Below are 56746 nucleotides of genomic sequence, written 5' to 3' on the forward strand. Positions count from 1 at the left end.
CAAGATCAACTCTCGCTAATCCATCCCGTTACTGTTGTCTGGTTTGTGGAACTTGAAGTTCCTTGTTCTGAATAATTCTCATGAATTTTCAGGGATCGTTGTCTATTGTTCAGTTATCAAAGTTCTTTGTTTTCGTTGCCGCTCTCTCGCGACAGCTATATTAGATTATCACATCTGTTCCTTTTTGTCAACCACTTTTTTCATCTTTTTTCGAGTAATTTCTGTGGCGGTCCGTCAAGCCAATGCGGAAAAGCCGTCCTCAGGATTGTCACTCTGAGATGTTTTGCGCTGACAGTTATCAGCGGAACGTGTTATATATTATCATCCAGGCTTGTAAATGTCAACAACTTTTTTCAACTTTTTTATTTTTTCTCTTTCTTCCAGGTTACTGTTCTCCCCGTATTCAGGAGCAGAAAGATGCATCTTTTCGCTTCCGAATACGACGGAACATGTAACTGCCGTCTTCACAAGCAGTCTTGGCACGCAGCAGAAAGGCCCCGCCATCAGCGGAGCCCCATAAGAATCTTCAATATATAATTATTCTGATACAGGAACCGGAGAAACGCATTCCCGTTAATCTGCGCAAAGATCTCTTTCCCGGCCGGTGTTGTGTACAGGAGCGTAAATACAAGGAACACAATCCAGATAAAAATCAGCGCCATCACAAGTCCAAGGGCTGCTCCGGCAATCCGGTTGATTCCTCCTATGATCGGAAGCCACGAAACTACATCCAGTATATACATAATAATTTTCAGTGCGGCCGATATGACAAAAAAGAGTACGACCGCAGTCAGAATCTGAATAATCAGACGTGTAATCCCTTTTGCGATATAGTCTGCGAAGCTGTCCGCTCCGATCATACTGTAAATTTCTTTATTATTATTTTCCTGCAGATATTCCTTAAATATCTCCGGCACATCGGAATTCTCTATAATCTGTGCCTGTTCCTGTCTGGAAATCTCGCCTCCGGAAAGCCGCTCTGCCAGTGCCGGCAGCTCGATATCTGTTCCGTTTTCTATTCCGGCCTGCTCTTCCAGAGCATCCGACATGTTTGTCATCAAGGCGCTTTCAAGCCGCTCCTCAATCCAGTCATCCGCCGGGGTGTACTGAATCACGGCATCCGCCGCATACGGCGTGAGTACAACCACCAGAATCCACGCGGCCACCGCCGCGGCCAGTGATACTGCGATGCGCAGTGCCCCTTTGATATATCCCACAATGATTCCTATCGCCAGAATTCCTATCGTTCCATATAATAACCAGTTCATGTTGTTCTCCTATTTTGTCAGGCGTATTGTCCGGGTTCCTTTGTTACTCATCATCAGATATTTATTGATTCCTTTCAGAACAAAGATGTCTCTGATATCCGCCCCCATGCTTCCTTCAAACCGGTGAATTCCACCTTCAGTGAAAATGCTGGCGTTCTCACCGTCAAACAGGATTACCTGTCCGTCATCAATTTTGATGTTACTATAATCACCCTCAAATTCCTTTGATATAATCTCTTTTCCGTTATAATCGTAAAGCCGCAGTTCATATCCGGCCGAATCTGTATCTTTCAGAACAAATGCAAGATATTCTTCATCGTAGGCGATACTTCTGATTTCTTTTTTGATGTCAATCTTCGTACTTTCTTTCGGCTCGGATCCTTCATAAATCACGAAGCCGCCGTCGCCTACTGCGACCGATTTATCATCGGATACAAAGAATACGCTCGGCATGAGCTGATTCTCATAAGTATCTCCGCCGATTTCATAATTCCCGTCTTCGTGTGTTTTTCCAAAGTCGTAATAAGTAATCCTGGTATCCACCTGACCATTCTGTACCACCAGATAAGAGACAAGAAGTGTCGTTCCGTCAGGCGACAGCGCAATGTCAATCGGATATCCGCTTGCAGAAGACGCAACGCTGTACTCGATCAGTACATTTCCTGATACGTCATAGCACTGAATCATCGGAGTGCTTCCATTTTCAAGCAGAACGGCTGTAACTCCCTGATCTGATACGGACATTTTCTCTATGGGAAATGTCGTACTGATCTGCCCCCGCAGTCCATTTTCTCCGAATACTGCAATATCGTTGCCGCCCTGCTCTGCTACTGCCGCGGAAGTACCGCTGACTTTCATAACCGGTTTCTGAAACTGGACGCTTTCCGTCCAGAGTTCAGCCCCGTCCAGATCGAATAATGCAACACCGTCGGTATCACAGCTCAGTATATTCTCCCCATAACGTATATAAAAGCTGTTTCCCGACTCTGCTTCCTGAATCTGAGACACGACCTCAACCCCTGTATAGGTCTGAAGTGTAATCGTCAGATAGGAGACCGCCACGGCCGCTGTCAGAACTCCCACAATGACCCATCTTCGGATCGCCTTTTTTGTTCTGGCCCTCATAGGCTTTTTCTTCTTTTTTACCGGATGCATTTCTTCCGGATTCTCCGTTTCAATAGAAGGCTGTACCGTCCACATCTCCACCCGGGGCTTTTCGACATACTTCCGGCCGATCCGGACAGCAGTTCCCTCCCCGAAAAGATCCGGGATATCAGCCCTCGGGACCACGTGGAACCTCATTTGCTGCTTATCCTTCATATTGCTTTCCCCTTTGTATTTTATTTATACTGTTCTATTTCTGATTATCATAACATACTTTTTCTTACGGCAACAGTAATTTTTGCCCGATGTATATGAAATCCCCATTCGTAAGACCGTTCATCCGCGCGATTGCGTCTACATAGGAAGTATCTCCATATACCTTCCGGCTGATGGTAGCAAGCGTATCCCCACGCTGCACCACGTAGTACTCTTCCCCTCCGGAAGTCTCCTGCTCCTGTATATCCAGTGTGTCTTCACTGCTGCTCTTAACATCCGTTCCTTCCTCAACCTCTGTTGTCACTTTCTCTCCGGATGCCTGTGCTTCTTCTTCGCCTTCCGCCTTTTCCACGGTTTTTGTAATCTGGTCAAGAGAGGTCTGAACTGCCTTGATCTTATCATAATTATTTACCATTGTCACGCCGATGATCAGAATAACAAGCAAAAGAAATGTGCTTGCTGCATAGAGAAAACGGTTATTCTGCTTCTGGTCCGCCTTCTCCAGTTTTGCTTTCACGATACTGCGAAAATCCTTCGCAGCCCGATCCGCAATAGATTCACTGGGAGTAATCCTGTTTTCTTTCCGTGAGGAAATCATATAATTCTGCATCTCCGGATTTTTTTCATAATAAATGTAATGTCCATTGATTTCCATCAGTTCTTCATATTTATAGGCATAAAACTTTTCTTCTCTGTCTTTCGGATCTTTCATAATAAAAACCGTATTCTCTTCACCGAAATACGTTTTATGTATCTTCTCCAGCGTTTCATCCGTGCCCGGCTTTCTGGACGGGTCAATCAGAAACCACCCGACAAGCGACTGATTGCCGAAATATTCCTTACAGTCTTTCATTCCCGCTTCCACGGCAGCTTCCGCGAGATTCAGCTGATTTTCATTTTTTACAATCTCCGATATCCTGACGGCTCCCGATATATATACGCAGTCCTGATCTTCTACCTGTCCTGTTTCTCCGATCAGGAAAGCCCCTTTCGGCTCTTCATCCGTTTTATCGCAAAGCTGGTTCAAGAATGTATCTACATAGTCTTCCACATAAATCTTGGGACTGTCACATACATTCCCTATCTGACGTACATTTTTCGGAAATTGTTTTTCCATATATTCTCACCTCATATTCATATTTTTTCTCATCATATCATAGCGGTAACGCTGATTTTATCGCTTTATGTCAGCGGGTTCCAAGAAAAATACGACACATCCGGCGAAAAAAACGGAAGACTCGTGTCCTTTTGCACAAGTCTTCCGGTATTTTTCATGTATTTTGTTTTCCCAGGGCGTGTTTTGTCAACTTTGCGCCTCTCTTTTACTCTGACCGTCAGATTCTCTTGAACTGTTCCACATTCAGTACGAATACCGTGGCACCGCCGACTTCAACGGTAATCGGGATATAGGAATAACTGATCATAGACAGGTCTCCCTGCGGATATGGTGTCGTTACTTCCACCTGTTTTCTCTTTGCACATTCTTCCTGAAGAATTTCAAAAACTTCTTCCACCTGATCGTCTTCCACACCAAGCATCAATGTTGTATTTCCCCGTCTCAGGAATCCTCCGGTACTGGATAATCTTGTCACGCGGAATTTCTTTTCATTCAGATGCCTGACGGCTTTATTCGTATCATCGTCATGTACAACCGCAAAAATCAACTTCATAAGGAACGCCCCTTTCATTTTTATTTAACAGAATTATACCATATTAGTACGCGAATTACACATAAATTTGATTAAAATTCAAAAATTTACAATCTTTACCCGGCGTACCTTGACATTCTTCTTATTATACCTGATAATTATGGAATACATATACCCCTAACGGTATGAGAAGGAGGCATTACTATGAAACAATGTATTGATTCTCAAAATCTCCACCGCCGTCTCAGGAAAATCATCGGCCAGGTCCAGGCCATCGACCGGATGATTGATGAAGACGTTCCTTGCGAAGACATTCTCTCGCAGATCAATGCTGCTAAATCCGCCCTCCACAAAGCGGGTCAGGTCGTTCTGGAGGGCCATATTCAGCACTGTGTACGCGACGGAATCGAACACGGAGACGCTGATGAAACGATTGCAAAATTTACAAAAGCTGTTGAACGTTTTGCAAACATGATCTGAAAAATAAACCGGTTTTGTCATTTCTCTTCCGATATCTGCTTATATTGTCATTAGAACAGCAAAAGGAGGTATCAAACCTTGATTACAGAAATGACCTGGCCTTTTCATCTTCCGCCGCTTCCCTATCCGTACGATGCACTGGAACCGTTTATCGACCGCGAGACGATGTGTCTGCACCATGACAGGCATTTTCGGACTTATGTGGATAATCTGAATGACGCTCTTGTGAATGCTCCCGAGTATCATTCCTGGACACTGACAAAGCTCCTGTCCCGTCTGGAAGACATTCCGGAGCCTCTTCGCACTTCCGTGCGCAACAATGGGGGCGGTGTGTACAGCCATGACCTTTACTTTGATCTCATGGCCCCGCCGGGACAGGAGATTGCTCCGGCCATCCTGGAGTACTATGACACCGGCCGGCAATTTTTCTCGGACATGAAGACGGCCGCCCTTGGACAGTTCGGATCCGGCTGTGCGTGGCTGGTTATCAGTCCGGACGGCTCTCCCGCCATCATGGCTCTTCCGAATCAGGACAATCCGCTCACACTCGGTTTCTACCCGGTACTCCCTCTGGATGTCTGGGAGCATGCATATTATCTGAAATATCATAATCTACGCAGCAGCTATATCGACAACTGGTTCCATATCATCAACTGGGAAGCTGTTTCAGAACGGCTGCTTTCCTTTTTTCTTCCTTGACAACCCATACCCCTATAGGTATAATTTTCTTAAACATATACCTGTATGGGTATAAAGGAAGGAGAAGAATACTTATGAAAACACTGGAACGTATTCTGGAATGGGGCGGAATCAAAAAGGATATCATCTTTCTTTCCATATCACTTGCGGCTCTTCTTGCGAGTCTTTTCGGGATCCGTCCCTTTCCTTTTGATCTGGCATGGATTTCCGTGATCCTGTGCGGAATACCGATCATCCTGGAAGCGGTCATCGGTCTTGTGACGGCCTTTGACATCAAGGCCGATGTACTTGTCTCTATTGCCCTGGTTGCATCCCTGATCATCGGAGAAGACTTTGCGGCCGGCGAGGTGGCCTTCATCATGCAGCTTGGCGCTCTTCTGGAGGATCTCACTGTTTCGAAAGCCCGTGCCGGGATCGAGAAGCTTGTCCATCTCACGCCGCGGACAGCAAGACGGATCACTCCCGGCGGCGAAGAAATCATTCCTGCAAGTGATGTGCTCGCCGGCGATCTGCTGCGCGTTCTTCCGGGTGAGACAATTCCCGTGGACGGCATCATTACATCCGGACAGACTTCCATCAACCAGGCCGTCATGACAGGAGAATCTCTCCCTGTCGACAAAGAGGCCGGCGATGATGTCTCAAGCGGCACTGTCAATCTCTACGGCTCTTTTGATATGAAAGCACTGAAAGTCGGTGAAGACAGCTCTATCCAGAGAATGATCCGCCTTGTACAGTCTGCAGATGCCGGAAAGGCAAAGATTGTCGGAATTGCCGACAGGTGGGCCACCTGGATTGTCATCATTGCTCTTGTGTCGGCTGTTCTTACATGGTTTTTCACCGGTGAGATCATCCGCGCCGTAACAATTCTTGTTGTATTCTGCCCGTGCGCCCTTGTTCTTGCCACCCCTACCGCCATTATGGCAGCCATCGGAAACGCAACCAAACATGGATTTCTTGTCCGGGAAGGAGATGCCCTTGAGCGGCTTTCCATGGTAAAAAAGATCGCTTTTGACAAAACCGGAACACTGACCGAGGGAAATCTGCATGTAGAGACCATCCACAGTATTCTTCCAGGACTTTCAGACACGGACCTTTTCCGTCTTACGGCTTCATCCGAGCTTCGCTCCGAGCATCCTCTTGGCAAGGCCGTCGTCTCTGATTTCCGAAAGCAGACCGGGGCTTTCCCGGCTTCTCCGAAAGAGTTTCACATGATTCCCGGGCGTGGAGTTTCTGCCAGAGTGGATGGACACGCTGTTCTTGCCGGAAATGAGCAGCTGATAGCAGAACAGACGGATACATTCCCGGGCGGTCTTCCTGCCGGAGCTTCTTCCTGGCTGAATGAGGGATGCACAGTTATTTACGTAGCTGTTGACGGCAAGGCTGCCGGATTTCTCGTTCTTGCCGATACCCTCCGGGAAGACGCTGCCGAAACCATCCGCCAGGTCAAGTCTACCGGCGTATCTCCAGTTCTTCTGACCGGAGACCACCGAAATGCCGCGGTGCACATTGCAGACGTGCTGAACATCGAAGAAGTTTACTCCGGCTGTCTCCCGCAGGAAAAGCTTTCCTGGATTGAACAGTCCCAGAAACGGCAGATACAAGTCTGCATGATCGGGGATGGAATCAATGATGCTCCGTCTCTGAAAAAAGCATTTGTCGGGATTGCAATGGGCGGGGTTGGAAGTGATATCGCTGTGGATGCGGCAGATATCGCGCTCGTAAATGATGACATCCGGGAACTTCCTCATTTGATTGCCCTGTCACGGAAAATGATGTTTACAATCCGCTGCAACCTCACCTTTTCCATGGCACTGAATTTTCTCGCGATCATTCTTGCCATCCTTGGAATTTTAAACCCGGTTGTCGGCGCGTTAGTACACAATGCAGGCTCTGTGTTTGTCATCATTCATTCCGCCTTCCTTTTGACTTTCAAAAATCACAGTTTTTTCAAGAAGTGATTACGAATCCTTTACATAATTATTACAGAATTATGATGGAGGTGATATATTTTGAAAGCAAAACCCAAACTACTATCTACATGTCTTTGTATTCTTTTAAGCGGCTGTATGCTGACTGCCTGCTCTGATTCTTCCGGGACGGCCGGGGACGCTGCAGCCGCTTCTGATACTTCTGAAACGGAAGTTGAAAACGAAGGAGTCCTGACACTGGATTCCGAAGATGATATCGACACCGTTTATATGCTGGATTATCAGAATAACATTTTCGATATGATTGAAGAGCAGAAATCCAGCCAGGAGTATACGATCGATGATCCCCTGATTATTGCAGACCCTTATGGCACGAACACAACAGGACTCTATGTTTATTTCACAACCGATGCCGCAACGGAGCTTTCCTACACCGTGTCCGCTGACGGATATGAGGATTTCACCCGGACAGTTTCCGGCGGATACACTACGGAGCATGAGCATCAGCTTGTCGGAATGATTGCCGGGGAAACCAATACCATTACACTGACAGCGGCCGATGAAAGCGGCAATGAGACCGGAAGCTTTACACTTGAGTATACCGCTCCGGAGCTTCTCGGCGATGAAGCGAATGGACAGCTTGAAGTCACATCCGGAGACAGTTCGGCAACCCTGTCCGATGGGTTTTATACCATGCTCGAAAACCGAACCGAAGAAGACAATGAACAGGTTGACATTATCCTCGTCTACGACAACAACGGTACTTTAAGAAGCGAGATCCCGATTCGAAGTTACCGGAGCTGCCATCTGCTGTTTGACGGCGGTACCATGTACTACAGTACATCCGCAGATCAGATTGCCGCTCTTGACAATACCGGCCGGATCACGGCACTTTATGACACCGGAGATTACAATCTGCATCATGATTATATTTTCGGCAGCAACAATGACTTCCTTGTCCTTGCCACAGATACGACTTCCAACACAGAGGAAGACCGGATTATCAGCATCAGCCGGGACAGCGGAGAAATTACGGAAATCATTGATCTTGCCGACCTGTTTACGGATTACTTCAATTCTCTCGAAAATGACGAGGAGGACTTTGACTGGATGCATAGAGGGAACCGGATATGAAGATCTGCTTCTTGAGCAGGTTGGAGACTTTACGCTCCAGGCAGGACAGCACTGCGTGACCTATGAGACTTCCGATGAATTATCCGACGGACAGTATTATCTGACCATGTACAATAACAATAATGCTACAATCAGCACCCGTGACTACGACTATGACAGTGGAAGCGCCTTTGAGGCAAATGAATTTGATCAGGACCACAACCTGATCCAGACCTTAACGGGAAGTGGAGCTACCTGGTGGTACCGTGTCTTCAAATACGACTACAGCGGCTACTGGTTCGCATAACAATCCCGCAAATGCAGACAAAAGGGCCCTCCCGCCATGCGGGAGAGCCCCTATTATTTTCTCTATTTCTCTACGAACGTTTTTACTTTCTTATAGATGCTTTCGCCGTCCAGTTCGTATTTTTTGATCAGTTCGACTGCCGGTCCGGATTCTCCGAAGACATCGTTGACACCGATTTTCATGACCTTTGCACATGCTGTCTCAGCTACTACGTCGCAGACAGCGCTACCAAGTCCGCCGATGACAGAGTGTTCTTCCACTGTCACGATCTTTCCGGTCTTTTCAGCTGCTTTTAAAACAGCTTCCTTATCCAGTGGTTTGATGGTGTGCATATTGATGACTTCTGCCTGGATTCCATCTTCTGCAAGCTTTTCTGCCGCTACCAGAGCCTCATTTACTTCAAGTCCTGCTGCGATGATTGCCACGTCGCTTCCTTCGCGCAGAGTGATAGCTTTTCCAAGTTCAAATTTGTAGTCCGGATTGTCATTGATCACCGGCACAGCCAGACGTCCGAAACGCAGATAAACCGGTCCTTCGTGCTCATATGCCGCTTTTACTGCCGCCTTTGCTTCTACATCATCAGAAGGCACAATCACGGTCATTCCCGGAATCGTTCTCATCAGGGCGATGTCCTCGTTGCACTGATGGGTTGCTCCGTCTTCTCCTACGGAGATACCCGCATGGGTTGCACCGATCTTGACGTTGAGCTTCGGATATCCGATGGAGTTTCTCACCTGTTCAAATGCACGTCCTGCCGCAAACATGGCGAAAGAACTTGCAAACGGAACCTTTCCTGTCGCTGCAAGACCCGCCGCAACTCCCATCATATTTCCCTCTGCGATTCCGCAGTCAATGTGGCGCTCCGGAAATGCCTTCTTAAAGGTTCCTGTCTTTGTCGCGCCGGCAAGGTCCGCATCCAGTACAATCACGTCTTCATGCTCTTTTCCAAGTTCTACCAAAGCATTACCGTAGCTTTCCCGTGTTGCGATTTTCTTTACTTCTGACATAATGCTTCACCTGCTTTCTCTAATTCTTCCATTGCGACTTTATACTGCTCTTCATTCGGAGCGGAGCCGTGCCAGGATACCTGGTTCTCCATATAGGAAACTCCTTTTCCCTTGACTGTCTTTGCGATGATTGCTGTCGGCATTCCCTTAGTCTCTTTTGCTTCTTTGAATGCTGCTCTTAACGAATCAAAATCATGCCCGTCCACATTGATCACATGGAAATTAAAGGCCTCAAATTTCTTGTCGATCGGGTATGGAGAGTTGACTTCCTCGATTGTTCCGTCAATCTGAAGGTTGTTGTTATCCACGATCACAACAAGATTGTCAAGCTTTCTGTGACCTGCAAGCATAGATGCCTCCCACACCTGTCCTTCCTGAATCTCTCCGTCTCCGACCAGTGTGTATACACGGTAGTCATCTTCGGATAATTTCGCGGAAATGGCCATTCCGACTGCCGCAGAAATTCCCTGTCCGAGGGATCCGCTTGACATGTCCACACCCGGAATGTGTTTCATGTCCGGATGTCCCTGCAGGTAAGAACCTACATGACGGAATGTCTTCAGATCTTCTACCGGGAAGAATCCTCTGTGGGCAAGGGCGGAATAGTAACCCGGTGATGTATGTCCTTTGGAAACCACGAGACGGTCTCTGTCCGCCTTCTTCGGATTCTCAGGATCAATGTTCATCTCTTCAAAATAAAGATAGGTATAAATGTCTGCCGCAGATAAAGATCCGCCCGGATGTCCGGATTTTGCATTATAAACTGCAGTGATAATGCCTTTGCGGACTTCATTGGCAGTTTTCTGTAATTCTAAATTGTCCATGACAATGCCTCCTGTCTCTTTTTCTCCGGAGATTTACTCTCCGAATACCGCTTTGTAGTCAGCCTGGAATTTCTCGATTCCTGCATCTGTCAGCGGATGATGTGTCATCTGTTCAATTACTTTGTACGGTACTGTCGCAATATCTGCTCCTGCAAGCGCACACTCTGTCACATGGATCGGATTTCTAATGCTTGCAGCGATGATCTGTGTCTCGATTCCGGAAACAGCGAACATTTCCGCAATCTCTTCGATCAGTTCTGACCCTTTCACGGAGATATCATCCAGACGTCCGAGGAACGGAGATACATAGGTTGCGCCAGCTCTTGCCGCAAGAAGCGCCTGGTTTGCTGTAAAGATCAGTGTTACATTTGTTTTTACTCCTTCTGCAGAAAGAACTTTCACTGCCTTTAATCCCTCTACTGTCATCGGGATTTTGACTACCATATTCGGATGAATCTTTGCAATCTCACGTCCTTCTGCAATCATGCCTTCTGCATCTGTCGTGGTCGCTTTTACCTCTCCGCTGATCGGTCCGTCTACGATAGATGTGATCTCTTTGATTACTTCGTTAAAATCACGGCCTTCCTTTGCAATCAAAGACGGATTTGTCGTTACTCCGCAGATCACTCCCATATCATTTGCTTTTCTGATCTCTTCCACGTTTGCTGTGTCAACAAAAAATCTCATGTTCTGTGTTCCTCCTTATTTTGGGTTCATGGTTATCATTTGATTTCATTATAAAACCTCGAAATAAGGTGGTCAATACCGCCGGTTTTTTATTAGTAATTTTATAAATTAATAATTTGGCTTTTATTAATTGTTCATCCCTGATTTTTCGTTTGTTTTATGTAAAATTTATGTTTGATTCATTTAAACAACCACTTATCAGGCCATTTTATGAACATTATATCAATTTCATCCCCGTTTTTATTATTAATATTTTTCAGGAATTCATTAATTTAATTTTATCGGATAGGATGTGGTGCCTCTTACGATAAGCTTTGGCTCATACTCCACATGGTATGTGCTCACCGGTTCGATTCCGGAATATTTCATTGTTCCGGCAGCGATTTTTTTCATAATAATATCACACGCATCTCTTCCTTTAAATACAACAAAATGCTCCACCGTCGTCAGCGATACCTTATGCATCCTGGCAAACAATGTATTATCGCATCCCATCACCGAGATATCCCCCGGAACCTTATATTTTTCTTCCTGGAGCGCGTCCAGAATCCCGAATGCAATCATGTCGTTCAGCCCGACAATGGCCGTAACCTCCCGCTGCTCCGCCAGCAGTTCTTTCGTCAGATCATAGCCGATCTTATATTCGGAATCGATATTCGCCACATTCATATCATAGGCCTCATCGGCCGCTTTGATGATGACATGGTCTTTGAGCCCCTGCCTGTCAAACTCTTTCAGAAAGCCTTCCACCCGCTTGGAACGCTGCTTCTGCCGGATCGTGAGCGGCGGCGCGATATACGCCACATCCCTGTGACCGAGTTCCAGAAGATGGCGCGCCATCAGACGTCCCAGTTTGGAGTTATCAAGCTCCACCGCATCCACGCTCATCTGCTCATTCTGATTGTTTACCACAACAATCGGGATCTTTCCTGCCAGATCCTCGATCATGTCCATATAGCATCTGCTTGGATTACATGTGTAAATGATACCAAGCGGCGAAAGCTCCGGCATCATGCGCAGATACCGTTCCTCCATCTTAAGGCTCCTCTGTGTATTGCAGATAAAAAGCCCGAACCCCGCTTCCTTGGCTCTTGTCTCGATCCCCTGCAGCAGCATAACGTAATACGGATTTGTCAGATTGGAGCAGAATACAACAAGCAGCTTTTCCTTCCTGCTCTCTTTTCTGACCTTTCGTTTCGGCGGCTGATAGCCAAGCCTCGCCGCTGTCTTCTCCACTTTTTCCACCGTCTCCTTGGAAAAAGAAACATTGTATTTCTTATTCAGGATCATGGAAACTGTAGACTGGGATACGCCCGCTGCCTTTGCGATGTCTGTCGATGTGATCTTCTTTTTCTTCATCCTCTTCCTCCCATCTGACAAGGTGGCGCGGCTTTCCTTTCGCGGAAAATGCAAACCGTCCGGCTGCACTGCAAAAGGAAAGGGATCTACAGAAGTCAGAGGCTTTTGCAATCCCTTTTTCTTAAAGCTCCGTGCGTCCTTCCAGGGCGCGAAGAAGCGTCACTTCATCGATATACTCCAAATCTCCTCCGACCGGAACCCCGCTTGCAATCCTGCTCACCTTGATCCCTGTCGGCTTGATCAGCTTGCTGATGTACATAGCTGTGGTCTCTCCCTCCAGCGTAGAGTTTGTCGCAACAATGACCTCATTGACATCTCCCTCCAGCCGGATCATCAGCTCTTTAAGACGAATGTCTCCCGGTCCGATTCCAAGCATCGGCGAAATCGCCCCGTGAAGCACATGATACACACCATTGTACTTTCCGGTCTTTTCATAAGCGGCCAGGTCTCTCGGCGTCTCCACCACCATGATCGTCCCGTGGTCTCTCTGCTCATTTTTACAGATCGGACAGAGCTCGTCATCCGTCAAAGTGCAGCACTCCCTGCAGTACCGGACATTGTTTCTCGCACTGACCATCGTCTCGGCAAGTTTTTCCACCTGCTCCTTCGGCATGTGAATCAGATGAAACGCAAGTCTCTGTGCCGACTTCGGCCCGATACCCGGAAGTCTGGAAAGCTCCTCAATCAGACGGCTGATCTGGTTACTATAGTACTCCATTCTTTTCTCACTCCCGGACTAAAATAATCCTGGCATACCTCCGCCAAGTCCTCCCGTAAGTTTGCTCATTACGGAAGAATTAGCCTCATCCACTTGACGCAGCGCTTCATTTACCGCAGCTACAATCAGATCCTGAAGCATCTCGATATCTTCCGGATCCACTACTTCTTCCTGAAGTTCTACGTTTAACACTTCTCTCTTGCCGGATACCGTCACCTTGACTGCTCCGCCCCCTGCTGTGGCAGAAAACTCTTTTGTCTCCAGCTCCTTAGCCTGTTCTTCCATCTGACGCTGCATCTTCTGCGCCTGTTTCATCAGATTCGCCATGTTCCCCGGCATACCTCCGCCAGGAAAACCTCCACGTTTTGCCATATTATCTTCCTCCTAATCTTCCACTGTGATATCCATATGGATCAGCTGTTCCAGATCTATATAGCTGTCCTCAAATCTGCGGCCCTGCTCGACCTTCCCGACCTCGATTTCGACTTTCTTTCCGGTCCTTTCTACGATCAGATCCTGAATCTCCTTCTTATGGTCTTCGGTCCCGACAACGCCTGCCGCCAGATCATCCGGAAGGATAATCTGAAGCTGGCCTGCATTTCCAACACTGAGCCTTGCCTGTCTGAGATAAACTTTGAGCATTCCGGATGCATCATTTGCTATCATTCTGAAATTTTTTACTACTTCCTTTACATCCTCCGGAAGCGCCTTCGGAACCTCCCTCGGCTGTACCGGCATCTCTCCCGGCATTTCCTGTGCCGTCGGGCCATCCGCCGCCCTGTATCCCTGAGGAGGTGCCTGCGCCACAAGACCCTTCTCCACCTTTTCCTCCAGTGCGCGGATCCGCTCCAGAATCGTATCCTGGCGCGTCTCCATCTGCGGAACGCAGATCCGGATCAATGCCACTTCCAGAAGGACTCTCTTCTGTGTAGCGTACTTCAGCTGATTGCTCAGATCTGAAAAAATCCTGATATAACGCATCAAAGCGTCATTTTCTATCATCTGTGCTTCTTCTTTTAACTGTGCCAGATTTTCTGTTGAAACGTCAAGCACATCCTCCATATTATCAGAACTCTTTGCCAATAGCAAGTTTCTTAAATACCATGTGAAATCCGTGGTAAGCTGGGCAAGCTCTTTTCCCTCCATCACAAGATCGTTTACCGTCTGAAGCACGCCTTTGACATCCCGGTCAATCATTCTGCGCAGCAGGGCACTGTATACATCCGTGTCCACCGCTCCCAGAACACTGAGCACCTTATCGTAGGTAAGCTTCTCTCCGATATGAAAGGCAATGCACTGGTCCAGAAGACTCAGTGCATCCCTCATGGAACCGTCCGCCGCTTTCGCAATGTAGCGGATGGCCCGCTCCTCTACTTCCACCTCTTCTTTTTTCATCAGTTCATTCAGACGTGCTGCAATCGTATCAATCGTAATTCTTCTGAAATCATATCTCTGGCACCTTGACAGGATAGTGATCGGAATCTTGTGAACCTCGGTCGTCGCCAGAATAAAGATCACATATTCCGGCGGCTCCTCCAGCGTCTTTAAAAGCGCGTTGAACGCCCCGATGGAAAGCATATGGACCTCGTCGATGATGTAGACTTTATACCTGCCCTGAGCCGGCCGGTACTCGACTTCCTCCCGGATGCTCCGGATATTGTCAACACCATTGTTGGATGCCGCATCGATCTCCACTACGTTCATGTAAGTTCCCGCCGCGATATTTCTGCACATATCGCACTCTCCGCACGGGCTTCCGTCTACCGGATGCTCACAGTTGACCGCTCTTGCAAAGATCTTTGCCACCGTTGTCTTTCCCGTCCCTCTTGTCCCGCAGAACAGATAGGCATGTCCGATTCTTCCTGACTTGATCTGGTTTTTTAATGTAGTTACAATATGGTCCTGCCCCTTTACGTCTTCAAATTCTGCTGGTCGGAACTTCCTGTATAAGGCAGTATAAGACATAATTCATTCTCCTTGTCTGATTTTTCCTGATTCTTCCTCAATCTATTTGTCGCCAAAGCTGATTCCGATTGTACGTGCTTCGCTGATGATCTTCGCTTTCGGATCTACTGTCTTAAGCTTTCCGGCAACCTCTTTGAGCGGAACTTTACATGTCTCGCCCTCCTTGATGGCAACCATATAGCCGTACTCATGACGCAGAATCATCTCTGCCGCAGCCGCGCCAAGCCTTGTCGCAAGAACTCTGTCATACGGGCACGGGGATCCTCCTCTTTGTGTATGCCCCGGAACCGTAATACGGACTTCCTTGTCGCACTTGCTCTCGATCTTCTCTGCCAGTTCATAGGCAACGGACGGATATTTTGCTTTTTTCTTTTCCTGAAGTTCTTTTAATTTCTTCTTCGGAAGCTCAGCCTCCTCCTTGGCAATCGCTCCTTCAGCGACAGCAATGATCGTAAAGCGTTTTCCTGCCGCTGAACGCTTTTTGATATATTCTGCGATCACATTCAGATCATACGGAATCTCAGGAAGCAGAATAATGTCCGCTCCTCCGGCAATCCCTGCATGCAGCGTCACCCATCCTACTTTATGCCCCATTACTTCTATGATAAATACGCGGCTGTGGGATGTGGCTGTTGTATGAATCCGGTCAATCGTATCTGTCGCGATATCCACCGCACTCTGGAAACCAAACGTCATATCCGTACCCCAGAGATCATTGTCGATCGTCTTTGGCAGCGTAATTACATTTAATCCTTCTTCCCTCAACAGATTGGCTGTCTTATGAGTCCCATTTCCGCCAAGGATGACAAGGCAGTCCAGATTCAGTTTATGGTAGGTGTGCTTCATCGCCTCTACCTTGTCCACTCCGTCCTCACCGATTACTCTCATCTGTTTGAACGGCTGTCTGGAAGTACCAAGGATTGTACCTCCGCGTGTCAGAATACCGGAGAAATCCTTCTCGGTCATCATATCAAAAGTAGAATAAATCAATCCTTTATATCCATCTCTGAATCCGTAAATTTCCACATCTTTTACTTTGGCAAAAATCCCCTTTGCCACACCTCTCATTGCGGCATTGAGTGCCTGGCAGTCACCGCCGCTTGTCAGCATCCCGATTCTCAGCATATGCCCACGTCCTTTCTTTTCATACATTATAACTGTTCCGCCATACATCTGACCTCGTAAAACAGCATGGCCCGACAGTTCCCACATGTTTTTATTATATCTTATTTTTAGGGTGCTAACAACTGCGAAATGCGATATAATAGGAAAAGAGAGGCATATGCCCCCTCGGATTTTGAGAGATTTCACAAATTCAGAAAGACAAAGGAGATAGAGAATATGGAACGAAATGAACCTTGCTGGTGCGGAAGCGGCAAAAAATATAAGAAGTGTCATATGGCGATGGATGAAAAAATCGCTCTTCATGCCGAAAAGGGCGAAATCGTACCGGACCACTCCATGATCAAGACTCCGGAACAGATCGAAAAAATCCGGATCAGCGCCGACTTGAACACCGCTGTCCTCGATCATGTGGCCGCCCACATTCATGCGGGTATGAGCACGGCCGAAATAGATAAGCTCGTCTATGACTTCACAACAGAGCACGGCGGCATCCCTGCCCCGCTTGATTACCAGGGATTCCCAAAGAGTGTCTGCACTTCCATCAACAATGAAATCTGCCACGGAATTCCGGATGAATCCATCATCCTGCAGGAGGGCGATATTGTCAACGTGGACGTTTCCACCATTCTGGACGGATATTTTTCCGATGCTTCCAGAATGTTCTGCATCGGGGAAGTCAGCGAGCGTGCCAGACGTCTCGTACGTGTCACTGAAGAATGTGTGGAGCTCGGACTGAAAGAGGCAAAACCCTGGAATCATCTCGGCGATATCGCAGACGCTATCAACAGCCATGCGAAAGCAAACGGGTACTCCGTTGTGGAAGACATCGGAGGCCACGGCATCGGCCTGGAGTTCCACGAAGAGCCATGGGTCAGCTATGTCACACCAAAGGGAAGCGAGATGCTTCTCGTTCCTGGCATGATGTTTACCATCGAGCCAATGATCAACGAAGGAAGTCCGGATTTCTTTATCGATGAAGACAACGGATGGACTGTCTACACGGAAGACGACGGACTCTCTGCACAGATCGAATACATGGTGCTTATTACAGAAGACGGCGCCGAGGTACTGACGAAATAGCAATGTTCCGGGCAAAGAAAAGGCCGCCGCATCATCTTTACTTGATGATACGGCGGCCTTGCTTTTGAGCAATAAAAAAAGCGGGTGATGGGAATCGAACCCACGTATCCAGCTTGGAAGGCTGGTGTTCTACCATTGAACTACACCCGCGTATGCCCAAAGCCGGAATCGAACCAGCGACACGAGGATTTTCAGTCCTCTGCTCTACCAACTGAGCTATCTGGGCATTTGTCTTGTGCGCTTGGCACATGGACTATTATATGGGTTCCTCTTAGATTTGTCAACACTTTTTTTCAATTTTTCCAATTTATTTTTCGGAATTTTTTCTAATATATCTATTATATGTTCAATTTATCTTATCTAGTGTCATACTCTCCCACATAAATCATCCCATGCCGGTACACCATCCAGGTATCCATTACATCACCCTGCTCCCTGTCGTACGGTGCATCCACAAGTACATAACCGATCTGCCCGTCTTCCAGCTCATGAGGATACCCTTCTGTCGTGATCGATAACGTCAATGCCGCAATCGGATGGCCCGATCTGAGAATTGCAAACCGCGCAGCCCCCTGCGGAAGCATCAGCACGTACATTGCACCAATAATTACAACGAGGGCTATGATCGACAGCCAGAATTTTTTTGTCTTTATCGTACGTATCTTTTTCCTTCTTTTCATCTTCTACACCGCCATTTACAACTTCCCCCTTCTCTAATATTATAACAAAACGGGTCAGAGAGTCCTGAATTTTTTCTTAAAGATTCATTACATCTTGGGTAAAATTTCTGTTGTTTCAGATAAAATGCTTAATAGAATTGTTGCTTAGATGATATTACCTTGTATCCAAATGATAGTTATGATGTGCAGGCCGAAGCCTTGTTGCTTATCGGCCCGCAAAGATCAGTTATTTTTCAACCAAAGTTATGAAATTTCAGAAAGTCTGGATTTTGTTTTTTCAAGTTCACTTTCAAGGCGATTAACCCGAAGCTTAAGAATTTCTTTTTCATTATCAATTTTAACCGCCTCATCCAACTTTCTGCTCAAGTCGAGATGTCCTTCCGCAATAATCTGGATATTCCTGTTCGTCTCATTTTCCAAAGTCAGTTGAACATCTTTAACTATTTTCTCTACACCGGCTACACTTCTTTTGATGTCATTCAGCTCCTGGTTTACTCCGCCGACTTCACTTCTGACATCATTCAGTTCCTGGTTTACTCCGCCGACTTCACTTCTGACATCATTCAGTTCCTGCTTCACTCCATTTACTTCGCCTTTGACACCATCCAGTTCCTTTCTAACGCCGCCAAGTTCTTCTTCAACACATTTGAGCCTATATTCGATTGGATGAAATGTTTTTTCTATAATTCCACTGATTTGTTCAAAATCTTTTGGTTCTAACATATCTCTTTTCCTCCTCTCTCCCTGCCCATTTTGCTTTTGTTCTCTTATCATGCCATGCCCTTTCCGCATTGTCAAGTGCTCCGGCTGCTTTTCCACAAGGCATGTTTTTCACACACATTTTTTCAACATCCATCCCTTCATTCCGTCCCCGGACGTTGATAATCCGGTTCGAAAATGCTATGATAGGGAGGTACCCTGCCAGCAGGGAATTGAACGGAATCAAAGGATATGATCTTATGTTAAAAAAAGAGTTTCTGGAACGTTTTTCGATCAGCGAAGATGAATTTCGCGAGGCGGGACTTGATTGGGATGATCTGTGCTATATCGCAAAGGACTATGCCAAACGTCTTCCTGAGCTTCAGCGTATCCGGGACGAATTTCTACAGGAATTTATTAAAAATAAGGATCAGAGAACGGGACTTCATTCTTACCGTACCCGTGTGAAGACACCATGGCATCTTGTGGAGAAAATCATCCGGAAGCGCTGCGAAAACTATCTGAAATACCGTACGCTCACAAAAGAGAATTACATGAAGTTTGTCACTGACACGATCGGGTTCCGCGGACTGATCCTGTACCGCGAAGACTGGGTGATCTTCCATAAATATCTGATCCAGCATTTTGAAAACAATCCGGATCTTTATATCCACAACTGTATTTCTGATTATCACGCTGACAAAGACCGGTATATGGCCGAACCGCCAAAAGTGCACATGCGTCTGGGAGATTTCAGTGATATTTATTCCGACTGGATCTCCAGCGACAATATCTTCGACCGGAAGCATTACCGCTCTGTCCACTATATTTTGAAGTATCAGGGTGTATACATGGAAGTGCAGATCCGTACTCTTTTCGAGGAGGGATGGGGAGAGATCGACCATCACATTCTCTATCCTTATAAGAAAAGCGACCCGATGCTCACGGAATTTTCCGAGCTTTTAAACCGGCTTTCCGGAATGGGTGATGAAATGGCCTCTTTCTTTAAAAGGCTCTGTGATGTTTCAAGCGAAAATTTCAAGCCGAAACAGACGATTGTCAACCCAAGGCTGGACTATGAAAAGCCAAAAGAAAAGCTGAATGAAGTTGATTTGAGTTCGATACAGACAGTACAGGATGCCATTGACAGCATCGTAAAAGAATAAAGGAGGGATTCCCATGAATCAGAGACCACTGCCGGGCATTCCCGAGGCGATCAGCCAGTCTGCCGACCGCATGATGGAGCGTATCCAAAGCGGAAAGATCCGCAAACACCTGCTTGGAAGTACCTCTCACGTCCGTTACAGCACCATTGAGGATATCGAGTTGAATTCCTACTGCGATTTTGTAAAATCCAAGCTGTTTTTTGATATTATAAAACTGGAAGGAGCAGATCATCATGAATGATATCGAGACCATCTATACACAGTACGAAGATATCGTGGCCGAATTTTCCGAACAGGTCATCAAGAACCGTTACTCTTCGCTTTATAAAGAATGTATTGTATTTCTGGAAAGCCTTGGCATCCACGACAGCGTCCGGATCGATGAAACCATTCTAACCCATGCAGTCATGGATTATTTTACGGATATTTCACGCATGAAGGAATTTCACCATATGAGGCACATCAGTGAGCGGAAGGTGCTTGCCTATGAAACCTACTGGCTTCTTCGCCGGAAACCTTTTCAGGTAATGAAGACCGACGGCGAAGAGGAGTTCTGGGCTTTCCTCAACGAAAAATTCGCGTTTACACGGATCGCTTCTTTCCTGACACGCGACCAGAAATCCGTGATTCTGGATGAAGCATCCAAAAAAGCATTCCTCAACTTTCTGGATACCCTTTACTATTTTCTAAAATACAGAGACTATGATCCGAAAATGCTGGAGCTCGTCATTATGGGCTTTCAGGCAGGGCAGCTGATCCATTCATAGGGGCTGTCACTGCCTGAAAACGGCGTTTTTTCTTTACAATTCCACTTCCATATGATATGATAAAAAAATCTTAAAGCAGAAGGGAGAGAAGTGGATGTCGGCAAATCGTAAATAACAGGGCAATAAATTTTGTTTTCATCTGAAAGATGATGAGTTTTTTATTGTACTCTTTTTTACGATTGAAATCGGATCGCACTTCTCAGAAGAAAAGTGTTTTTTGCGCTGTCAGAAAGAGCATGTCCGCATACCGGAGATGCCTGGCGGCCGCATATCGGTACATGAGATAACTCGTCTTTCAGGAGTTATCTTTTTTTATTGCCCTGCACAGACAATGGAAAGCAACGAGAAATGTATTTGTGTAAGGGAGATAACTGACAATGAATCGTGAAAACAAAAAGAAAAAATACGAAAAAGGATATTATAAAACCCACCCGTGCAAGGACAGCTTCACCTGTAAGGTTTGCGGACGCCCGGTCGTTTCAGCAGGCGCAGGAACGGACCACCGCAACCACTGCCCGAACTGCCTGTCCAGCCTGCATGTGGACATCGAACCGGGAGACAGGGAATCTGACTGCGGAGGCATCATGGACCCGATCGCAGTCTGGACCCGCAAGAACGGCGAATGGGCCATCATCCACCGCTGCCGCCGATGCGGAAAGCTTTCATCCAACCGGATTGCCGCCGATGACAATCCAATGAAACTCATGTCCATCGCCATGAAGCCATTGTGTCTGCCGCCCTTCCCGCTGGAAAGGATTGAAGAACTGACACTCCTCATGGGTGGAGACGGAACGCTGTCCCGCAAATAGTTTTAATGTGTATAAGTTTTCATTTTTGCACAAATTATTCGTAATTATGCATATTTTTTTCAGAATAATTCATCTTGCTTTTCACATCAGATATTTTATACTGATAGTCAAAGAAATAACAAAGTAAACGCAAGGCGAAAGGGAGGTCTTACATATGCTTAGACTTAGAATGATGCGTGCACCTCAAAAATATGTACAGGGAAAAGATTCTCTGCTGCAATTCCACAAGGAAATGACCAGTCTTGGTGATAAGTGGCTGTTTATCTGCTCCAGAAGCGGATATAAGATGGCTCACGACAAGATCGAAAAAAGTTTTGAAGGGACATCCGACGTCCGCCAGTACGAAATCTTCGGCGGAGTTTCAAGTACAGGGGAGATCGAAAAAATGCGGGAAATCGTCAGAGAAAACCATCTGAATGTCGTCGTCGGTGTGGGCGGCGGTTCCGCAATTGACACAGCAAAAGCGACAGCACACTACGAAAAGCTTCCTGTCGTTATTGTACCAACCGTTGTAGCGACAGACGCTCCATGCACCGGTCTTTCTGTTATCTACAATGATGATGAAACATTCAACAGTTATCTGTTCTATCCAAAGAACCCGGAAGCCGTCATTGTAGACAGTGCCATCATCGCTAATGCGCCGGTCAGATTCCTGGTTGCCGGCATGGGCGATGCCCTCGGAACTTATTTTGAAGCACGCGCATGCGAGCGCACAGACGCTCCGAGCCTGGAATCCGGCGGAATTACCCAGTCAGCCATGGCTCTCTGCCGGCTCTGTTATGACACACTGAAAGAATACGGGGCTTCTGCAAAAAAGGCATGCGAATGCAATGTGGTAACTCCGGCACTGGAAGCCATTATCGAAGCCAATGTTTACCTCTCCGGTGTCGGTGCCGACAACGGAGGGCTTGCCGTTGCCCACTCTTTCTATAACGGTCTTACCGCACTTGGCGGCCACAGCGCTCCGCATGGAAACTGCGTTGCTTTTGGCACCCTCGTACAGCTTGTTCTGGAACGGGCATCTAAAGAAGAATTCAAGGAAGTACAGAATTTCTGTATGGAAGTCGGCCTTCCTGTTACACTGGAAGAAATCGGTATCACCAAAGACGAAGAGATCCGCATTATCGCCGAGAAATCCTGTGTAGAAGGTGAATCCATCCACAACATGGTAGCGGACGTCACTCCGGATCAGCTCTACGCAGCTATCGTTGCAGCGGACGCTCTTGGAAAAGAGGCACTTGCGGAAAAGGAAAAATAAGTTCATATCCTACCTTTAAACAGCCGTCCGGCAAGAATGATGCCTCTAGATATTCCCATATTACAAAGCGGCAGGCGTGGTTCATATGAATCGCGCCTGCCGCTGTATTATGCCCATTAAAAGAAACATTCATCATCGTTACAAATTCTCTTCCGCCAGCGTTTTTAGTTCCTCTGCAATCTCATGATTGCCCGTCTTTTCAGCCAACGGAAGAAAAATTTCCATGGTTTCAGCTGCCCGTTTTTTTCTTTGTTCCTCATCGATCCATTCAATCGTCTTCATATTATGAAGACGCTCGGCGAGCCGGAGCAAGGTGACCTGTTCCAAAAGATCTGTCTCCATATCCGCTTCTTCCGCTGCTTTTGCTTCAATCAGATCAGCTGTTTTCTCCGGAAGATATTTCCTTAATTCTTTCATTGTGGCTTCTGTCTTTTTCAATGCATCGCAAAATAAGCCTGCGAGAATGGTTTCAGGCTCCGCCTCCATATCCGCAAGTAAAAGCGCAGTGTGGAGCGGGTGTGTGATATATTCATCACCTGAATATCGTTTCATTCCTTGATAAATCTGGCATGCATAAAGATACATCTGCTCAAGCTTTCCCACATCTTCTTGTGGATTCAATGTCAAAACCCTCTCTTTTAATTTTTCAAACAGCATTTGTTTTTCAGCATGTTCCTCTGGTCTTCCAGTCATTCCCTCGTTCATATTTTTTCCTCCTAACTGTTTCATACTCATAACCATGGCTCGCAGTAAGGCCGGGCAGTAACCAAACTCTTTTTTGAATGCTTTCGTAAATCCATTGTGAGATTCCCAGCCATATTTTACAGCTGTATCCACAATCTTCGCTCCATTCCGTATATCCCCGGACGCCCTTCGGAGTTTTTCACTTTTTACATATTCCATCACTGAAACTCCAGTCTCCTGCCGGAAGATTCTTGAAAAATGATATTCTGAATATCCAACCGTCCCAGCGATCTTTGCCACTGTCAGCACTTCATCAATATGCTTTTCGATATACTCCTTACTTTTCCGAATAATGGTTCCTGCTTCCATATACCTCACTCCTATTGTTTCTTCCACGTGGTACATTTAGTATAGGACGCACCAAATAAAATTGCTGTTCCAAATCTGCTGTTTTTTATATTCACTATTCATTTTTATGTCCATGATGGTGATGTTTTCCCTGTCCGCTTCCTCCGGTTCCGGTACTTGTCTGTGTGTCACCATCCGCTTCCAGTTCCCGGATCCTCTCATAAAGTTCTCTCATGGTCATATTGGCCGCTTCCTCCGTCGTTATGTCGGGATCCAGCTCCTTCAATTCCAGATATGCTCTGTATTTGCCATATCCAAGTCCTGCTTCTTCCGCTTCTTGCGCTTCGCTTTCTGTCGCATGGCAGCAGTCGATATTGTGCTGTGTCTGTTCCAGTTCTTCCACAAATGCCATCATATCCTGACTCTGCTTGTTTTCTCCTATAACAACCACAGATAAAATTTCATTCTGATTCAAAAGTGCCGCAATCTGCTCATTTTGTAGAATTTCATCCACCGCCTCATCATAATCCATAAATCGGAGGTTTAATTCCCCGGCCAGTCTTTCCCCGTCTTCATTTTTCCCTTCCAGAGAAAGCACTCTACCAAAGCGGTTGACTTCCATTTCCAGCGAAGGATTCACTTCGATCTGAATCGCCGCTGTCGGAAGGAAAAAGCTCCAGTATCCCCCTGCAATCAGAAAAATCACCAGACATGCCGCCACCGGGATCCAGGTACGGTAGGAACGAATTCTCTTTTTCTTGTATCCATCTGTTTTTTCTCTAAGAAACTGTTTTGTGCGTTCTTTCAGCTCTTCGTCTGCGTGAATCTGATCAAACGCTTCTTTTATTCTCTTATCCGTACTCCTCACCTCCAAGCTTTTCCTTTAACAGTGCCCGCGCACGTGTCAGCATCGTGTAAACCGTATTGGTTTTCTTCCCGAGAATTTTCCCGATTTCTTCCGCTGTATATCCCTCATAATAATGCAGATAGACCGCATCTTTATATTTTCCCGGAAGAGACAGCACTGCCTCCAGCACTTCTCTGTGGTCCTGACGGTTCGGAGCCGGCATCTCCAGGAGTGAATCCAGCGAGACCGTCCTGCTCCTGAAAAAGCTTCTGCGCAGATCCTTGCAGGCATTTACTGTCACCCGGATCAGCCAGGCTTTTTCATGTTCTTCATTTTCAAACGGCATGGAACGAAGGACATATTTCAGAAAAACCGTCTGAAATATGTCCTCGGTATCAGCACTATTCTGCAGGTGGATCAGGCAGATTCTTCTGACCATATCCGAATACCTTTCAATCGCCCTGTTTACCTCTCGTTCACTTTGCATACATGTTTACCTGTTTCGTCCTCCCCTGCATCCACTGTTCTGGTGGTGCATATGGTGTCCTTCTGCATTATTGCAGATTTTATTCTGATAATTGTCACAGACACCATCATGATCGGAATCTGTATAACAGGTTCCCGTTCCTGCACAGTCACCTGTATTGTTATGATGGTTCGGACATACCGAGCTGTTTACACAGATCCCATTGTTCCAGCCGGCTGAAGTCTCCTGTCTGTTTCCGGCCTTTACAGCCCCGGATGCAGCCACCGATACTCCGATTACTGCCGCCAGAATTCCTGCTACAATTTTCTTCATCTCAATCCCTCCTTTGTCTTTCATCTCTAATACGATTCAAAGGAGTGTTTCCATTCATTTTTTTCAAATTTTTTTCAAATCTTTTAAAATCGGTTCCAGATAACTTCTGTCTGTCCAGTCACATTGTTTCCCGTCCGCACTCATCAGCGCTTTCATCCACGGCTCGTAGGTGTCCGGATCCTTTTTGGCTACCGTTTTTTTCAACATCCTGCACAGGGTCCGGTCTTTCCATGTCATTTTCTCTTCATCCCACATTCCTCTTCCGTAATAAAGAGGGATGGATGCGAGTTCTCCCTTCAAATTTACCGTTTTTACTTCCTCAAGTGCTTTTTCATCGTACGGAGATGCCCCGACCGCAAACACCATAACCTGTTTTTCTTTCAGTCTGTCAAAGTGTTTCCGCAGAAACGAAATGCCCGCTATGCCGGATGCATAAATGCCTCCGCATAAAATAATTACGTCATACCGGATGACTTCACCGATTTCGGCCTGTTTCACTTCCACCGCCTCAAAGCCTGTCGCCTCTTTGATCCATCCGGCATATTTTCTGGCCGCTCCATATTTTGATTGATACAAGATAATTCCTCTGCCCATAATCATCCCTCACTGAACACTATCCCTGCTGGTTTCCGTTTCTCTTGTTTTCAAGTGTCTCTTTCAGAAAAATCTGATACGCCTTTTCCTGCTGCTCAAAAATTTCCTCTGTCGAAATGCCCGGTGTTGTCATACAGAAGATTGTCCCAATGCCGATCGTATAAATCAACATATGCAGATGAAGCTTCTTTACTTCTTCCCTGCTGATTTTCAGCCCGTCTGCAATAAATCCGGAGGTCTGGGGATCTGTTTCTTTCTGATACAGTTCATCCAGAGAGGAAACTCCTTCTCTCCGGTGCAGAATGAACAGCTTAAATATATTCGGCTCCTCTTTTGCAAGCTGTACATACGCTCTGCCTGTGCTGGCAAAGAGATCTGACGGGTCAATATGCGCCGCTGCAAATTCCCGCACAAACTCCAACGCCCGGCCTGTCACATCAGCCTTCAGTCCATCCATATTTCTACAGTAACTGTAGATCGGCTGCACAGAGCAGCCGATCTTTTCCGCAATATTCTTGACCAGTACATGCTCCATTCCGTCATTTCTTGCAATTTCAAACGCCGCTTCCACGACCATCTCTTTTGTAATTCTCTGTTTCGGCATCTTTTTCTCCATAAAAAAATAGTTATATAAATTATTTATATAACTATTTTATATTCACTATGTTACTAATGTCAATATCAATCTCTGCTTTTTATCCCAGTATCACGTTTCCCACAAAAACCAGGGTGATGACCGCCACCACAAACAGAGCGTACAGGATTTTTCCTTACTGTTCTTTGAATCCTTTTGTCAGAGGGATCAGACATAACAAAAGAATGATTCCTGCCAGACCAATTGCAATTCCTGCAATCATATTGCTCCATACCATCGTCAGACACATGCCTACGCCAAGCGTCAATGCTCCAATAATTCCAAGCAGAACCGTTCCGATTGTTTTTCCCGACAGATGGATCGGCGCTTTATTTTCCATTTTTCTCCATACCAGCATCATGATCAGAAGCACAAGGGCTCCAATTGTGCCCATTACAACTCCCGGCTGAAACGCATTCCACTCCGGTATCAATGCCATGCACATTCCAAGGGCAAAAAAGATTCCCCCGATAGTTCCCAAAATCATTGCTACAAAACTACTTTTCTTCATGCTATACTCTCTCCTTTTTCTTCATTGCTTTCATCTGCCGTTCTTTCTGTTCTTCTGCAAGTCTGGCTTTCGCCTCTTCAATTGACTCCCCGTCTTTTGTCAGGAACTGATCCACAAAAGAATCCGAGATTTTTGTAAATCCTCCTACAGCACCATCCTCAATCTTCTTGTAGCTGCCTACAACTCCGTCTTCAATTTTCTTGTAGCCGCCCACAACCTTCTCGGCTATTTTCTGATTTACTTTTACAAGTTTTGACTTTGCCACTATTCTTTCCTCCTTCATTTATCTTTATCTGATGGTATAAGGTTACAGCCCAAATGTTGGAGAAAGATTGCTGTTTTGTTTGCGAAATATTAAAAACAGCCGCCAGATCCAAAAAAATCTACCCGGCGGCACATAAAAAAAGAAGAAGCTTTTCATTATAGCTTCTCCCAAAAAACAATATTATTCTATTTTATTGAGCGAAAAACAAATTTCCCAGCGGATTCATCATGATCAATCAGCTTCTTTGACTTCAAATTAGCAAAGACTTTTTCCTGGAATGAATCTGCATCTAAATAGTTTTTCCCGTCATGTATGTCTTTCACTACGCCTACTTCAGGTATCATCTCTATATCAATAAAATGTTCCAAATATTGGCTGATGTCATCGAGATGAATGAAATGACTGCCAACTGGAAAACCATGTTCTATGTTAAATTCCTCATACTCTTTTATAAATGTCTTGTGCTCCGGTAATTGAATCTTTGTAAAAGTAGTTTCATTCAACGAATAATATGCCAAGTGGTAGAGTCCATGAACAAACAACGCAACACGTCTGCCTAACTTATAATGAAGAGTATCGAAGAAAATCTCTTCCTGCACCCAGTTCGATCTTGCAACGGTATAGCATAATTCAATTAAACAGTTTGAAATTTCAGAAGCATCTTCGTAGTACAATGCCAAAAGATAACGAGTAAAAGAAAGATCAAATTTACTTTGTTTCTTTGCCATAAATTTCAGAAGTTGTTTTTCAGCCTCACGCCCTGCTTCTTGATCTTTCCAGTATTTGGCATACATCATGTTGTAATGTCCTTTATAATATCCGTTATCTGAGATCCCCGGAGAAACCGGCATACTTTTCTACGAGTTTTAAATCATTGGCCGCAAAAGCCAGAATTATGTTAACCAGGCCGCCAGATTGATCTTGTGTAGTATTCAGACAATTATTCCATATCATTCCAATTCTATTCCCTTGAAACAATCCATTCAGCATAAAAGTCATATCGCCGCTTTCACAAGCAAGCTTAATTCCAAGAAAAATAAAATCTTTATACATTTGTCTATAAAACAATTTAAAACAGTTTTCCATCGGGTAGAACAGTAATCCGCTTTTTAATTCGTTATAATTTTCCCTGCACTGTTCTTTCTTTTCAGCTATAGTTTTATTCTCTAATGCATCTATACAAATATGCTGTATCACCATCTTCTCGAAAACCTGTATTTCCCTTTCCCGTGACCGGACACCGGCTCTATTATTTCTGCCCTCAGCAGTTTAGCAAGCATCTTGGATGCACTTGAATTCTGAAGTCCAAGCAGTTCACCAACTGCGGTTCGCCCAAAAATCATATCAAAACCGAACTTGTCATACACTCTATAAATATGAGAAATTGTCTTTTCCGAAAAATCTGTCGCTTTCACCGCAATCAGACTTTCAATGTCTACTTTCGAACTCTGAATGTCTCCTTTCCCTTCTCCAATGTCTACTTTTTGCATCTTCCAAAGTCCACTTATATGCAAATATCGGTTATGAAGTTCATTTTTTTCATTCAGAAGCAGATTCCTTAAAAACAATTCCAGATACTCTGTTGTTCTCGTATTGCCCTCGCCAAAGATATGAATCTGCCATAATCTTGAGACAAATACCGCCAGATGATGGATAATCTCATTCATCGAAAGGCCTTTATAACTGAACTCTCTCTCCTGAGAAAAATCATATTCCAGTGTAGCCCTTAACTCAGAGGCGCTTCCATATAAGACCGTTCCCCCGTCCAGAACCCACTCTTAATACGTTTATCCATGCGCATTCTCCGATACAAGCTCTGCTTTACAACATTGTACAATGTTTCCATAAAAAGAAAAAACACCCCAAATCCGCTGTCTAACGAATTTGAAGCGTTTCTCAAGACCTGCCGCAGACCGGAATCGAACCGGTACGGGAGGATAAGTCCCGCAGGATTTTAAGTCCTGTGCGTCTGCCAGTTCCGCCACTGCGGCAAAGTGGATGGAGGTGGATTCGAACCACCGAAAGCGTTGCTAACAGATTTACAGTCTGCCCCCTTTGGCCACTCGGGAATCCATCCTTATGATACAGGGTATCATGCCCTGCCAATAATTATTTATACCACATTCCAAAGAAAAACGCAAGGAAAATTTCCCTTGCGCTTTCTTTTGTATCATAAATCTTAATCCTAACCGTTGGTTATCAGGTTCCATCAGCCGTCTCAGAGCCTTCAATCATCTCTCCGGCCTCCACCTTGTTAATCATGTCCGCAATCTCGGCCACAGTGTCTTCATTCGGGATCGTCACATAAAGATACTGACTTCCGGTCGAATAGCACATCTCCTGACCGCCGATACCGTCGGCTGCCATCGAGTAGATCTGCCAGTCTGAGTGATCGCTGAGCTGCTGTTTGATCAGTGCCCGGATCTGTTTCATGGACATATTTGTCTCTACACTGTCGGCTGCCTCGTCAAGGATATCAGCCGCCTTTACGATCATGGATGGAGATACCATCTTTTTGATCATTGCGGTAATCAGTGCCTCCTGATTCTTTCCACGCTGATTGTCGCCGTCTACAAGCGCATGACGCTCTCTTGCAAACGCAAGTGCCTCCTGACCGTCCAGGTGATTCGTGCCTTCCTGAATTTCAACAACAGCTCCGGCGTCGGTGCCTGTTGTGAAGGCATATTCAGACTCTACGTCTACACCTCCCAGAATATCAATAATATTGATAAAGGAGGTAAAATTCAGTCTCCCATAGAATGGAATTGATACCTGATACAGCTCTTCCAGTGTATCAATCGAAACATCCACCCCGTAATTTCCTGCATGTGTCAGCTTATCCTTCATGCCGCCGGAAATACCCGGAATCTCCACATAGTAGTCTCGCGGAGTCGTTACCAGCAGAATCTGATGTGTTGTCGGGTTAACCGTGGCGATGATATTAACATCACTTCGGCTGGAATCCTCCACATTTCCGTAGATATCAATACCGCTGATATACACGGTAAACGGCTCTGACTGAACCGGAACATCCAGAGAAACATCCTGCGTCTCTTCTACTGTATATTCGTAAATCACCCTTGTATTGGAGCCGAAGCCTTCTGACGCTTTCTCCATCGTATTCTGATAGTTGGAATCATAAACAATGATATCGATCTCTTCATCCATCAGAGCCTGCGCCATCTCTTCCATATTATCAAACACTTCGGTATCGATGCTCTTTTTCAACTGCTTATTGATATTAGAAAGCGCTTTATCAGTGTTTTCTCCATCCGTTGCATACTGGATTCCAAACACATAATCTTCTGCGTCGCTCAGCTCTTCTGCCTTGTCACTTTCTCTTACGACCGCAACCATCTTATGACTTTCCGATCCGCCGCCTGCAATGCTCAGGAGCGCCCCGCCGGTTTTATAAACATAAAAAGATCCGACAGCCAGAACAATCGTCATCAAAAAACTGAATACCTTGCCGACAATCTTGCCCTTTCCCCGTACAGCCAGCTGTGAAATCAATGTGATTCCAAGCAGTACCAGAAGTACTCCCGCGATTCCCAGAAGGTATTCCATAAGCAGAATATCCATCCAGCACAGAAGCCACAAGAATGCCAGAGATGCCGCAAGCTGAAATGTGAAAAATACCATACCTCTGGCTGCACCGGCGCGCTCGGCTTTTCGTTCTTTACGTCTTCCGATCTCCTTCAATCTTCTTGCCCGTTTTTCCTCCTCCGTAAGTCTGTCAGGAATCTTCCGTCTTGTCCCCTCTGTCTTTCGCTTTCTTGTCGTTGTACGTTCCTGTCCCTCATCCAAATTATAGTCTGAATCGGACTTCTTCTGACCGGATGCGTCCGCACGTCTTTTTTGCCGGCGTACCGGTCTGTTCTCTGGAAGCTTTCCGTTTCCACTCTCTTTCTGGACCATAGTTCTTTTATCCTTTCGTAGGTCTTTCCTGCGTCTGTTCGCACTTGTACTATTTTATAACTTTTACTACATCTATGCCGGTTTGTCAAGTTTTTGGCTAATATTCACGCTTTTTTAAAATTATTGCGGAATGTTTCCCCATATTAAGGACAATCTCGCCGTTTTCTATAATATACTCTTCAAACTCTGTTGTATATCCTTCATCATATGTATAGATCAGCCTTCTCATAAATCCCTGCATCGGAATCTCTGCCGGCCAGACCGGTACGCGGACTGTTGCCGCCTCGCTTCTGTTGTTCACGATAACAACAAACTGTCTTCTGTCATTGAAGCGCGCATAGGCAAGAATCCCTTCTTCCCAGGTCAGCATCTTGAGCGATCCTGTCCGGAATGCGCGGTAACGTTTGTGAATAGCGATAACTTCCTTGTGGAAAGCAATCATCTCTTTATCTTCATTTCCCCACGGGTATGTTCTCCGGTTGTCCGGATCTGTAAATCCGTATACCCCGGCCTCATCGCCATAATAGATTGTCGGCGCTCCTACCCAGGTCATCTGCATCACGACAGCTTCTCTCATGATAGCCGGATTCGTATAGATCTCTGCCGCTTCATGTCCCAGCTGGTCAACACGTCCCACCATATGATTCGTCCGTGTCAGGAAACGGGAATGGTCATGGTTTGACAGTTCATTCATTGCCGTCATAAGTGACGGAGTCGGCATTGCTGCCATATGGTGCGTAATGGAATTGATAAAATAATCCGCATTGTCACACAGATCCGGCCGGCTGAAATCGCTGTGCTTTTCCATACCGGTTAAAAACCAGGTCAGCGGTTCCATAAACGCATCGTAATTCATGACTGTATCCCATTCATCTCCCTGAAGCCATTCTTTCGGATCTCCATAGTGCTCCGCAAGAATAATCGCCTGCGGATTCGCACTTTTGACAGCCATCCGGAAGCGTTTCCAGAAATCGTGATTGTATTCCTTTGACATCCCAAGATCAGCCGCTACGTCCAGTCTCCATCCGTCCACATTATACGGCGGCGAAACCCATTTTTTCCCGATCCTGAGAATATAGTTTTCCAGTTTTACGGACTCTTCATAATTCAGCTTTGGCAACGTTTCATGACCCCACCAGCCGTCATAGTTTCCGTTATCCGGCCATGCGCCCGGATCTTCGTTATAAAACTTGAAGAAGTCCCGGTACGGGCTGTCCGCTGAAATGTATGCGCCCGGCTCATACGTTCCTTCTTTCAGGTAGATCTTTTCTCTGTCCATCCACTTGTTGAAGGATCCGCAGTGATTAAAAACTCCGTCAAGAATGACTTTCATGCCGCGTCTGTGAATCTCCTCGACCACATGGGCAAAAAACTGATTGCTTGCCTCCAGATTTGCCCTTCCGGCACTTCGTACCTGATATTTTGTCGCCTGACTGTTGTCCGCACACCCCTCCGGAAGGATCTCTCCGCCGTCTTTTACGATCCTGCCAAAGTGCGGATCAATATAATCATAATCCTGAATATCGTATTTGTGATTAGACGGCGAAACGAACAGCGGGTTAAAATATATGACTTCAACACCGAGCTCCTGCAGGTAGTCAAGCTTATCAAGCACTCCCTGAAGATCCCCGCCGTAAAATTCACGGATCGCCATCGCCTTGGCCGGTTTCTGGTTCCAGTCTTCTACTTTCTCGGATCTGGCTCCAAGATAATAGTATTCCCCTGTCACAACATCATTATCCGGATCTCCATTATAAAAACGGTCCGTATAGATCTGATACATTACCGCCCCTTTGGCCCATTCCGGTGTGGAGAAGTTGGGAATCAACACAAACTCGTAGGTCTTCATCGGCTCTTCGACTACCCCGTAGCGGTTAAAATACACCACTTCTCCATCATTTCCCCGAATTTCAAAGTGATATTTCAAAGGCTCGTTTCCTATCTGAATACGGGTATTATAATAATCAAAAACTTCTGATGACTGCCCTTTTTCCATAGAAAAACAGGCCTCACTTGTGACCACTTTTACTTCCTGCACATCATCTTTCGCCGTTCGGAATCTTAAAATTATCTTCTGATTTTCTACCGGTTCCGGCGGGATGACATATACTCCCGTCCCATCACAAAATAATGCCTGTTTATTCATAAACATACTCCCTTTCTTCCCGTATCTACTCCGGCAGCATCTGTTCTTCCTGAGAGCTTTCTGTAAATAAACTTTCAAACTCTTCTCTGGAAATTTTTTCTTTTTCCAGAAGGAGAGATGCACACTTGTGTAATACGTCCATATGCTCATTTATTATTGTCTTTGCTTCTTCATAACATTCGTCAATAATTCGTTTCACTTCCTCATCAATCTTCCCTGCAACCGCTTCACCGTAGCCCCTTGTATGGGCAAGGTCTCTTCCTATGAAGACTTCGTCGCTGTCATTGTCATAATTGATCAAGCCGACCTCCTTTGACATGCCGAACTTGGTCACCATCGCTTTTGCGAGGCTTGTAGCCTGTTTAATATCCTGTGACGCTCCTGTCGTAATGTCATCGAAGATGATTTCTTCAGCCACCCGGCCTCCAAGGGAAACCGTGATGTCCTGAAGCATTTTCCCTTTTGTGTTGAACATTTCGTCCTTTTCCGGAAGCGGCATCGTATATCCTGCCGCACCGTTTCCTGTCGGAATGATGGAAACCGTATAGACCGGCCCAACATCCGGTAGGAGATGGAACAGGATCGCGTGTCCTGACTCATGGTAGGCCGTAATCCTCTTTTCCTTGTCTGAAATCACACGGCTCTTCTTCTCCGCGCCGATTCCGACTTTGACAAATGCCCGCCGGATATCCTCCTGTGTAATGTACATGCGGGCCTGCTTTGCCGCGTAAATCGCGCTTTCATTGAGCAGGTTTTCCAGATCCGCCCCGGTAAATCCGGCTGTCGTCTGCGCGATCTGCCGCAGATCAACGTCATCTCCGAGCGGCTTGGATCTTGCGTGTACGGCAAGAATCTCAAATCTTCCCTGTACATCCGGACGTCCTACGAGAACCTTTCTGTCAAATCGTCCCGGACGCAGGATTGCTGGATCCAGAATATCTACCCGGTTCGTCGCAGCCATGACAATGATGCCCTCATTGACTCCGAATCCGTCCATCTCCACAAGGAGCTGGTTCAGTGTCTGCTCTCTTTCGTCATGTCCGCCTCCCATACCGGTTCCTCTGCGTCTTGCAACAGCGTCAATCTCATCGATAAAAATAATACACGGTGCATGTTTCTTGGCATCTTCAAACAGATCTCTTACCCGGGATGCTCCGACTCCGACAAACATTTCCACAAAGTCTGAACCGGAAATCGTAAAGAACGGTACATCCGCCTCTCCGGCTACAGCCTTCGCAAGCAGTGTCTTACCTGTTCCCGGAGGTCCTTCCAGCAGTACTCCTTTCGGAATTCTCGCCCCTACCTGAATATATCTTTGAGGATTTTTCAGAAAATCCACAATTTCCTCAAGTTCCTCTTTTTCCTCTTTGAGTCCTGCCACATCATCGAATGTGACTTTTTTGTCTTTATCCGTACTCATTCTGGCCCGGCTCTTTCCGAAATTCATTGCTTTGGCACCCGCTCCTCCGTCAGCTGCGCCGCTCTGTCTTCGCATAAATGCGAAAAGCAGGAAAATCGCGCCTACCATAATGATCGTTGGAAGAATCGATGTCAGAAATACATTTTCACCCGGTACTTCACTTAACTCACAGCTGATTCCTTCACTTTCCAGATAATTCTGTTCGTTCTGAACATTGGAAATATTGACATACCGGTATTCTCCGGAATCTTTCATCAAAAGTTCAACCTGACCCGTCGGAACTGCCTGATCCTGATAGATGACAGCGCTTTCCACCTGGTTCCCTTCGACGGCCTCATGGTATTCATCCAGCGTCAGCGTCCTGCTTCTCTGCTGTGACTGATTGGTTACCCAGAAAGCAAGGAAGATCAGCACGATGAATATCAGTACTGATACGCTGCCGAAGCCTCTGTTCTTTTTATTATTCAACCTTCCTTTTTCTCCTTTCTATTCTACTCCTTCGACCACTCCGATATACGGAAGGTTCCGGTACTTCTGGTCATAGTCAAGACCGTAGCCGACTACAAATTCATCCGGAATGTTAAAGCCGACATAGTCAACGTGAACATCTTTCACGCGGCGTTCCGGTTTGTCCAGAAGTGTACAGATATGCATGCTTTTCGGCCCTCTTTCGTTTAAAATTTTCATCAGATGAAAAAGCGTGCGGCCGGAATCGATGATATCCTCCACAATAATCACATCTTTCCCCTCAAGCGGTTCATCCAGATCCTTCACGATCTTTACCACGCCGCTTGATTCCGTGCCTGATCCATAGCTGCTGACACTCATAAAATCCATGGAAACTGGAACTGTAATTCTCTTTGCAAGTTCACACATAAAAAAGACCCCGCCTTTCAGGACGCAGATCAGATGTACATGCTTTCCGGCATAATCTTCACTGATCTTCTTTCCAAGCTCCTCGATCCTTTGATTTACCTGCTCCTCCGGAACCAATACTTTAATTGTCTCTGCCATTTTTTTCTCCTCCGTAAATCTCTATTTGTACTATTTTTACTGTTCTTTCCGTAATCTGATACGCTTTATTCTGCCGGTACCCGACGATCCAGACGATCTCATTCCCGTCTGCAATCAGCGGAATTTCATCTCGTTTGCCGGCCGGAACCTTCTGATTAATAAAAAATTTCTTTAAAGTTTGACGCTTTCCGTCTGCGGTGACCGTAATATAGTCACCCTCCCGGCGTGTCCGCATGACAAGTCTGCCTTTTATTATATCATAATCAAACCATTTCGTGTAGGGGGTATCTGGCCACTTTTCGCCCTCCCGGCGGTCAAAGACCTGCATTTTAAACCCGATTTCCGGTTTTTTCTCCAGCTGTTCTCCCATCTTCTCTTTTTTCTGTATCAATACTCCTTCGTATGTCCGAAGTGCTCTGACTCCGTAAGGAAGTGATATGCTTCTCCCCGGCTGTTTTTCCATAAGCCCGTGGATATCCTGCACATGAACCGCCCGCAGATTTTTTTCACCTGCGCACACCTCGCAGAGTACAGAACGGATAACTTCCTCACGGAACACCTTCGGAACTCTTTCCAGTTCCGCTTTCCGGATGAGCTTTCCGCCGTCTGTTTCCTTCACACATTCTTTAATATATGTTCCCGTTTCGTCTTCCATATATTCCCACAACTCAGACATTTTTTCCGCCATTCTGGAAATATGTTCTGCCGTTCCCGGATTGATCTCATTTAGTTCTTTCATGACTCTGTTGCGGATCCGGTTTCTTGTGTAAGCATCCTCCAGGTTGGTCGCGTCGATTCTCCACGGAATCCCCTGCTCTTTCAGCGCTGCCTCAATTTCCGCCTTTCCCACGCAGAGGAGGGGATGAATCAGTTCCCCGGAGACCGGGAGAATCCCCCGCATCCCCTTTACCCGGCTTCCCCTGCAGAGATTCATAATGACAGTCTCCGCGTTATCGTCCTGATGGTGGGCAAACGCGATTTTGTCCGCATGCTCTTCCACCATCACCTTTCGCATGGCTTCCCGGCGGACTTCCCGGCCCGCCTCCTCCTGGGAGCATTTTCTCTTTTCCGCCTCTTTTGCCACATCAATCCGGAACACACGGCATGGGACGTTCTGCTGCCTGCATAGTTCTTCCACAAACCGTTCGTCCGCGTCGGCCTCCTCTCCCCGCAGCATGTGATTGACGTGAACCGCTGTGACCCGGATTCCCATTGTCTTTTGCAGGCTCAAAAGTACAAAAAGCAGGCATACCGAATCAGCTCCTCCGGATATACCTGCAACTATATGTTCCCCTCGCTCTATCATATTCCATCGTCTTAGATAGGATTCCACTTTTTTCTGCAATCCTTCCCGTTTTTTCTCTTCAGCCACGTCGTTTTCTCCTGTATCTCTTTTTCTTCATCTTATATAATAATTCCGTAAAAAGCAAGTTATATTCTCCAGATTCCCACAACCAGCACGGTCATGTCGTCCATCGGCTCTTCCCCGGTCCACTCCAGCACCTGTTCCAGGATGTGGTGCGCCATTTCTTTCGGGTTGTTCAGGCTTGTTCCTCGGATGATAGTGTCCAGAAGAAACTCCTGCTCCCCTACCGGAAGCGCATCCATGATGCCGTCTGTAATCATAATGACGAAATCCCCGCTCTGCAAATGCTTATGTACGCTCTGGATTTCCAGATCCTGAATCACCCCGAGGGGAAGATTGGTAGAGCAGATCCTCTCCACTCCATTTTGATGGCGGATAAAAGTTGTGGACGCCCCTGCTTTTAAAATATCCACGGTCCCCTCATACAGATCGAAAATGCTGATGTCAATGGTGGAAAAACGGATCTCCTCCCGGCCGATCACCAGCGCCGTATTCATCATCTCCAGAGCTGTCCGCGCCGGAAATCCCGCCTCCAGAAGTTCCTCCAGCATATCCACTACCATGGCGCTCTCCCGGTATGCCTCCTCTCCGGAACCCATGCCGTCAGAAAGAACCGCTCCCTGTTTTCCTGCCGGAAGCTCCATCATGGAAAAGCTGTCCCCGGAAATATCCGCGCACCCCTTTCCTATCTTTGCCACTCCCTGAAGCGTATAGTAGTGCTGCATCTCCAGGAAAACAATGGTCGCATACTCCTGCCCCAGCGATCTTCTCTCGTCTTTTGCCGGCTCCATGATCCGTCCGGTGCAGGCCGACAGCACCCGTGCCAGTTCTTTCGTGCTGACGCACTGTCCTTTCCCCGCCTTTGCAGTCAGATGGATTTCATATCTTCCCTGCGGTGTCATCAAAAAGACCATGCTCAGTATCCGCATATTCTCGTTTTTCAGCTTTGTCCTGATCCGCTTTTCCAGACGCTCATCCGAAAAAATGCTCGCGTCCAGCTCCCTTGTCGCATGCCGGATCAGTCGCGCAAAGGCGTCCAGTTCCACCGCGCATCCTTCTCTGCTCTGTACAATACGATTGGTCCAGAACATCGCCTGCTTGGCATCCTGAAATGTTTCCATCGTCTCACGTAGAAACCGCGGCGCCAGGATACAGTATCTTTGAAGCCTCTTTTTCAGATCCATATTCAGTTCCGCTCCGTATTCATCCGCAGTTTTTAAAATTTCATATACCATCTGATGCGTCCGCACCCTGTTTTCTCCCAGACACCAGGACCGGTTTTCACAGTTTCTGCACACGTTCTCAGATACCCTGGAAAACATTTCTTCCACCTCGCCGGAGGTAAACTGCCCTTTCCTTTCTTCCATTCTGAAAAACGTATCCGCCAGATGCTCCAGCGATCTCCCGAATTTCTCCATCTGCTCCACATAAGGATTCATCATACAACTCTTCTTTTCCATCTTCTGCCCCTTCTTATATCTGTATCGTGAAAAGACCTTGCCTGAATAGAATAAAAAACAGCTTCGGGAAATCAGTCTTTCCCAAAGCTATCTTCTGTGTGCAATGTCATATCATTATTCCTCAGCTTTAAAGAGAATTTCATTCTCCTTTACCATGCCGAGCTTGTCTCTGGCCGTATCTTCGACGTACTCATCCGTCCCTACATATTCTTTGTACTCTTCGATCTCTTCTGTGCGCTGCTTCTCTGCCTTCTTCTCTTTTTCCAGCTCTGTGATCTGCGCATTTTTGTCTTGCAGTTCAGCTCCGAGCGAAATGCTGTGCACGGTCGTCACCGCCGTAAGCACAAGCAGAATACAGGATATAAATACAACGCTTCCTTTATATCTGGAAAACCGCGGTCCCTTCTGAGACGTGCGTGTTTTTTTCTTAAAAATCTTCATCTTTACCTCACCGTAGATTCAGGTTGTTCCAGGTTATACATATAATAGTATCCTTTTTCCCACGATTAATCAACTCTTTTTCCGTGTTTTCCAGTTTTTTTCTCAAAAATCTTTCCGCAGAACTTGCCGGTTTTTGACAAAACCGCAAAAAAGGCGACTGCTCCTGCCACAGTTCCCGCGATAAAGTACCACCGGATTTCTCCGGAACTTGTCTGAAAGATTTCGCCAAACAGATAGAATCCGCAAAACAGCCAGTACAGAAAATCTTCGGCGGAAACGACAATAGAATGATGCCGGATAATCCTCCGGAAAAGACGCAGCACCTCATATACCCCACAGAGGAACATCCCTGAAAAAAATGCTCTTAAAAATGCATCCGCCTCGACTCCCAGCCCGCTCATCGCCCGCCTCCTAATGGAACAGGCGCGCAAGAAGTTTTCCGCCCTGTTTGGTCGTCTGTTTCATATCTGAATATGTAATGCTGTCAATATTTCCGGAAAGGTCGACTTCTCCCTTTTCCAGACTGAGCCGGTTGACATGGAGGTCGCTCCCTTTCACCATCATCATCCCCTGTTCTGTCTCCAGGAGAATCTCATTCAGATCAAAGGACAGGACATCCAGCACTCCGGTCACAAGACTTGTCTTTCTGTTATTGACAACCAGTTTGTGTGCTTTCCGGACCTGTGCCTCTTCTGTAACGCTCATCATACTGCTGCTCATCATCATCTTCTCTCAACCTCTCTTTCGTTGTCAGCCTGTCTGCTTCTTCCAACGTGCTTCTGAGATATACTATGAATCTGCGCCCGCCTTTATTCCTTTTCTGAATTAAATATAACGGAAAAGCTCTTTTGCCTCTTCCTTCTTCGTCGTATCCTGAATATCCAGTACTTCCGCCTTTACTGCTTTCGTGCCGAACTGAATCTCGATCACGTCACCTTTTTTTACCTTTGTAGATGCCTTCGCCGGCTTGCCGTTTACCGTAACTCTGCCCGCGTCGCACGCTTCATTTGCAACGGTGCGCCGTTTGATCAGACGTGAAACTTTTAAAAATTTGTCCAGTCTCATAACTGCCTCCTGTATCTTTAATATAGTAACAAAATAGAGGGCATGACAGCCCTCTATTTCCGTTCATAAATATCTTATGCGTTGATTGCGTCTTTTAATGCTTTTCCAGCTTTGAATTTAGGAGCTTTGCAAGCTTCGATCTTCATAGTCTTTCCTGTCTGAGGATTTCTTCCTTCTCTTGCTGCTCTTTCGCTTACTTCAAAAGTACCAAATCCTACTAACTGGATCTTTCCGCCAGCTTTTAACTCGTCTGTTACAACGTCGATGAATGCTTTTAATGCTTTTTCAGAATCTTTTTTGGAAATTTCTGCCTTTTCTGCCACTGCTGCGATTAATTCTGTTTTGTTCATAAATACTTATCCTCCTATTGTCCCGTTATAAAAGTATCTTTCTGATCTGTCATGATCTAACTTTCAAAACCCCTGATTTCTATGGGTTATCTTCATTAAAAGTTATAACGGTTTCTTGTATATTTGTCAAGTGAATTATAGTGCTGCGCCCCTGTTTTCCGCAGGTTTCACAAAGTTTTCTGATATTTTAAAGCATATTGTCGATCATTTCCAGAACAGCTTTCCCAAGAGCCTCTGATTTGGCATCTGCGTCCTCAAGAGAAGTGCCCTTGATGCCATAGTAGAACTTCACTTTCGGCTCTGTTCCGGATGGTCTTACGCAAAGCCATGCGTCGTCTGTCAGATCGTAGTAGAGAACATTGGACTTCGGAAGTCCTGTTGCTGTCACTTCGCCTGTTGCCAGATCTTTGATCGTATCTGCGTTGTAATCACGGGCTTTTAATACCTGGTATTCTCCCACTTTGACCGGAGGATTATTCCTCAGCGTCTCAAGAATCGCCTGGATCTTTTCCAGTCCTTCGATTCCTTTCATTGTGATGGACTGGATACTGTCCTTGTAGTAGCCGTATTTGTTATACATATCGATCATGGCATCCCACAGTGTCTTGCCCTGTGTCTTATAGTAAGCCGCTGCCTCGCACAGTGCCATGGTTGCTACAATCGCGTCTTTATCTCTTGCATGGGTTCCGATCAGACATCCGTAGCTTTCTTCAAAGCCGAATACATACTCGCCCTTTCCTGTCGTTTCAAATCCGAGAATCTGCTGTCCGATGTACTTGAATCCTGTCAGAACTTCGATCAGTCTGAGGCCGTATGACTTTGCAATGGCGTCTGCCATATTGGTCGTAACGATCGTCTTGATCAGGCAGCCGTCCTCCGGCAGTCCTTTTAACGCCTGTCTCTGACTGATCTCATATTCAGCAAGAAGGCATCCGGACATATTTCCTGTCAGCACCTTATACTCGCCGGACTTCGTATCTTTTACATAAACACCAAGACGGTCAGCATCCGGATCTGTCGCAAGAACAAGATCTGCGTCCACTTCCTTTGCCAGTTTCAGTCCAAGTTCAAATGCCTCTTCTGATTCCGGATTCGGGTAGGATACCGTCGGGAATTCGCCGTCCGGCAGCTCCTGCTCTTTTACTACATATACATTTTCAAATCCGAGCTCTTTTAATACTCTTCTTGCAGGGATATTTCCTGTACCGTGAAGAGGGGAATATACGATCTTGAGCTCTTTGCCGACCTGATCAATGGCATCCTGATGCAGTACCTGTTTTTTCAGCTCTGCGATATAAGCATCGTCAATCGCCGCTCCGATGACTTCGTAAAGGCCTGCTTCTTTGGCAGCCTCTTTGTCCATCGTCTTAACAGTGGCAAAATCTGTCACTGCCTTTACCTCGTCCATGATACCTTTGTCGTGAGGAGGTGTAATCTGCGCGCCGTCCTCCCAGTATACTTTATATCCGTTGTATTCCGGCGGGTTATGGCTTGCTGTGATATTGATTCCGGCAATGCATCCTAACTTTCTCACCGCGAATGAAAGCTCCGGAGTCGGTCTGAGACTCTCAAATACATAAGCCTTGATTCCGTTTGCCGCAAGGCAGAGCGCTGCTTCATCCGCAAATTCCGGGGACATCCGTCTGGAATCGTATGCAATCGCAACGCCCTGTGCCTGCGCACCTTTTCCGGCGATGTAGTTTGCCAGTCCCTGGGTTGCCTTACGTACCGTATAGATATTCATACGGTTCGTTCCTGCACCGATGACTCCACGGAGTCCTGCTGTACCGAACTCCAGATCCTTATAAAAACGGTCTTCGATTTCTTTTTCATTGGATTCGATCTCTTTTAACTCTGCTTTTGTCTCAGCGTCAAAGTATGTACTTGTCAACCATTCATCGTATTTTTCACGATATCCCATATCTTTGTACCTCCTGATTGGTCTTCTATGCTGTCTATTATACACCACTCTTATCTAAATGGAAAGAAAATATCTGTTCTAAAAACGCCTTCTTTACCTCGTTCTGCTCAATGGAAAGCCGCAGTTTTTCGACACTTTTGGAAGAAATCCATGCTTTGTTGGAATTATAGTACGTGTTGGCGCATTTCCAGAATTTCTCCGGATAGGAAAGCCGGAGCGCAATGTATTCTTTTTCTTCTTCTCTGAGGGGATTGACCGCACAGTATGCCCGCAGAATCTCCGCACCGAGTTTTTCATTCCACTGATGCTTTTCCATAACTTTCCGGAGAAAATAATAAAGATCCGACGGCTGAATGTCTCTGCCCACATGTTCAAAGTTCACCACTGTCATGCCGTCCGGAGCAATCAGAATATTGTGGTAATTGTATTCTCCGTGGACAAAACTTCCTTTTTCTCTGCTCTGTTCCATCAGCTGCCGGTAGGCCGAATCCTCAAGACGCTGCTCCACCCTGGCCGCCACGCAGTACATAGCCTCAAAACATTCCAGGAATCTGCTTTCAAACTCCCCTTTGATTGTCTTTTTCCGGATAAAATTCCATACTTTCTTCAGTTCTCTGTTATGTCTGCGGTACTCATCCACAAGATCCGGTTCCCGGAATCCTTCCCTGCACCGGGGAAATTCCATCAGCCTGTGAACTTTGGCCAGCAGCTTTGCCGACTCCAGAATTTCCGAGTGTTTCCGGACGTCGCACTCTCGTCCCTGATACCACGCTTTCAGATAATAAGATACCCCGTCCTCAGAGACTGTCAGAAACTCTCCTTCTTTATTCGGAATCAGCTCATCGCACTTCAGATGTTCCTGATTTTTCATCGCTTTATGGATTTCATTCATAACTAAAATGCGCGGCTTTGATAATGCCGCCTGTTTCAAAAGCATCAGACCCCGATCCGTCTCACACAGGATGGCACCCCTCACTTTTCGGACATTGTCCACTTGTATCGGATATTGTTCCAGTACCTCTAAATCATAATCACCCATAACTGCCCCCTGCCTTCTGATTCAATCGTCTTTCTAGCTTATGAATGCGGGGGATTAAATAGAACCGGTTCAATCATTCTCCTCCAGCATGGCGGGCGGAAACTGCATAAAGACAGCCGTGATAATGCTGGTGTACGCCAGCTATCACGGCTGTCTTTTTGTTTTGTATCTTTGTACTATAAATGATTCATATTGGCCGCCCGGGTAATCAGGTAGTCTGTTTGATTTTTCTCCGGATCTTCCAGCACCTCTTCAAGAAGAGCATTCAAAATCTCTCCCATCTGCGGTCCCGGACTGATTCCGGCATCGATCAGATCTTTCCCTGTCACAGCAAGTTCTTTCAGCGATACGCATTCGCCCTCATCCACAATCTCCTGAAAGCACTTTGCAACGCCTTCAATATCTGAAATCTTATCGTCTCTGTGATACAGGCTCTGTGCCAGAGTATCTGCCATCCGGATTTCCAGATAGTAAGGGAACAGATCTTTTCCGATCTTGTTCACCGCCCTGCGGACCAGTCTCCGGTTCGGCGGCATCCGGTAGTCATGGTAGTAGACAAGTTTTGACACCTTCCGGATCGTATCATTATCAAATTTCAGCCGTCGCATGATCTCTTTTGAAAGCCGTTCGCTTCCGATGGCATGTTTCTTGAAATGGGCAGTTCCGTCCGGATCCATCGTCTTGTATTCCGGCTTGCCCATGTCATGGAACAGCATGGAAAGGCGGAGAATCCGGTCTGCGCGGATATGCTTTAATGCCTCCACTGTATGCACGCCTACGTTATACATATGGTGCGGCGTCTCCTGTGTTGTCTCCATCATCCGGTCAAATTCCGGAAGAATCACTTTGGTGATGCCAAGTTCCCACGCCGTCAGCATCTCTTCCGGGTGCGGTGACACGAGAAGCTTTACAAGCTCGCTCTGAATCCGCTCCGCGCTGATTTTGACAAGGGTTCCGGCAAGCGCGCCCGCTGCCTCCTTTGTCTTCTCTTCCATTGAAAATCCAAGCTGTGCTGAAAATCGGACAGCCCGCAGAATCCGGAGTGCATCCTCCGTAAACCGCTCACGGGCATCTCCCACGCACCGGATGATCCCTTTTTGCAGATCCTCCTGTCCTCCGAACAGGTCACAAAGGCCGTCTTCATCGTTGTATGCCATGGCATTGATCGTAAAATCCCGTCTCTTGAGGTCTTCTGCAAGCTTTCCTGTAAACCAGACTTCTTTTGGGTGCCTTCCGTCTTCGTACTCGCCGTCAATCCGGTATGTCGTTACTTCAAATCCTTCTTTTTCTGCCAGAACAGTCACTGTGCCGTGCTCGATTCCGGTATCCACCGTCCGCCGGAAGATCTGCTTGATCTCTTCCGGCTTTGCGGATGTTGTGATATCCCAGTCCTCCGGCTCCCTTCCCAGTATCGAGTCTCTGACACATCCGCCCACTGCGTATGCGTCAAAGCCCTGTTCTTTGAGCTTTCGGATGATCCACTGCACTTTTTCCGGCAGTCTGATCCTGACCTGTTCCATTTTAGTATGCTTTACCCCAGAAAACTTTGTGTTTTGCCGGTTTTCCGCAGTAAATACATCTGTCGGAAATCGGCTCTTCATCTTCGATCAGACATCTGGATCCGGCTCCGCCTGTCTCTGCCTTGATCGCTTCTTCACAGCTTTCATCTCCACACCACATCGCTTTGATGAATCCTCTGTTGTCCTTGAATTTTGCAACCATTTCATCCATGGTCTCTGCCTCATCGATGTGGCCGTCCAGGAATGCTTTTGCTCTTGTATACATATCCTGCTGAATTGTCTCGAGAAGTTCAGCCAGTGCTGCCGGTACCTCGTCGATTGCTACAACAGTCTTCTCTCTTGTGTCACGTCTTACAAGGACTGCCTGACCGTTTTCGATATCTTTCGGTCCAAGTTCCACACGTACCGGAATTCCAAGCATCTCCTGCTCGCTGAATTTCCATCCCGGACTCTTTTCGGACTCGTCGATGTCTGCACGTAATCCTTCTGCGCGGATCGCTGCCAGCAGCTCTTCTGCACGGTCAAGAACACCTTCCTTGTGCTGTGCCACCGGGATCACGCGTACCTGTTTCGGAGCGATTCTTGGCGGAAGCACCAGGCCGCTGTCATCGCCATGTACCATAATGATCGCACCAATAATTCTTGTAGAAAGTCCCCAGGATGTTTCATAAACACTGTGGAGCTCATTGTTCTTATCCAGATATTTGATGTCGTATGCATCCGGGAATCCATTTCCGAAGAAGTGGCTTGTCGCGGACTGAAGTGCCTTTCCATCATGCATCAGCGCTTCTACTGTGTATGTGTCTTCTGCACCTGCAAACTTCTCACTTTCTGTCTTTCTTCCAGCTACATATGGAATCGCAAGAGACTCGCTGATGAAGTCTTTGTAGACCTTCCACATCATAAGTGTTCTCTCTTCTGCTTCCTCGTAAGTTGCGTGGATGGTATGTCCTTCCTGCCACAGGAACTCTCTGGAACGAAGGAACGGACGTGTCGTCTTTTCCCATCTCAGTACGGAATTCCACTGGTTCCATACTTTCGGAAGGTCACGGTAAGACTGCACGATACGGCTCCACAGATCACAGAACAGTGTCTCTGATGTCGGACGGATCGCATATCTTTCCTGTAATCTCTCTGTTCCGCCATGTGTCACCCATGCAGCTTCCGGAGCGAATCCTTCTACGTGATCCGCTTCTTTCTGAAGCAGATTCTCCGGAATCAGCATCGGAAGGTATACGTTCTCTACTCCTGTATCTTTAAATCTCTTGTCCAGATCTGCCTTGATATTTTCCCAGATTGCATATCCATTCGGCAGATAGTTCAGGCATCCTTTCACGCTGGAATAGTCGCAAAGCTCTGCCTCTCTCACCACATCCGTGTACCACTGAGCGAAATCTTCATCTCTGGATGTGATAGACTTTACAAATTTTTTGTTGTCCTTTGCCATGTCGCATTCTCCTCTCATCATACTTTTTCACAGCTTCCAAGGACTTCTGCCCCCTGTCTTAATGTAAAAAACACCGGGCATCCGTCCCAAACAGGGACCGGATGTCCGGCGGTACCACCCTCATTAACCACAACATCTGCGGCTCACTTCATTGATCATTAACGCTGATAAAACGCTGCACTTTTCATACAGGAACTCCAGGTCCGGTTCAGCCGTGATCCGTCAAAGGCTCGCACCACCCGCCTCTTCTCTGAAACTTCTCTTAGGCTTACTATTCCCCTTCATCGTTCATTTATTCGGCTTTCGCCATGAAATTATTCAAATTTTACCCGAAAAAATCGGGAGTGTCAAGTAAAACGCATTGATTCCTACTAATTTGCCCGTTTTTGTGTTACTGTTCACACCGTACTCGGCAGAAGCAAGATGCAGCGTCATGCTTGCATGTAAGATGCATCTTCCTTCTGTTGAGTACGGGTGGAACTCATAACGTTTTTGTACATGGTATGTCATGGTTTTTACAATTTCTTTTTCTTTTCTTCTATGCTATGATTAGAAAAAGAAAGGAGTGCAGTATAATGAGTGAAATTACAAAACTACACACTTCTATGAAAATCACACCTTCCAGCACCGGAATCAATCAAAGAGTCCTCAATGAAATCTCCGCATTGGCCCAGAAGTACAACATTCGACAAGTTATTCTGTTTGGCTCCCGTGCAAGAGGAGATTTTTCCCCAACCAGTGACATTGATCTTGCGGTAAGCGGCGGAAATATAGCCCGTTTTTCTTTGGATCTGGATGAAGAAACTTCTACGCTGTTAAAATATGATATTGTTGATCTGGAACGGGCAATGCAGCCCGAATTACGCGAGTCTATAAAAAAGGAGGGGAAAACACTTTATGAAAAAATATGATAATTTTTGTTCCGCTTTATCAAACATGAGGCAGATATATAAATATACTGAACCTTATGATGATACGGTTATTCTTACTGGCTTGGTCGGGTTATATGAAATCTGTTTCGAGCAGTCATGGAAAATGATTTATGAAGCCAGTGCAACAGGATCACCTAAAATTATTCTAAAAACTGCTTATCAGGCTGGTATGATCAAGGACGAAGAATTATGGCTACGCGCCTTACAGGAACGCAATAATGTTGCACATTCATACAATGAAGACATTGCTCTGGAAATTGTGTCTCAGGCAAAGGAATCTTTCTATGCAATGTTTTGCAACTTAAAAAATGAAATAGACGCTAACTGGCTGTAGTTTCGTAATCTATGATAAATTTTCGGAAAGAGTGATCAAATGAAACCAATAAAGCAGACACTCATCAGCTTTATCGTATTTTTGATTTCGTATGCTGCTATGACTTTGATACTGACTCACTCTATTGACATCAAAATTCTTGCTGTCTTATCTATCTTTTACTTGATTTTAAACCTCATCATATATACGGTGCTGGATAAAGTTTCGAAAAGCTAATCATACACTATATGAATATTTAAGGAGAAATTTTGAGCGTTCTACATTAAAAGGAGCCGCAATGAAAAAATGTAACATTGTTTATGTGGGGAAAAACCGAAACGGTACTGACCGCTACTGGTGTACGACACATCATGCTCCGGCCGGTAACGGAAAAGGTGAAAAATTTCATACTTGTTTAGCCCAGAGCAATCCTGCTACAGACGTGCCGCAGGATTCTTTGACCGTAAATCTCCAGGAGGAGTCCGGCAACATCGCTTTATGGGCATATGTTCCGGCCGTATATGATACTGCAAAGATGGATTCCGCCTTTGGAATTCGTGTTCAAACGGGTAACGAGGCTGACAAATTCTGCCATCTTCTCCAGATAACAAATGGAGACCAGCAAGTTTCTTTTGATTATACTGCTGCGGTTTCATACCTGGCCTCCAATATCTTAAATCAGAAAACTGCTTACCTGGAATGTCCACACTGCGGATTTCCGCATCTTGATAAAGACTGGTTTGCCGCAAATCCCCACAAAAAACATCTTTGTTCAGGCTGCGGACGAAATTTTTATGAAAAAACTGCAGAAATTGGAAATCCTATTATAAAAGCCAATGGTTTATTTAGCGAATTTCATTTTCCTGCAAATTTCGTAAAGGCTACTCGCAAATTAAGCATAAAACAGCAGGATTTCCCTTTGGGCATCTCAATCTGGGGTTTCAATCCGGCTTTCTTCTGTACTGGCCCAGAAACAGAAACTGAGGGAATCCATGTCCATGCATATACTCAGGATAATTCCCGCCCGGTTATTGATGCCACCTACAGCGAAGTAGAAATTGACGGGATTTGTCTGGATGCAAATATGGTCCAGCTCTATATGGCGCAAAAGACGCTTCCATACTTAAAAGATCAAATTGCTTCTGTCAAATGCCCTGATTGCGGTACTGATCTGTTTGAAACAGGCAGGCAAAGTTGTCTTCCTTCTACGCAGCACGTCTGCCCGAAATGTGGGAAAGAAATAAAAACCCGAAGAAAAATCGTCGCTTCTCCCATGCCTGACATTATCGAAAGACTGAAAGGCAAAACCAACCTTCCGTTATCCGGACAAGATATATTGGATGTTTGTCCCCAGTTATCCGAATGGTAAAAAAGGAGGCCGCTTTATGAATACCTTTGATCTTGAATTCTGGAATCTTTTAGATGAACTGGTTCATAGCAGCGAAATTGTCATTGATCGTCCTAAGGGTAGTGTACATCCCCGGTATCCGGAACAGATTTACGCAGCAGACTATGGATATCTAAAAGGCACTGCATCCATGGACGGCGGCGGAATTGATGTCTGGGTTGGAACCGGCGGGAAAGAAGTTGACGCTGTCATCTGTACCGTGGATATCGTAAAAAAAGATTCTGAAATAAAAGTCTTGATTGGATGTACTGAAGAAGAGAAAGAAACGATATATAAGATGCATAACCGGACGTCTAATATGAAAGGGCTTTTGATCCGCCGTCCGGTCTGATGCTGTCTGGCAGAAAGTTCCGCATCTTTACAATTTTTATTATGAGGGAAAGAATTTATGAATGTAATCATCATTAATGGCCCGATGGGTGTCGGAAAAACCACAGTCGGGAGATACATTGCGGATCAGTATCCCGGCACCGCCTTTATCGACGGTGACTGGTGTCTGGATCTGCATCCATTTGTCGGCAATCAGGAGACAAAAGTAATGGCCGTCGACAATATTCTACATATGATCGGAAATTATAAAAACTGTTCTGTATGCCGGATGATTGTACTCGTATGGCTGATAGATGATGAATGGGTATATCGGCGTATCATTGACGGTATTTGCGCCCTGCAACTGGAACTGGTCAGCGTCACATTGCTGTGCGGTGAAGAACAGCTCATTCAGCGCTGGAGACAGGATAAGACCTGTGAATGGCGGACAGATCAATGGCTCGAAATCAGTCTGAAATCATTACCGCATTTTTCGACACTGGAAAACTGCATGGATACCAGCTATCTGTCAATCAGCGAAACCGCTGAACGGATTGTACAACAGATGATGAAACCATAATCAATTTATTGGCTCTCACGGCACAGGAGGAACTACGATGGAAAAAATCACATTATGCGGAGATAACTGTCTAGAATGTCCGCGTTATCTCGCAAAAACAGAACAGGAGTTAGAAAAAACTGCCGAGTTGTGGTACCGAATCGGTTGGCGAGACAGGATTGTTTCCTCGGAAGAAATCCGATGTCAGGGATGTTCTTCTCATAAACAATGCACCTACCATCTGGTAGAATGTACCAAAGAACATAACGTAGAAAAATGTAATCAGTGTGTGCAGTTTCCGTGCGAAAAAATAAAGGATATGCTGAAACGTTCTTCTGCTTATGAGCAAAAAGCCAAGGAAGTCTGCACTGCAGAAGAATACCGTATGTTACAGGCATCCTTTTTTAACAAGGAAGAAAATCTCAAAAAATAAACGATGCCCCTCATCGGAAGCTCCCGGATGATTTCATCCACTTCCCGATGAGGGGCATTATCATTTTAAACAGAATCCGTTTCCCTTACAGTTTCTGCACGAAACCGGAGCGCCCGCTATTTCCGTCTTACCTTTGTACCAAGCACTGCTGCAATAACAGCCAGTGATACGATCGCCGCAGTTCCCGCAGCTTCAACCGGAGCTTCATCACCGGTCTTTACTGCTTTTTTCTGTCCGTCTGCACCGTTATCTGTTTTTGTTGTATTGCCTGTGTTTGTCGTTCCGTCCGAAGCCCCCGGATCTTTCTTATCCTCTTCCGAACCGCCGGAACCTGTTCCCGTATCTTTTCCCGGGTCTGTGGTTTCTTCATCTTTGGACGTATCTTCCGGATCCTCCGGGTCTTTCGGCTCTTCCGTGCTGTTCACCGGAATTTCGCTTCCTGCTTCCGGTGCCGTAAGCTCCGGAATCGCTCTCAGCGCATCTTCTACAATACCAAGTCCCGCATAGTTGTCCACATAGACCTCATCCTGTGAATCGGAAACACGGATTCCATGTCCGCCATCTGTAACGGTGATATGAAGGATTCCGTTTTCATCAGTCCTGCCCATCTGGCCTTCGCCGCCGTCTACACGGTAACTGATCTCCTGATTTGCGAAGACGCTTCCATCTTCATTTACGATTTTCACGGAAGCGGTATAGTCTTTCGGCTGGTAAACGCTTCCTGTATAAGCGATCCTTCCTTTTGTTCCCTGATATCCGGACAGCGTGCCGTTATTCAGACTGTTCTCAACATAAGCCTCGATTGTCTCCAGCTCTCCTCCTGCTTCCGCGTATTTCGGAAGATCTGCAAGCATGGTATAATCGTTGCCGCCGCTCATAATGTAATTGTTTCCCGCCATAATAATCTGGGTCGTATCATCTGTCCGGTCAAGCGGAGTGCTCTGTCCGTCAAGGGTGATGGACACGACTCTGCTTCCCTGTTCCGCATCCGGATTAAATACGACCTGGAATCCGGAAATCTGTAAAAATCCTCCGGACACTGACTGCTGAAGCAGCATACCTGTCTCCGGATCCTGCCCGTCCAGACTGGAGCCGGACTGTTCCATCACCTCATACAAAATCTTCGGAGTGATTTTCTTCATATAGATCGTGTTGGAAAACGGGAATGTGGACACAAGGTCTCCCTTTGTGATATCTCCATTGGGAATCATCTCCCGGATTCCTCCGCCGTTTTCCACACCGACTACCGGCATCTGTTTTTCCTCTTCAGTTCCATTCTGCTGTACCATAGCTTTTGCCGCACCTGCGATGGCATCTGCCGCCAGATCTCCATAGTTGGTCTCTACAAATCTTGTCGGCGGTACATTTCCAATCCATCCTGCCCAGAGCGTGGTCGGTGTGGATCCGATCACTTCCTGAAGCGAATCATTCTGCTCACTGGTAATTTTCTCAAGCTCTGCGGCTACCTCTGCATCCGGCGTTACTTCCGCAAAGTCTTCTATTCCAAGCAGTTCCTCCGTCACGACCGGATCACTGTTCTCACTTACCGATACAGTCAGTTTTCCGACTGCACTCAGACCTGTTCCGGTCTGTACAATCTGGACGTCGTTGACCTCCTCGTTTTCCACGGTATGACTGTGTCCGTCAATGATCGCATCCAGCTTCCCCTGATACTCGCCTGTCATCCCGTTTGCCAGATCTTCCGACGTACAGTCCGCTCCACCGGTCTCATCTCCCATGTGGGCGACTGCAATCACAACATCCGCTCCTGCTTCTTCCAGATGCGCAATCTCTGTTTTTGCTGTTTCAATCTCGTCAGCAAAAGTCACTCCCTGGATTCCTTCCGGATTTGTCGCTGAAGCGGTCTCTGTTGTCGTCAGCCCGAAAAATCCGATCTTCTTTCCCTGTCTTTCAATGATCACATGACAGCCGTCTGTATCGTCCTGCTGTCCTGCAAGCAGCAGCTGATTATCTTTGTAAATATTCGCCGCCAGCACCGGGAATTCTGCCAGTGACACATTTTTAAGAAATGCGTCTGTTCCAAAATCAAACTCATGGTTTCCTGCCGCCATGACATCATAGCCCGCCAGATTCATCAGTTGGATCACATCGTTTCCCTGCGTCAGCGAGGCAAGCGGCAGTCCCTGCGTAGCGTCTCCGGCATCTACCAGAATCGCATTCTCATCCGCATTTTTCAGTCCAGCCACAAGCGGCAGCCCGATTACAGATTCCCCGTCACCCTGAAGATATCCATGGGTATCATTTGTATGATAAATCGTAATCTCTGTCGTCTCTTCCTCTGTCTGCGCAGTTTCTTCCGCTGAAACCGGAACAGCCTGGAAAGTCAGTCCGAGCGCCAGAACAGCCGCAAGAATACATTTTCTGTTTCTCATCTTCCACTCCTTATTGAATCGTCTCCCTGGTTCCGTTTCTATTATACCATTCCCTTTGCCCGGCCGAAACATTGTTTCTCCCATTTTTTGTGCCGTCCGGTCACATTGATTTTTCTTTGCCAACCATTCCGGGATATGATATGATGTGTGAAATGAAAGGAGCTTGTTATGAAACCAGAAATCTTATTCGAGGATCCGGAGATCCTCGTCTGTCATAAACCTGCCGGGACGGCTGTCCAGACTGCATCTTTTTCGTCCCAGGACATGGTCAGCCTTCTGAAAAATCATCTCATGCGGGAGGCAAGGAAAAGCGGGACTCCGTTGAAGGGAGCACCGTATCTTGCTGTCATCCATCGGCTTGACCAGCCTGTAGAAGGAATTCTCGTATTTGGGAAGACGAAAAAGGCGGCCGCCGCATTAAACACCCAGCTTACCGGGGATGGTTTCGGGAAATATTATGAGGCTGTCACGGAAGGTGCTCCGACTGAGTCTTCCGGAACTTTGACCGACTGGCTTGTCCGGGATGGACGCACGAATCTTTCTTCCGTCTGTTCACCGGATACGCCCGATGCCAAAAAGGCACTGCTGGACTATCAGGTTCTGGGCGAATTTACAAAGGATAGTCAGCGTTTCTGCCGGCTTTCGGTTCATCTGCACACCGGGCGCCACCACCAGATCCGCGTCCAGCTTGCCCATGCAGGGTGCCCGATTCTCGGAGACCGCAAATACAATCCGGACGGCATTCCTTCCCGCAGACTCCATCTCTGCGCCTGCCGGCTTGATTTTCTGCACCCGTCCACAAAAAAACCGCTTCACTTTGAAATCCGGCCCTTCTTTTCTGCGGAAGATCCGGGCAACCTCTTTTGATCTTTCCTGTGGCGAGGTCTTTTGATTTCCTCCATGGACCGGCAATCAAAAAGCCGGAAAAAGCATCCCTTTTCGGTATCTGCTTTTTCCGGCTTTCTTATCCTTTAAATTGTCCTTTACATAACCCTAAAACATTTTATTCCTGGTCTTCTCCGTCCTCTTCTGTCAAAGCCTGCTCATATTTCTCGAGGATGATGCTCTGGATACGGTTTCTTGTATCAGAATTGATTGGGTGAGCGATATCTCTGTACTCTCCGTCCAAAGCCTTTTTGCTAGGCATTGCGATGAACAGTCCTTTTTCCCCTTCGATAACTTTGATGTCGTGTACGACAAACTCTTCATCCATCGTTATTGACACAACTGCCTTTAATTTCCCCTCTTTTGCTACTTTTCTTACGCGCACATCTGTAATCTGCATATTACCTGCCCCTTTCTTAAGTACTATATATGCTCGCTAAAGCGCATATCTCTCATTCTTTTCGACAACAATTTTGATGCCGTTTTCCCCGACGTGCCTTGTGTTGGCACGGATTGTATCGCGGCTTTCCACGATACAGTTTTCAATGTATGTATTATCTCCAAGATAAACATCATTCATGATAATTGAATTTCTTACAACACAGTTGTTTCCGATGAATGCTTTCTTGAACAGGATCGAATTTTCCACGGTTCCGTTCACAATACATCCACTGGAGACAAGACTGTTCTTTACGTAGGATCCCGGATTGTATTTTGCCGGCGGAAGATCACTGACTTTGGAGTATACCGGCGGATACTCTTTGAAAAAGTAATTCCGCACTTCCGGCCTCAGGAAATCCATATTTGTCTGATAGTATGCTTCTGCTGTGGAAATATTGCTCCAGTAGCTGGAGATCTTATATCCGTAAATCTTTTTAAGATTCTTATAACGGATCAGGATATCGTTGACGAAATCGTAACGGTCCTCCTGTGCTGCATGTTCAATCAGATCGATCAGCTGTCTGCGGCGGATCACATAGATTCCAGTGGAAATGGTATTGGAATTTGCCACCATCGGTTTTTCCTCGAACTCCTGAATTCTCATGGAATCGTCCATCTTGATTGTTCCGAATCTCGTCGCATCTTCGCCCGGTGCGAGATCCTTGCATACTACTGTAATATCTGCTTTTTTCTTAATATGATATTCCAGAACTTCGTTGTAATCCAGTTTGTACACAGCATCACCGGATGTAATGATAACGTACGGCTCATGGCATTTTTTCAGGAAGTCGAGATTCTGATAAATCGCGTCTGCGGTTCCCCGGTACCAGCTGCCGTTTTCCAGTGTAATCGTCGGAGTAAAAACAAAAAGTCCTCCCTGTTTTCTACCGAAATCCCACCATTTGGATGAACTCAGGTGCTCATTTAAAGATCTCGCGTTGTACTGTGTCAATACTGCAACTTTCTGAATATGAGAATTGGTCATATTGCTGAGTGCGAAATCAATGCACCGGTAGCTTCCTGCCACCGGCATGGCTGCCACAGCCCGTTTATATGTCAGTTCACGCATTTTATGATTATTGCCGCCTGCCAGAATGATCCCTACTGCTCTCATACGCGTTCACCTGCCTTTATCAATGTCTCTCCGCTTTCCAGCACTCCGTTCGGATAGTCCTCCGCCTCTGTCACGCCGCTGATGGCAGTATTCTTGCCAATCTGAACATTGGACGGGATCACGGAATTCTCTCCGATCGTCACAAGCCCGAAGGAGTAGATCGCCGGCTTTTCCTTATTCGGCACATCACTTCCGATGCCCAGCGTCACATGATCTCCAATCCGGACATTCTCCGCAATGATCGACTTGTCAATCACGCCGTTTTCACCGATCACGGTGTCTTTCATAATAATAGAATCTCTGACAACCGTTCCTTTTCCGATCACAACCCCGGCACCGATCACGGAATTACGGACTTCTCCGTAAATCTCGGAACCATTGCTGATAATGCTGCGTTCCACAACCGCCTGATCGGAAATATACTGCGGCGGCAGGATCGAACTGTTCGTGTAAATCTTCCAGAATTCTTCATAAAGATTGAATTCCGGAATCAGATCTATCAGTTCCATGTTGGCTTCCCAGTAGGATCCAAGTGTTCCTACATCTTTCCAGTAACCATTGTACTCATACGCGAAAAGACGCTTGCCATTTTCATGGCAGTACGGAATCACGTGCTTTCCAAAGTCACAGGACGGCTCGTCTGACATTTTTACAAGCGCATCTTTGAGCACCGGCCAGCTGAAAATATAAATTCCCATGGACGCCAGATTGCTCCTCGGCTCCTTTGGTTTTTCCTGGAAATCATTGATGCGTCCTTCCTCATCCGCAACTACAATTCCAAACCGGCTTGCCTCCTCAAGCGGCACCGGCATGGCAGCGATGGTGACATCCGCATTGTGCTCTTTATGATAATCCAGCATTACTTCATAATCCATTTTGTAAATATGATCACCGGATAAAATAAGCACATAGTCCGGATTAAACGACTCCATATAATCCAGGTTCTGATAGATCGCATTTGCCGTTCCAGTATACCACTCGCTGTTCGTGCTTTTCTCATATGGCGGCAGAATCGTGACACCGCCCACATTGCGGTCCAGATCCCATGGGATTCCGATTCCAATATGAGAATTCAGACGAAGCGGCTGATACTGTGTCAGGACTCCGACTGTATCGATCCCCGAATTAATGCAGTTACTGAGCGGAAAATCGATAATCCTGTACTTGCCGCCGAACGCTACTGCAGGCTTCGCCACTTTGGCAGTCAAAACACCAAGCCTGCTTCCCTGTCCACCGGCCAGCAGCATTGCTATCATCTCTTT

63 protein-coding genes, 4 tRNA genes and 1 other annotated feature (1 of these 68 cut by a window edge) are annotated in these 56746 nt (G+C 46.3%); of the genes, 18 read left to right on the plus strand and 49 right to left on the minus strand.

Annotation, left to right across the window (positions count from 1 at the left end):
• Positions 1-503: 503 nt before the first annotated feature.
• The 4 genes from B5E64_RS12410 to B5E64_RS12425 form a co-directional block, all read right to left on the minus strand.
• The gene (locus tag B5E64_RS12410; RefSeq protein ID WP_087168792.1) at positions 504-1268 is read right to left on the minus strand and encodes a CvpA family protein; all 765 of its coding nucleotides are present in this window, start codon (positions 1266-1268) and stop codon (positions 504-506) included.
• 9 nt (positions 1269-1277) lie between these two features.
• The gene (locus tag B5E64_RS12415) at positions 1278-2588 is read right to left on the minus strand and encodes a DUF5711 family protein (protein WP_087168793.1); all 1311 of its coding nucleotides are present in this window, start codon (positions 2586-2588) and stop codon (positions 1278-1280) included.
• Positions 2589-2652: 64 nt separating this feature from the next.
• The gene (locus tag B5E64_RS18650) at positions 2653-3705 is read right to left on the minus strand and encodes a LysM peptidoglycan-binding domain-containing protein (RefSeq protein ID WP_087168794.1); all 1053 of its coding nucleotides are present in this window, start codon (positions 3703-3705) and stop codon (positions 2653-2655) included.
• A gap of 217 nt (positions 3706-3922) precedes the next feature.
• Complete coding sequence (locus B5E64_RS12425) at positions 3923-4258, minus strand: cyclic-di-AMP receptor (protein ID WP_087168795.1); 336 nt, start codon at positions 4256-4258, stop codon at positions 3923-3925.
• Between the two features lie 183 nt (positions 4259-4441).
• Here B5E64_RS12425 and B5E64_RS12430 point away from each other — a divergent pair, with 183 nt between their 5' ends.
• The 5 genes from B5E64_RS12430 to B5E64_RS12450 all read left to right on the plus strand — a co-directional run bounded on the left by B5E64_RS12430 (position 4442) and on the right by B5E64_RS12450 (position 8764).
• The gene (locus B5E64_RS12430) at positions 4442-4717 is read left to right on the plus strand and encodes a metal-sensing transcriptional repressor (RefSeq protein ID WP_087168796.1); all 276 of its coding nucleotides are present in this window, start codon (positions 4442-4444) and stop codon (positions 4715-4717) included.
• Between the two features lie 78 nt (positions 4718-4795).
• On the plus strand, positions 4796-5416 hold the full coding sequence (locus tag B5E64_RS12435) for a superoxide dismutase (protein WP_242959086.1): 621 nt from the start codon (positions 4796-4798) through the stop codon (positions 5414-5416).
• Between the two features lie 74 nt (positions 5417-5490).
• Positions 5491-7374: a cation-translocating P-type ATPase gene (locus B5E64_RS12440; RefSeq protein WP_087168797.1), complete on the plus strand. Its 1884-nt coding sequence runs from the start codon at positions 5491-5493 to the stop codon at positions 7372-7374.
• Positions 7375-7425: 51 nt separating this feature from the next.
• Positions 7426-8478, plus strand: coding sequence for an aryl-sulfate sulfotransferase (locus B5E64_RS12445; RefSeq protein ID WP_140398859.1), 1053 nt, complete (start codon positions 7426-7428; stop codon positions 8476-8478).
• Positions 8447-8764: an aryl-sulfate sulfotransferase gene (locus B5E64_RS12450; protein ID WP_087168799.1), complete on the plus strand. Its 318-nt coding sequence runs from the start codon at positions 8447-8449 to the stop codon at positions 8762-8764. Before B5E64_RS12445 ends, B5E64_RS12450 begins: the two co-directional genes overlap by 32 nt.
• 62 nt (positions 8765-8826) lie before the next feature.
• Here the strand turns inward: B5E64_RS12450 and B5E64_RS12455 are convergent, their stop codons facing one another.
• The 8 genes from B5E64_RS12455 to B5E64_RS12490 form a co-directional block, all read right to left on the minus strand.
• Positions 8827-9771 carry a transketolase family protein gene (locus B5E64_RS12455; protein WP_087168800.1) on the minus strand — a complete coding sequence of 315 codons (945 nt, stop codon included), beginning with the start codon at positions 9769-9771 and terminating at the stop codon, positions 8827-8829.
• Complete coding sequence (locus B5E64_RS12460; RefSeq protein WP_087168801.1) at positions 9759-10595, minus strand: transketolase; 837 nt, start codon at positions 10593-10595, stop codon at positions 9759-9761. The genes B5E64_RS12455 and B5E64_RS12460 overlap by 13 nt, the downstream gene beginning before the upstream one ends.
• A gap of 33 nt (positions 10596-10628) precedes the next feature.
• Positions 10629-11282 carry a fructose-6-phosphate aldolase gene (gene fsa, locus B5E64_RS12465; RefSeq protein WP_087168802.1) on the minus strand — a complete coding sequence of 218 codons (654 nt, stop codon included), beginning with the start codon at positions 11280-11282 and terminating at the stop codon, positions 10629-10631.
• Positions 11283-11549: 267 nt separating this feature from the next.
• On the minus strand, positions 11550-12641 hold the full coding sequence (locus B5E64_RS12470) for a LacI family DNA-binding transcriptional regulator (RefSeq protein WP_087168803.1): 1092 nt from the start codon (positions 12639-12641) through the stop codon (positions 11550-11552).
• A gap of 121 nt (positions 12642-12762) precedes the next feature.
• Positions 12763-13359 carry a recombination mediator RecR gene (recR, locus tag B5E64_RS12475; protein ID WP_087168804.1) on the minus strand — a complete coding sequence of 199 codons (597 nt, stop codon included), beginning with the start codon at positions 13357-13359 and terminating at the stop codon, positions 12763-12765.
• 18 nt (positions 13360-13377) lie between these two features.
• Positions 13378-13731: a YbaB/EbfC family nucleoid-associated protein gene (locus tag B5E64_RS12480; protein WP_087168805.1), complete on the minus strand. Its 354-nt coding sequence runs from the start codon at positions 13729-13731 to the stop codon at positions 13378-13380.
• A gap of 12 nt (positions 13732-13743) precedes the next feature.
• Positions 13744-15324 (minus strand): DNA polymerase III subunit gamma/tau, encoded by a 1581-nt coding sequence (gene dnaX / locus B5E64_RS12485; RefSeq protein ID WP_087168806.1) that lies wholly within the window; start codon positions 15322-15324, stop codon positions 13744-13746.
• Between the two features lie 42 nt (positions 15325-15366).
• A complete protein-coding gene (locus B5E64_RS12490; protein ID WP_087168865.1) occupies positions 15367-16449 on the minus strand; it encodes an ATP-dependent 6-phosphofructokinase in 1083 nt (360 codons plus the stop codon).
• A gap of 216 nt (positions 16450-16665) precedes the next feature.
• Here B5E64_RS12490 and B5E64_RS12495 point away from each other — a divergent pair, with 216 nt between their 5' ends.
• Positions 16666-17529 (plus strand): methionyl aminopeptidase, encoded by an 864-nt coding sequence (locus B5E64_RS12495; protein ID WP_087168807.1) that lies wholly within the window; start codon positions 16666-16668, stop codon positions 17527-17529.
• 79 nt (positions 17530-17608) lie between these two features.
• On the opposite strand, the gene B5E64_RS12500 is transcribed toward B5E64_RS12495, so the two are convergent.
• The 5 genes from B5E64_RS12500 to B5E64_RS18065 form a co-directional block, all read right to left on the minus strand.
• Positions 17609-17679 (minus strand) — tRNA-Gly (locus tag B5E64_RS12500).
• A gap of 3 nt (positions 17680-17682) precedes the next feature.
• A tRNA-Phe gene (locus B5E64_RS12505) sits at positions 17683-17755 on the minus strand.
• Positions 17756-17885: 130 nt separating this feature from the next.
• Positions 17886-18209 carry a hypothetical protein gene (locus B5E64_RS12510; RefSeq protein WP_087168808.1) on the minus strand — a complete coding sequence of 108 codons (324 nt, stop codon included), beginning with the start codon at positions 18207-18209 and terminating at the stop codon, positions 17886-17888.
• Positions 18210-18452: 243 nt separating this feature from the next.
• Positions 18453-18932, minus strand: a complete 480-nt coding sequence (locus B5E64_RS12515) for a hypothetical protein (RefSeq protein WP_087168809.1) — start codon at positions 18930-18932, stop codon at positions 18453-18455.
• Positions 18910-19065, minus strand: a complete 156-nt coding sequence (locus tag B5E64_RS18065; protein ID WP_158099306.1) for a hypothetical protein — start codon at positions 19063-19065, stop codon at positions 18910-18912. The genes B5E64_RS12515 and B5E64_RS18065 overlap by 23 nt, the downstream gene beginning before the upstream one ends.
• A 103-nt stretch (positions 19066-19168) precedes the next feature.
• Here B5E64_RS18065 and B5E64_RS12520 point away from each other — a divergent pair, with 103 nt between their 5' ends.
• The 5 genes from B5E64_RS12520 (at position 19169) to B5E64_RS12540 (ending at position 22908) form a co-directional block, all read left to right on the plus strand.
• Positions 19169-20074, plus strand: coding sequence for a GTP pyrophosphokinase (locus B5E64_RS12520; RefSeq protein ID WP_242959084.1), 906 nt, complete (start codon positions 19169-19171; stop codon positions 20072-20074).
• 13 nt (positions 20075-20087) lie between these two features.
• Positions 20088-20315: a hypothetical protein gene (locus B5E64_RS12525; RefSeq protein ID WP_087168811.1), complete on the plus strand. Its 228-nt coding sequence runs from the start codon at positions 20088-20090 to the stop codon at positions 20313-20315.
• A complete protein-coding gene (locus B5E64_RS12530) occupies positions 20308-20841 on the plus strand; it encodes a hypothetical protein (protein ID WP_087168812.1) in 534 nt (177 codons plus the stop codon). Before B5E64_RS12525 ends, B5E64_RS12530 begins: the two co-directional genes overlap by 8 nt.
• Before the next feature lie 377 nt (positions 20842-21218).
• Complete coding sequence (locus B5E64_RS12535; protein ID WP_087168813.1) at positions 21219-21650, plus strand: RNHCP domain-containing protein; 432 nt, start codon at positions 21219-21221, stop codon at positions 21648-21650.
• A 154-nt stretch (positions 21651-21804) separates the two neighbouring features.
• Positions 21805-22908, plus strand: a complete 1104-nt coding sequence (locus B5E64_RS12540) for a glycerol dehydrogenase (protein WP_087168814.1) — start codon at positions 21805-21807, stop codon at positions 22906-22908.
• 138 nt (positions 22909-23046) lie between these two features.
• On the opposite strand, the gene B5E64_RS12545 is transcribed toward B5E64_RS12540, so the two are convergent.
• The 28 genes from B5E64_RS12545 to proS form a co-directional block, all read right to left on the minus strand.
• Entirely contained in the window at positions 23047-23961 is a 915-nt protein-coding gene (locus B5E64_RS12545; protein WP_162610187.1) for an AraC family transcriptional regulator, read from the minus strand.
• A 94-nt stretch (positions 23962-24055) separates the two neighbouring features.
• Entirely contained in the window at positions 24056-24808 is a 753-nt protein-coding gene (locus tag B5E64_RS12550; protein WP_087168816.1) for a hypothetical protein, read from the minus strand.
• A complete protein-coding gene (locus B5E64_RS12555; protein ID WP_087168817.1) occupies positions 24792-25274 on the minus strand; it encodes an RNA polymerase sigma factor in 483 nt (160 codons plus the stop codon). Before B5E64_RS12555 ends, B5E64_RS12550 begins: the two co-directional genes overlap by 17 nt.
• 6 nt (positions 25275-25280) lie before the next feature.
• Positions 25281-25586, minus strand: coding sequence for a hypothetical protein (locus B5E64_RS12560; protein WP_087168818.1), 306 nt, complete (start codon positions 25584-25586; stop codon positions 25281-25283).
• 63 nt (positions 25587-25649) lie between these two features.
• Positions 25650-26180, minus strand: a complete 531-nt coding sequence (locus B5E64_RS12565; RefSeq protein ID WP_087168819.1) for a flavodoxin domain-containing protein — start codon at positions 26178-26180, stop codon at positions 25650-25652.
• Between the two features lie 19 nt (positions 26181-26199).
• The gene (locus B5E64_RS12570; protein ID WP_087168820.1) at positions 26200-26784 is read right to left on the minus strand and encodes a TetR/AcrR family transcriptional regulator; all 585 of its coding nucleotides are present in this window, start codon (positions 26782-26784) and stop codon (positions 26200-26202) included.
• Positions 26785-26950: 166 nt separating this feature from the next.
• Entirely contained in the window at positions 26951-27325 is a 375-nt protein-coding gene (locus B5E64_RS12575) for a hypothetical protein (RefSeq protein ID WP_087168821.1), read from the minus strand.
• A gap of 1 nt (position 27326) precedes the next feature.
• Complete coding sequence (locus B5E64_RS12580) at positions 27327-27590, minus strand: hypothetical protein (protein ID WP_087168822.1); 264 nt, start codon at positions 27588-27590, stop codon at positions 27327-27329.
• A gap of 185 nt (positions 27591-27775) precedes the next feature.
• Positions 27776-28387, minus strand: a complete 612-nt coding sequence (locus tag B5E64_RS12585; RefSeq protein WP_087168823.1) for a hypothetical protein — start codon at positions 28385-28387, stop codon at positions 27776-27778.
• A gap of 25 nt (positions 28388-28412) precedes the next feature.
• Positions 28413-28790: a hypothetical protein gene (locus tag B5E64_RS12590; RefSeq protein WP_087168824.1), complete on the minus strand. Its 378-nt coding sequence runs from the start codon at positions 28788-28790 to the stop codon at positions 28413-28415.
• Positions 28784-29257 (minus strand): hypothetical protein, encoded by a 474-nt coding sequence (locus tag B5E64_RS12595; protein WP_343284066.1) that lies wholly within the window; start codon positions 29255-29257, stop codon positions 28784-28786. Before B5E64_RS12595 ends, B5E64_RS12590 begins: the two co-directional genes overlap by 7 nt.
• 237 nt (positions 29258-29494) lie before the next feature.
• Positions 29495-29581, minus strand: a tRNA-Leu gene (locus B5E64_RS12600).
• 4 nt (positions 29582-29585) lie between these two features.
• A tRNA-Tyr gene (locus B5E64_RS12605) sits at positions 29586-29667 on the minus strand.
• 122 nt (positions 29668-29789) lie between these two features.
• A complete protein-coding gene (locus tag B5E64_RS12610) occupies positions 29790-31508 on the minus strand; it encodes an LCP family protein (RefSeq protein WP_087168825.1) in 1719 nt (572 codons plus the stop codon).
• Positions 31509-31605: 97 nt separating this feature from the next.
• Complete coding sequence (locus tag B5E64_RS12615) at positions 31606-33654, minus strand: glycoside hydrolase family 13 protein (protein WP_087168866.1); 2049 nt, start codon at positions 33652-33654, stop codon at positions 31606-31608.
• Positions 33655-33679: 25 nt separating this feature from the next.
• A complete protein-coding gene (gene ftsH, locus B5E64_RS12620; protein ID WP_087168826.1) occupies positions 33680-35542 on the minus strand; it encodes an ATP-dependent zinc metalloprotease FtsH in 1863 nt (620 codons plus the stop codon).
• A gap of 18 nt (positions 35543-35560) precedes the next feature.
• The gene (gene hpt, locus B5E64_RS12625; protein ID WP_087168827.1) at positions 35561-36088 is read right to left on the minus strand and encodes a hypoxanthine phosphoribosyltransferase; all 528 of its coding nucleotides are present in this window, start codon (positions 36086-36088) and stop codon (positions 35561-35563) included.
• Positions 36072-37460, minus strand: a complete 1389-nt coding sequence (gene tilS / locus B5E64_RS12630) for a tRNA lysidine(34) synthetase TilS (RefSeq protein WP_242960184.1) — start codon at positions 37458-37460, stop codon at positions 36072-36074. Before tilS ends, hpt begins: the two co-directional genes overlap by 17 nt.
• Positions 37461-37519: 59 nt before the next feature.
• Complete coding sequence (locus B5E64_RS12635; protein ID WP_087168828.1) at positions 37520-38914, minus strand: SpoIIE family protein phosphatase; 1395 nt, start codon at positions 38912-38914, stop codon at positions 37520-37522.
• 114 nt (positions 38915-39028) lie between these two features.
• Complete coding sequence (locus B5E64_RS12640; RefSeq protein ID WP_087168829.1) at positions 39029-39355, minus strand: septum formation initiator family protein; 327 nt, start codon at positions 39353-39355, stop codon at positions 39029-39031.
• A gap of 65 nt (positions 39356-39420) precedes the next feature.
• Positions 39421-39756, minus strand: coding sequence for a spore cortex biosynthesis protein YabQ (yabQ, locus tag B5E64_RS12645; RefSeq protein ID WP_087168830.1), 336 nt, complete (start codon positions 39754-39756; stop codon positions 39421-39423).
• Between the two features lie 10 nt (positions 39757-39766).
• Positions 39767-40060 carry a sporulation protein YabP gene (gene yabP, locus B5E64_RS12650; protein WP_087168868.1) on the minus strand — a complete coding sequence of 98 codons (294 nt, stop codon included), beginning with the start codon at positions 40058-40060 and terminating at the stop codon, positions 39767-39769.
• Positions 40061-40180: 120 nt separating this feature from the next.
• Positions 40181-40435: an RNA-binding S4 domain-containing protein gene (locus tag B5E64_RS12655; RefSeq protein WP_118636889.1), complete on the minus strand. Its 255-nt coding sequence runs from the start codon at positions 40433-40435 to the stop codon at positions 40181-40183.
• Between the two features lie 59 nt (positions 40436-40494).
• Positions 40495-40770 carry an HU family DNA-binding protein gene (locus B5E64_RS12660; RefSeq protein ID WP_087168832.1) on the minus strand — a complete coding sequence of 92 codons (276 nt, stop codon included), beginning with the start codon at positions 40768-40770 and terminating at the stop codon, positions 40495-40497.
• A gap of 187 nt (positions 40771-40957) precedes the next feature.
• On the minus strand, positions 40958-42691 hold the full coding sequence (locus B5E64_RS12665) for a phospho-sugar mutase (RefSeq protein WP_087168833.1): 1734 nt from the start codon (positions 42689-42691) through the stop codon (positions 40958-40960).
• Positions 42692-42728: 37 nt separating this feature from the next.
• The gene (locus tag B5E64_RS12670; protein ID WP_087168834.1) at positions 42729-43730 is read right to left on the minus strand and encodes a CotS family spore coat protein; all 1002 of its coding nucleotides are present in this window, start codon (positions 43728-43730) and stop codon (positions 42729-42731) included.
• A gap of 176 nt (positions 43731-43906) precedes the next feature.
• On the minus strand, positions 43907-45250 hold the full coding sequence (locus B5E64_RS12675; protein ID WP_087168835.1) for a CCA tRNA nucleotidyltransferase: 1344 nt from the start codon (positions 45248-45250) through the stop codon (positions 43907-43909).
• Between the two features lies 1 nt (position 45251).
• Entirely contained in the window at positions 45252-46697 is a 1446-nt protein-coding gene (gene proS, locus B5E64_RS12680; protein WP_087168836.1) for a proline--tRNA ligase, read from the minus strand.
• Positions 46698-46786: 89 nt separating this feature from the next.
• Positions 46787-46991 (minus strand) — a binding site (T-box leader).
• 281 nt (positions 46992-47272) lie between these two features.
• Between proS and B5E64_RS12685 the strand changes: the two genes are divergently transcribed.
• The 6 genes from B5E64_RS12685 to B5E64_RS12710 all read left to right on the plus strand — a co-directional run bounded on the left by B5E64_RS12685 (position 47273) and on the right by B5E64_RS12710 (position 50651).
• A complete protein-coding gene (locus B5E64_RS12685) occupies positions 47273-47608 on the plus strand; it encodes a nucleotidyltransferase domain-containing protein (protein ID WP_242960186.1) in 336 nt (111 codons plus the stop codon).
• On the plus strand, positions 47595-47963 hold the full coding sequence (locus B5E64_RS12690; RefSeq protein ID WP_087168837.1) for an HI0074 family nucleotidyltransferase substrate-binding subunit: 369 nt from the start codon (positions 47595-47597) through the stop codon (positions 47961-47963). Before B5E64_RS12685 ends, B5E64_RS12690 begins: the two co-directional genes overlap by 14 nt.
• 277 nt (positions 47964-48240) lie before the next feature.
• Positions 48241-49311, plus strand: a complete 1071-nt coding sequence (locus B5E64_RS12695; protein ID WP_087168838.1) for a hypothetical protein — start codon at positions 48241-48243, stop codon at positions 49309-49311.
• Positions 49312-49327: 16 nt separating this feature from the next.
• Positions 49328-49681 carry an inorganic pyrophosphatase gene (locus B5E64_RS12700; protein WP_087168839.1) on the plus strand — a complete coding sequence of 118 codons (354 nt, stop codon included), beginning with the start codon at positions 49328-49330 and terminating at the stop codon, positions 49679-49681.
• Positions 49682-49738: 57 nt separating this feature from the next.
• Positions 49739-50239: an AAA family ATPase gene (locus B5E64_RS12705; protein ID WP_087168840.1), complete on the plus strand. Its 501-nt coding sequence runs from the start codon at positions 49739-49741 to the stop codon at positions 50237-50239.
• A 37-nt stretch (positions 50240-50276) separates the two neighbouring features.
• Entirely contained in the window at positions 50277-50651 is a 375-nt protein-coding gene (locus B5E64_RS12710) for a DUF3795 domain-containing protein (protein WP_087168841.1), read from the plus strand.
• 116 nt (positions 50652-50767) lie between these two features.
• Here B5E64_RS12710 and B5E64_RS12715 read toward each other — a convergent pair whose 3' ends face one another.
• Positions 50768-53044 (minus strand): bifunctional UDP-sugar hydrolase/5'-nucleotidase, encoded by a 2277-nt coding sequence (locus B5E64_RS12715; protein ID WP_087168842.1) that lies wholly within the window; start codon positions 53042-53044, stop codon positions 50768-50770.
• 168 nt (positions 53045-53212) lie between these two features.
• Between B5E64_RS12715 and B5E64_RS12720 the strand changes: the two genes are divergently transcribed.
• On the plus strand, positions 53213-53911 hold the full coding sequence (locus tag B5E64_RS12720; protein ID WP_087168843.1) for an RNA pseudouridine synthase: 699 nt from the start codon (positions 53213-53215) through the stop codon (positions 53909-53911).
• A 136-nt stretch (positions 53912-54047) separates the two neighbouring features.
• Here the strand turns inward: B5E64_RS12720 and spoVG are convergent, their stop codons facing one another.
• The 3 genes in view from spoVG to B5E64_RS12735 are tightly spaced (at most 36 nt apart) and all read right to left on the minus strand, a layout consistent with a single transcriptional unit that may run on beyond the window.
• Complete coding sequence (gene spoVG / locus B5E64_RS12725) at positions 54048-54329, minus strand: septation regulator SpoVG (RefSeq protein ID WP_087168844.1); 282 nt, start codon at positions 54327-54329, stop codon at positions 54048-54050.
• 36 nt (positions 54330-54365) lie between these two features.
• Positions 54366-55484, minus strand: coding sequence for a glucose-1-phosphate adenylyltransferase subunit GlgD (gene glgD / locus B5E64_RS12730; RefSeq protein WP_087168845.1), 1119 nt, complete (start codon positions 55482-55484; stop codon positions 54366-54368).
• On the minus strand, positions 55481-56746 hold the 3' portion of the coding sequence (locus B5E64_RS12735) for a glucose-1-phosphate adenylyltransferase (RefSeq protein ID WP_087168846.1). 9 nt of this gene lie beyond the right edge of the window; 1266 of the gene's 1275 nt are visible here — the last part of the coding sequence; its start codon lies beyond the right edge, outside the window; it ends in the stop codon at positions 55481-55483. Before B5E64_RS12735 ends, glgD begins: the two co-directional genes overlap by 4 nt.

This window comes from Drancourtella sp. An12 (genome assembly GCF_002160935.1).
GTDB classification, from domain to species: Bacteria; Bacillota; Clostridia; order Lachnospirales; family Lachnospiraceae; genus Sellimonas; species Sellimonas catena.

What these genes read in the sequence shown, in the direction of transcription:
- B5E64_RS12570 (WP_087168820.1), bottom strand. Translation starts at nt 26,784, where the DNA reads ATGCCGAAACAGAGAATTACAAAAGAGATGGTCGTGGAAGCGGCGTTT.
- B5E64_RS12565 (WP_087168819.1), bottom strand. Translation starts at nt 26,180, where the DNA reads ATGGGCAGAGGAATTATCTTGTATCAATCAAAATATGGAGCGGCCAGA.
- B5E64_RS12700 (WP_087168839.1), top strand. Translation starts at nt 49,328, where the DNA reads ATGAATACCTTTGATCTTGAATTCTGGAATCTTTTAGATGAACTGGTT.
- B5E64_RS12535 (WP_087168813.1), top strand. Translation starts at nt 21,219, where the DNA reads ATGAATCGTGAAAACAAAAAGAAAAAATACGAAAAAGGATATTATAAA.
- yabP (WP_087168868.1), bottom strand. Translation starts at nt 40,060, where the DNA reads ATGAGCGTTACAGAAGAGGCACAGGTCCGGAAAGCACACAAACTGGTT.
- B5E64_RS12430 (WP_087168796.1), top strand. Translation starts at nt 4,442, where the DNA reads ATGAAACAATGTATTGATTCTCAAAATCTCCACCGCCGTCTCAGGAAA.
- B5E64_RS12530 (WP_087168812.1), top strand. Translation starts at nt 20,308, where the DNA reads ATGAATGATATCGAGACCATCTATACACAGTACGAAGATATCGTGGCC.
- B5E64_RS12525 (WP_087168811.1), top strand. Translation starts at nt 20,088, where the DNA reads ATGAATCAGAGACCACTGCCGGGCATTCCCGAGGCGATCAGCCAGTCT.
- B5E64_RS12670 (WP_087168834.1), bottom strand. Translation starts at nt 43,730, where the DNA reads ATGGGTGATTATGATTTAGAGGTACTGGAACAATATCCGATACAAGTG.
- B5E64_RS12520 (WP_242959084.1), top strand. Translation starts at nt 19,169, where the DNA reads ATGTTAAAAAAAGAGTTTCTGGAACGTTTTTCGATCAGCGAAGATGAA.
- spoVG (WP_087168844.1), bottom strand. Translation starts at nt 54,329, where the DNA reads ATGCAGATTACAGATGTGCGCGTAAGAAAAGTAGCAAAAGAGGGGAAA.
- B5E64_RS12545 (WP_162610187.1), bottom strand. Translation starts at nt 23,961, where the DNA reads ATGGAAGCAGGAACCATTATTCGGAAAAGTAAGGAGTATATCGAAAAG.
- B5E64_RS12440 (WP_087168797.1), top strand. Translation starts at nt 5,491, where the DNA reads ATGAAAACACTGGAACGTATTCTGGAATGGGGCGGAATCAAAAAGGAT.
- B5E64_RS12690 (WP_087168837.1), top strand. Translation starts at nt 47,595, where the DNA reads ATGAAAAAATATGATAATTTTTGTTCCGCTTTATCAAACATGAGGCAG.
- recR (WP_087168804.1), bottom strand. Translation starts at nt 13,359, where the DNA reads ATGGAGTACTATAGTAACCAGATCAGCCGTCTGATTGAGGAGCTTTCC.
- B5E64_RS12695 (WP_087168838.1), top strand. Translation starts at nt 48,241, where the DNA reads ATGAAAAAATGTAACATTGTTTATGTGGGGAAAAACCGAAACGGTACT.
- B5E64_RS12710 (WP_087168841.1), top strand. Translation starts at nt 50,277, where the DNA reads ATGGAAAAAATCACATTATGCGGAGATAACTGTCTAGAATGTCCGCGT.
- B5E64_RS18650 (WP_087168794.1), bottom strand. Translation starts at nt 3,705, where the DNA reads ATGGAAAAACAATTTCCGAAAAATGTACGTCAGATAGGGAATGTATGT.
- B5E64_RS18065 (WP_158099306.1), bottom strand. Translation starts at nt 19,065, where the DNA reads ATGGATGTTGAAAAAATGTGTGTGAAAAACATGCCTTGTGGAAAAGCA.
- B5E64_RS12415 (WP_087168793.1), bottom strand. Translation starts at nt 2,588, where the DNA reads ATGAAGGATAAGCAGCAAATGAGGTTCCACGTGGTCCCGAGGGCTGAT.
- B5E64_RS12595 (WP_343284066.1), bottom strand. Translation starts at nt 29,257, where the DNA reads ATGAATGAGATTATCCATCATCTGGCGGTATTTGTCTCAAGATTATGG.
- B5E64_RS12610 (WP_087168825.1), bottom strand. Translation starts at nt 31,508, where the DNA reads ATGGTCCAGAAAGAGAGTGGAAACGGAAAGCTTCCAGAGAACAGACCG.
- B5E64_RS12490 (WP_087168865.1), bottom strand. Translation starts at nt 16,449, where the DNA reads ATGCTGAGAATCGGGATGCTGACAAGCGGCGGTGACTGCCAGGCACTC.
- B5E64_RS12540 (WP_087168814.1), top strand. Translation starts at nt 21,805, where the DNA reads ATGCTTAGACTTAGAATGATGCGTGCACCTCAAAAATATGTACAGGGA.
- B5E64_RS12510 (WP_087168808.1), bottom strand. Translation starts at nt 18,209, where the DNA reads ATGAAAAGAAGGAAAAAGATACGTACGATAAAGACAAAAAAATTCTGG.
- dnaX (WP_087168806.1), bottom strand. Translation starts at nt 15,324, where the DNA reads ATGTCTTATACTGCCTTATACAGGAAGTTCCGACCAGCAGAATTTGAA.
- B5E64_RS12555 (WP_087168817.1), bottom strand. Translation starts at nt 25,274, where the DNA reads ATGCAAAGTGAACGAGAGGTAAACAGGGCGATTGAAAGGTATTCGGAT.
- B5E64_RS12590 (WP_087168824.1), bottom strand. Translation starts at nt 28,790, where the DNA reads ATGGTGATACAGCATATTTGTATAGATGCATTAGAGAATAAAACTATA.
- B5E64_RS12585 (WP_087168823.1), bottom strand. Translation starts at nt 28,387, where the DNA reads ATGATGTATGCCAAATACTGGAAAGATCAAGAAGCAGGGCGTGAGGCT.
- B5E64_RS12460 (WP_087168801.1), bottom strand. Translation starts at nt 10,595, where the DNA reads ATGGACAATTTAGAATTACAGAAAACTGCCAATGAAGTCCGCAAAGGC.
- B5E64_RS12665 (WP_087168833.1), bottom strand. Translation starts at nt 42,691, where the DNA reads ATGGGATATCGTGAAAAATACGATGAATGGTTGACAAGTACATACTTT.
- glgD (WP_087168845.1), bottom strand. Translation starts at nt 55,484, where the DNA reads ATGAGAGCAGTAGGGATCATTCTGGCAGGCGGCAATAATCATAAAATG.
- B5E64_RS12685 (WP_242960186.1), top strand. Translation starts at nt 47,273, where the DNA reads ATGAGTGAAATTACAAAACTACACACTTCTATGAAAATCACACCTTCC.
- B5E64_RS12455 (WP_087168800.1), bottom strand. Translation starts at nt 9,771, where the DNA reads ATGTCAGAAGTAAAGAAAATCGCAACACGGGAAAGCTACGGTAATGCT.
- B5E64_RS12495 (WP_087168807.1), top strand. Translation starts at nt 16,666, where the DNA reads ATGGAACGAAATGAACCTTGCTGGTGCGGAAGCGGCAAAAAATATAAG.
- hpt (WP_087168827.1), bottom strand. Translation starts at nt 36,088, where the DNA reads ATGGCAGAGACAATTAAAGTATTGGTTCCGGAGGAGCAGGTAAATCAA.
- B5E64_RS12425 (WP_087168795.1), bottom strand. Translation starts at nt 4,258, where the DNA reads ATGAAGTTGATTTTTGCGGTTGTACATGACGATGATACGAATAAAGCC.
- B5E64_RS12560 (WP_087168818.1), bottom strand. Translation starts at nt 25,586, where the DNA reads ATGAAGAAAATTGTAGCAGGAATTCTGGCGGCAGTAATCGGAGTATCG.
- B5E64_RS12575 (WP_087168821.1), bottom strand. Translation starts at nt 27,325, where the DNA reads ATGAAGAAAAGTAGTTTTGTAGCAATGATTTTGGGAACTATCGGGGGA.
- B5E64_RS12720 (WP_087168843.1), top strand. Translation starts at nt 53,213, where the DNA reads ATGAAACCAGAAATCTTATTCGAGGATCCGGAGATCCTCGTCTGTCAT.
- B5E64_RS12480 (WP_087168805.1), bottom strand. Translation starts at nt 13,731, where the DNA reads ATGGCAAAACGTGGAGGTTTTCCTGGCGGAGGTATGCCGGGGAACATG.
- yabQ (WP_087168830.1), bottom strand. Translation starts at nt 39,756, where the DNA reads ATGAGCGGGCTGGGAGTCGAGGCGGATGCATTTTTAAGAGCATTTTTT.
- B5E64_RS12470 (WP_087168803.1), bottom strand. Translation starts at nt 12,641, where the DNA reads ATGAAGAAAAAGAAGATCACATCGACAGACATCGCAAAGGCAGCGGGC.
- B5E64_RS12675 (WP_087168835.1), bottom strand. Translation starts at nt 45,250, where the DNA reads ATGGAACAGGTCAGGATCAGACTGCCGGAAAAAGTGCAGTGGATCATC.
- B5E64_RS12640 (WP_087168829.1), bottom strand. Translation starts at nt 39,355, where the DNA reads ATGAAGATTTTTAAGAAAAAAACACGCACGTCTCAGAAGGGACCGCGG.
- fsa (WP_087168802.1), bottom strand. Translation starts at nt 11,282, where the DNA reads ATGAGATTTTTTGTTGACACAGCAAACGTGGAAGAGATCAGAAAAGCA.
- B5E64_RS12410 (WP_087168792.1), bottom strand. Translation starts at nt 1,268, where the DNA reads ATGAACTGGTTATTATATGGAACGATAGGAATTCTGGCGATAGGAATC.
- B5E64_RS12715 (WP_087168842.1), bottom strand. Translation starts at nt 53,044, where the DNA reads ATGAGAAACAGAAAATGTATTCTTGCGGCTGTTCTGGCGCTCGGACTG.
- B5E64_RS12705 (WP_087168840.1), top strand. Translation starts at nt 49,739, where the DNA reads ATGAATGTAATCATCATTAATGGCCCGATGGGTGTCGGAAAAACCACA.
- B5E64_RS12660 (WP_087168832.1), bottom strand. Translation starts at nt 40,770, where the DNA reads ATGAACAAAACAGAATTAATCGCAGCAGTGGCAGAAAAGGCAGAAATT.
- B5E64_RS12615 (WP_087168866.1), bottom strand. Translation starts at nt 33,654, where the DNA reads ATGAATAAACAGGCATTATTTTGTGATGGGACGGGAGTATATGTCATC.
- B5E64_RS12635 (WP_087168828.1), bottom strand. Translation starts at nt 38,914, where the DNA reads ATGGAAAAGAAGAGTTGTATGATGAATCCTTATGTGGAGCAGATGGAG.
- proS (WP_087168836.1), bottom strand. Translation starts at nt 46,697, where the DNA reads ATGGCAAAGGACAACAAAAAATTTGTAAAGTCTATCACATCCAGAGAT.
- B5E64_RS12515 (WP_087168809.1), bottom strand. Translation starts at nt 18,932, where the DNA reads ATGTTAGAACCAAAAGATTTTGAACAAATCAGTGGAATTATAGAAAAA.